Below are 57,671 nucleotides of genomic sequence, written 5' to 3'. Positions count from 1 at the left end.
AGTTTGATTGAGAAAGCTCAAGGAGCTATAGATGAAGATGAAGCAAAAGCACTTGGCGAGAAAATGATGAATCAAGGTTTGAATTTTGAAGATTATTTAAATATGATGAAGCAGATGAAAAAGATGGGACCAATTGGGAAATTATTAGAGATGGTACCAGGTGGGGCAGGCAAAATGCTTGAAGGTGCTGATTTAAGTCAGGTTGATAAGGAAAGTAAAAAAACAGAATCTATGATTTATTCCATGACAATAAAAGAACGACGAAACCCACAACTTATAAGCTCCTCTTCTTCAAGAAAAAAGAGAATTGCTTTAGGTTCAGGAACATCGGTGCAAGATATAAACAAGCTTATTAAAATGATGGATATGCTTAAAAAGAACATGAAAAGTATGCAAAATATGTCTAAGAAGGGCATGATGGGCAAATTTCCATTTTAATTAAAAAAAATATACTTTGAAGGAGGTGATTTACATGGCAGTTAAGATAAGACTAAAAAGAATGGGTGCTAAAAAAGCTCCATTTTATAGAATCGTTGTTGCAGATTCAAGATGTCCTAGAGACGGAAGATTTATCGAAGAAATTGGATACTATAATCCACTTACAAATCCTTTAACAGTAAAGGTTGATGCTGAAAAAGCAGAAAAATGGATGAAAAACGGAGCACAACCAACAGATACAGTTAAAAAGCTTTTCCTTAAAAGTGGAATAGCTAAATAATTACTGGGGGTGTTTATCATAAAACAACTATTAGAAATAATTGTTAAAGCATTAGTTGATAACCCAGAAATGGTAACAGTAAATGAAATCTCTGGTGAGGCTTCTGTAATTCTTGAATTAAGGGTTGCATCAGATGATATGGGCAAAGTTATTGGTAAACAGGGAAGGATAGCTAAGGCTATCAGAACTGTTATTAAAGCAGCAGCTGTTAAAGAAAATAAAAGAGTTGTTGTAGAGATTGTATAAGAGTTAGGCTAGCCTAGCTCTTTATTTTATAACGAGGTGAAATTATATGAAAGAATTTCTTGCAGTTGGTCAGATTATAAACACACATGGAATAAAAGGTGAAGTAAAAGTTTATCCTTTAACTGATGATACTAGAAGATTTAGAAAACTCGATACTGTTTATATAGATGGAATTGAAAGAAAGGTATCTTGGTGCAAACTTCAACCGGATAAGATTATTTTAAAAATAGAAGGAATTGAAACCCCAGAAGATGCTTATAAATTTAGAGATAAATATATTGAAATAAAGAGAGATAATGCAGTAAAACTAGAAGATGACAGATATTTTGTGGCAGATATCATTGGCTCTAAAGTGATAGATGAGAACGATAACGAAATAGGGAATGTATTTGATGTAATAGTTACAGGAAGTAATGATGTTTACTGGGTAAAAGAAGATGGGAAAGAGGATGTTCTTGTTCCAGCACTAAAATCTGTTATTATAAAAATGGATATGGAAAATAAATTAATTACAATCAAACCGGTGGAAACATGGAGCTAAACATAGATATATTGACTTTGTTTCCTGAAATGTTTGATATATTTGAATACAGTATTATCGGAAGAGCAAGACGTAATGAAATATTAGATATAAATACACATAATATTAGGGACTATAGCAAGAATAAGCATAATAAGACCGACGATTATACCTATGGTGGTGGGCAGGGAATGCTTATGACTGTGGAGCCATTATTTGAAGCTATAGACAGTATTAAAAAAATAAACCCAGGAAAAGTTGTTTTTTTAGGGCCACGTGGTAAAAAATATGATCAAGAAATGGCAAAAAATTTAGCCAAAGAAAAAAATTTGATATTTGTGTGTGGCCACTATGAGGGTATTGATGAAAGGGTATATGAGTACATAGATCTTGAAATATCTTTAGGGGATTTTGTTCTAACTGGTGGAGAAATGGCATGTATTCCTATTGTTGATAGCATATCTAGATTAGTTCCAGGGGTATTAGCTGAAGAAGCAAGCTATGAAGAAGAATCATTCTACAATGGAGCATTAGAATACCCTCAATATACTAGACCTGAATGTTTTAGAGGGAAAAGCGTACCTGGAATTTTGCTTTCTGGTCATCATGAAAACATAAGAAAGTGGAGACGCGAGCAATCTCTTATTTTAACTAAAAAATTAAGACCAGATTTGTTCAAAAAAATCCAATTGTCTAAAGAAGATAAAAAACTTTTAAACAACCACGAATAATTATTTTGTTGAAAATAACATTTGCATATGTTATTATGTAAGTTGTGCTAGTACGGGCGGTCCTCTGATTGCAGTCAGTAGTTATGAACGTCAATTAAATTATATAAGGAGGGAATGCACGATGTTAGATATTATAAGAGCAATCGAAGCAGAACAAATCAGAACTGATTTACCAGAATTTCATGTAGGTGATACAATTAAAATTGAAGTAAAAATCAAAGAGGGAGAAAAAGAAAGACTCCAAGCCTTTGAAGGAACAGTTATAAAGAAACAAAACGGTGGATTAAGAGAAACTTTCACTTTAAGAAGAGTTGCTTATGGTGTTGGTGTTGAAAGAACTTTTCCAATCAATGCTCCAATATTAGCTAGTATTAAAGTAGTAAGAAGAGGTAAAGTAAGAAGAGCTAAATTATACTACTTAAGAGATAGAGTTGGTAAATCCGCAAAGGTTAAAGAATTAAAGTAAAAAGATGGGGCTGTGAGGTCCCTTTTTTTATTACATAAATAAATTAAGAAAGGTGGATATATATGATAGAATCAATAAACTGGTTTCCGGGCCATATGGCTAAAACTAGAAGAGAAATACAAGAAAGTTTAAAATTAGTGGATGCTGTTATAGAAATAAGAGATTCCAGAATCGTAAAGTCCAGTGCAAATCCTCAAATTATTGATATATGTAAAAATAAGCCTAGAATTATACTTTTGAATAAATGCGACCTAAGCGAAGGAAAGGTTACAAAGGCTTGGGTTGATTTTTTATCTAAGGACAATGTAAGGGCATTAGCTGTTAATTCTATGAGTGGACTTGGGCTTAACAATATAAAAGTGGAAGTTGACAAACTTCTAAAAGAAAAAATGGATAGAATGAGGTCAAAGGGTGTTACCAATGTAATCACTAGGGTTATGGTTGTTGGAATACCTAATGTTGGAAAATCTTCTTTTATTAATAAAATGGCTGGGAGTCGCGTTACTAAAATTGGAGACAGACCTGGTGTAACCAAAAGCAAACAATGGATAAAAACTAAAATTGGAATCGAACTTATGGATACTCCAGGGGTACTATGGCCTAAATTCGAAGAAAAAAAAGTTGGGTTAAATCTAGCGTTTACTGGTGCCATTAAAGATGAAATAATGGATATAGAAGAACTTGCCATAAAATTAATAGAAAAGCTGCAGAAATATAATCCGGATAACTTAATGAAAAGATATAAGCTAGACTCACTTGAAGAAGACGCTCTTGCAAATATTGAAATGATAGCTCGAAAAAGAGGTGCTGTAGTTTCAAAGGGTAATATAGATTACAATAGGGTGTCAGTAATGCTACTTGATGAATTCAGAGGAGGTAAATTAGGGCAGATTTCTTTAGAGCGTCCTAATGATTAATCATGGATATTTCAAAGATGAGTTTTTCATCAATAAAAGAATATGTTAATAGTATCTCTGAAGAAAATTATAAAGAAATTATACCTTTACTAAGTGCTGATGGTAGAAAAAATGTTAAGAAACTTTCTGAAAAATTGAGTAATTATTTGGACGGAAAATCAAAAGAACTACTTAGAGTAAAAAAACTCTATGACTTCGATAGAAATTTTAATGTTAATGGATGCTTAGCTGGAGTTGATGAAGTAGGCAGAGGACCCTTAGCAGGTCCAATTGTGGCAGCTGCGGTAATATTGAATCTGGATGTTTTGGATGAAAATTTAATACTTGAAATTAATGATTCTAAAAAAATAACTGCAAAAAAAAGGGAAGAACTCTCTAAAATTATAATGGAAAAGGCTATATGCTATAACATAGAACTTATGGAACACAATAAAATAGATATAGATGGAATTGGTATTTGCAACCAGGCAGTATTAAAAAATGCGGCTATAAATCTTAAAATAAAACCGGATTTTGTAGTTTCAGATGGATATGCTATAAAAAATATTGGAATAAATAATGCTTTTGCAATTAAAGGTGACTCAAAAAGTGCCAGTATAGCATGTGCATCTATAATTGCAAAGGTTTATAGAGATAATTTAATGAAAAAATATGCTGAAGAGTATCCAAACTATCATTTTGAAAACAATAGTGGCTATGGAAGCAAGGAACATATTGAGGCGATAAAAAAATTTGGAACTTGTCCTATACATAGAATGAGTTTCTTGAGAAATATATTATAAATATATTTAAGTATCAGACCTTTCTTGGATAAATTCATGGATATATGTCAATATTTAAATCATATATCAAATTATTTAAGGAGAAGATATGAAGCATTTAAATAAGGACATTGGAAATCATGGTGAAAATATTGCCGCACAATACCTTGTTAATAATAAATATACAATAATAGAAAGAAATTTTAGATGTAAATTTGGAGAAATAGATATAATAGCGTATAATTTGGATTATCTTTGTTTTGTTGAAGTTAAAACAAGATATGAGACAAAGTTTGGATTTCCACTAGAGGCCGTAAACATAACAAAGCAGCATAAAATTCAAAGAATTGCAGAGTTCTATATATACGAGAAAAATTGCTACAATTTAAATTTTAGATTTGATGTAGTTGAAGTACTTTTAAACACTATAAATAATGAATGCAATGTTGAGCTGATTAAAAATGCTTTTATAACATAAACTTAACATCTACAAACTAAAACAATAGGTGACTATGCTATGTTTGGCAATTTGCATAGGAGTGATTGGACAATCTTTTCTAATATTATCTACTCAGACAATCTTTATTTGGTTAATGATTGTTTCTAAATAGATCTCTGTATAAAAAATAAACCATCTGTATATAATTCCAAATAAAGATAAAGTGAAATTTTGATTTTTATAAGGAGAATTATTGCATGAATGAATATGATTTATGGTTTATTTTATTAAAAGCCAATGTTAAAATAAAAAATAATTTAGTAAAAAGATTTAAAAGTGCTAAAGAAATATGGTACTATACTGTAAATGAATATAATGAAAAAAACAACTTGCTATTAGAAGGCAAGGAAATAAATTCTTTGAAAAATGATATAATAAAAAACAATATCAGTTTAGTTACTTATTTTGATAAAGAATACCCTAGTGTACTTAGAAAGTATGACGATTCCCCATATGCGCTTTTCTATAAGGGAAATATAACAAGTTTAAATGATTTTATAAACGTGGCCGTAGTGGGCTCTAGGGAGTGCTCACCTTATGGAAGTAACGTGGCTAGGATAATTACCAAGGAACTTTGCGATTGTGGTATAAACATAATAAGTGGCTTTGCAAGAGGTATAGATTCTAATGCACATTTAACCTGTATAGATAACAATAGTTACACCTGTGCTGTTTTAGGATGTGGACTAGATATTGTGTATCCAAAAGAAAATTCTATAATGGTTAATGGCATATTAGATAAAGGTGGATGCATTATGTCCCAATTTGTACCTGGTACAAAACCGCTTAGTTATAACTTCCCAATTAGAAATAGAATTATAAGTGCACTTAGCTGTGTAACAATTGTTGTTGAAGCGGGACTTAAAAGTGGATCCTTAATAACAGCAAGTGCTGCATTAGAGCAAGGAAAAGATGTAATGGCAGTTCCTGGATCTATTTTTTCTAAAAATAGTATTGGAACTAATAAACTTATAAAAGATGGCGCATTTCCACTTACTAGTTGTGAAGACATATTTGAACTTTTAGGAATAGATTATAATAAAAAGCATAATAAACAGAAAAAAGTATCTCTGGTAGAAAAAAAAGTATACAGTGTAATTTCAGATAATCCAATGCATATAGATGATATTATAAAAGTAACTGGTGTTGACATAACACAAATTTATGAGTTATTATTTGAAATGCAGTTGAAAAAAGAAATTATGTGTTTAAATGGTAATTATTATGTAAGAGTAAATGATTACGTTTAAAGCTTAAATAGTACAGACAGATTTTGGAGGGGATAAGATGGGACAAAATTTAGTTATTGTAGAATCACCAGCTAAAGCAAAAACCATTGCAAAATATTTAGGAAAAAATTATATAGTAGAGGCTTCAATGGGACACGTAAGAGATTTACCTAAAAGTACATTAGGCGTTGATGTGGATGATAATTATACACCTAAATATATAACCATAAGGGGAAAAGGTGAATTATTAGATAACCTTAGAAAAAAAGCTAAAAAAAGTGACAAGATATTCCTTGCAACAGATAATGATAGAGAGGGAGAAGCTATATCCTGGCATTTAGCTAAAGTATTAAAAATAGATGAGGGAGCAAAATGCAGAATTGTGTTTAATGAAATAACCAAAAATGCAATTAAAGCAGCAATCAAAATTCCTAGAAAAGTAGATTTGGATCTTGTTGACGCCCAGCAGGCACGTAGAGTACTTGATAGATTAGTTGGATATAAAATCAGTCCAATTCTTTGGAGAAAAGTAAAATGGGGATTAAGTGCGGGAAGAGTCCAATCAGTTTCTTTGAAAATAATTTGCGATCGGGAAAAAGAAATTAATGATTTTAAGCAAGAAGAGTATTGGTCAGTAGAATGTTTATTACTTAAAGATAAAAAATCAAAACCATTTCTAGTTAAGTTGTCCTCTAAGAATGGCAAAAAATTAGCACTAGCAAATAAGGAAGAAACCGATAAGGTAATTGATGAACTTAAGAAGGAAGATTTTATAGTAAATAGCATAAAAAAATCTACTAAAAATAAAAATCCACTTCCACCTTTTACTACAAGTACTTTGCAGCAGGATGCATACAAAAGATTAAATTTTTCAACGAAAAGAACTATGTCTATATCTCAAGCTCTTTATGAGGGTATTGAAATAAAAGGTCATGGTACAACTGGTTTAATAACGTATATGAGAACAGATTCAATAAGAATTTCAGAAGAAGCAAAGGATATAGCCAAGGAATTTATAACAACTACCTATGGTGGTGAATATGTTCCAGAAAAACCACGTGTATTTAAAAGTAAGAAAAACATACAAGATGCCCATGAAGCAATTAGACCTTCGCATATGGAAATCACTCCAGAAGAAATAAAAGGAAATGTGAAAGACGAGCAATACAAGCTTTATAGTTTAATCTGGAATAGATTTATGGCAAGTCAGATGGCTTCATGCATTATGGATACAATAACAGTAGAAATAAAAAATGGGGTTTACACATTTAAAGCTAGTGGTTCTTTTACAAAATTTGATGGTTTTATGAAAGTTTATAACTATAAATTAGATGAGGAAGATAATGATATTAAAATTCCTTTACTAGATGAGAAAGATCTGTTGCAGAGTGAGGATATATGTGGCAAACAACATTTTACCCAGCCACCTGCAAAGTTTTCAGAGGCATCACTTGTAAAAACTCTTGAAGAGAATGGTATAGGAAGACCTAGTACCTATGCACCAATAATATCTACTCTTTTAGGAAGAAAGTATATTGAAAGAGAAAAGAAAACTTTATATCCAACGGAACTAGGTAATATTGTAAATAATATTGTAAGCGAATATTTTAAGCAAATTGTTGATATTGAATTTACAGCAGAAATGGAAAATAAACTCGATAACATTGAAGAAGGTAAAGTTGTCTGGAATAGCATTGTAAATGAATTTTATAAACCTTTAGAAACTGCAATTGATATTGCAGAAAAAGAAGTAGCTAAAATTACTATTGAAGATGTAGTTACAGATATAAAATGTGATAAATGTGGAAAGTTTATGGTTATAAAACATGGAAGATTTGGTGACTTCCTTGCATGTCCAGGATATCCTGAATGCAAAAATACTAAGCCTATAGTAGAAAATTTGGATGTTAAATGTCCTAAGTGTGATGGAAATGTACTTGTAAGAAAAAGTAAGAAAGGCAAAAAATTCTTTGGATGCAGTAATTATCCTAATTGCGATTTTGTAAGTTGGTTTGAACCAACTAATGAAAAATGCGAAAAATGTGGAAGCTATTATGTGAAAAAATATAATAAAACAAAAGGTGAGTACGTTGAATGCTCAAATCCAGAATGTAAAAACAAGAAATTTAAAGAAGAGTAGAATTCCTATAATTTGGTATTTGATTTAATATATAATTAATCCATGATAATTTCAGTGAAGAATGGAAGAAAATTATGTCGAATCTATTAAGATATAGTTGAAAAACATAAATTATTATGTTATCATGAAATGTAGATTGTAAAATAGTTCGGAATATTATAAATTATTAAAAAATTAAAAAAATTATGTTATCGTATTTTACAACCTATAATAATTAAGTAGCCTATTTAGGAGGAATTATAATGTCCACTCTATTAAGTAAAACAAGAATGTTAAATAAAATATTGCAAAAATTTGGAGCAGAACCAGTAGTATTTGATGACATTTGTAATCTTTTAAGCGAAATATTAAAGAGTAATGTTTATATAATAAGCAGAAGAGGAAAAATATTAGGGTATAATTTATTCACTGGTTTTGAGTGTAGTGAACTAAAAACTACAGTTATAGATAATATGAAATTTCCTGATGAATACAATAATAAATTGATGGGCATGCATGAGACGAGAGATAATTTAAAAAATATTGGCAAATGTGTATTTGATGATACGTCTTTATGTGATATAAGTAATAAAATAACTACGGTAGTTCCAATTATTGGAACTAAAGAAAGATTAGGAACGCTTCTACTTGGAAGATTTAATGAGAATTTTGATGATGATGATATTGTTCTTGCTGAATACAGTGCAACAATAGTAGGTCTTGAAATATTAAGATCTAAGCAAGATATAATAGAGGAAGAAGCAAGGAAAAAAGCAGTAGTTCAGTTAGCCATAGGTACATTATCATATTCAGAATTAGAAGCTGTGGAGAGTATATTTAATGAACTAGATGGTGATGAAGGACTTTTAGTAGCTTCTAAAATCGCGGACAAGGTTGGTATAACAAGAAGTGTTATTGTAAATGCACTGAGAAAACTTGAAAGCGCTGGAGTAATCGAATCTAGATCTTTAGGTATGAAAGGAACACATATCAAAATATTGAATAACAAATTAATGGATGAATTAAAAAAGATTAAATAAATCTTTGATTAGATTATAAAATTGAAAGTAAATTTGTAACTACATAAAAAGCTGATTATTCAGCTTTTTTTTATTTTGATAATAGTATAAATATATGTTGAATATTTAGCATAAATATGTTACACTATTTAAGTAAAAATACACACATCATCCAACATGTAAATTGGTGCCGAAAGGTCATTTATGTGTATGAAGATGATGGAGGAAGAAACCAGGGAGGTTTATTAATTATGTCAGTTATATCAATGAAACAATTATTAGAAGCTGGTGTTCATTTTGGACATCAAACAAGAAGATGGAATCCTAAGATGGCTAGATACATTTTCACAGAAAGAAATGGTATTTATATTATCGATTTGCAGAAGACTGTTAAAAAAGTTGATGAAGCATATGATTTTATAAAAAGTGTTTCAGAAGAGGGAAAAGATGTACTATTCGTAGGTACAAAAAAACAAGCACAAGAGGCTATATCAGAAGAAGCAACAAGATCAGGTATGCATTTTGTTAATAACAGATGGCTTGGTGGAATGCTAACAAACTTCAAGACAATAAAAACTAGAATAAATAGACTTGAAGAATTACAAAAAATGGAAGAAGACGGAATTTTCGAAGTCCTTCCTAAAAAAGAAGTTATAAAACTTAAAAATCAACAAGAAAAACTAGTTAAAAATCTTGGTGGTATTAGAAACATGGTTCAAGATAAAGTTGGTGCTTTGTTTATAGTAGATCCAAGAAAAGAAAAAAATGCTATTTCTGAAGCAAAGATTTTAGGTATACCAGTAGTAGCTATAGTTGATACTAACTGTGATCCAGATGAAATTGATTATGTTATACCAGGAAATGACGATGCTATAAGAGCCGTAAGATTAATTACTGCTAAAATGGCGGATGCTGTTATAGAAGGAAGACAAGGCGAGCAATTAGCTGAATAAATAATATTAAAATGAAATGAAGAGGGTTACTTCTTCATTTTCTATAGCTATAAAATGAACGGAGGAATAAATATGATTTCCGCAAGTATGGTTAAAGAATTAAGAGATAGAACAGGTTCTGCAATGATGGCTTGTAAAAAGGCTTTAACAGAATCAAATGGTGACATTGAAAAGGCAATAGAGATATTGAGAGAAAAAGGATTAGCAGCAGCAGCAAAAAAGGCTAGTAGAGTAGCAGCTGAAGGTTTAGTTGCAACATATGTTAGCGAAGATGGTAAGATAGGAGCAATTGCAGAAGTTAACTGTGAAACGGATTTTGTTTCAGCAAACGAAGCTTTTTGTGACTTATCAAATAATATAGCAAAAATGGTTGCTTTAAGTGAAGTTAACACTGTTGAAGAATTAATGAATGAAAAATATTTAGCAGATGAAAATATTACGCTTACTGAAGCTATTAGTGGATTAATATCTAAGCTTGGAGAGAACATGAAGGTTAGACGATTCACAAGGTATAATGCGGAGAGTGGAGTAGTACAAAGCTATATCCATGGTGGTGGAAGAATAGGGGTTCTTGTAGAACTAGCTTCATCAGTTCAAAATTCAGTAGTTAGAGAACTAGCAAAAGATATTTGTATGCAAATTACTGCAGCGAATCCTTTATTCTTAAATGAAAATCAAGTTGATACTGATGCTTTAGATAAAGAAAGAGAAATTTATAGAGTTCAGGCATTAAATGAAGGAAAACCAGAAAAAATTGTTGACAAGATGGTTGAGGGAAGAATTAAAAAATACCTTAAAGAAGTTTGTCTTGTAGATCAAGTTTGGGTAAAAAACTCTGATTTAACAATTTCAAAATTACTTGAAGAAAAATCAAAAGAAGTAGGTTCACCTATATCTATAGTTTCTTACTCTAGATTCGAAAGAGGAGAAGGTATAGAAAAAGTTGAGGAAAATTTTGCTGAAGAAGTTCAAAGACAGATGCAACAGGGAAAATAGTAAAAAAAGAGAACACTGGGTGTTCTCTTTTTTTAAAGTAATATAATCAATAAAAAGATTATTTTGTTTGGAACTACTTATTTGGAGGTAGAGTTTAATATGAAAACTATGAAATATAAGAGAATAATGCTAAAATTATCAGGTGAAGCATTGGCTGGTGAAAATGGATATGGTATTGACTTTGATGTCGCAAAAAAAATTGCGTATCAGATAAAACAGATAGTTGATATGGGTATAGAAGTTGGAGCTGTAGTTGGTGGTGGAAACATTTGGAGAGGCAGACAAGGTCAAGGAATGGATAGAACTACTGCTGATTATATGGGTATGCTTGCCACTTGTATAAATGCTATGGCACTTCAAGATTCATTAGAGAGTATTGGCGTATATACAAGAGTACAAACTGCAATAGAAATGAAACAAATTGCTGAACCATTTATTAGAAGAAGAGCAATGAGGCATCTAGAAAAAGGTAGAGTTGTTATATTTGGTGCAGGTACTGGTAATCCATACTTTTCAACGGATACTACAGCAGCACTTAGGGCTGCAGAAATAGAAGCAGATGTAATATTATTAGCTAAAAAGGTTGATGGAGTTTACGATAAGGACCCTCATAAATATAGTGATGCTGTTAAATTTGATAAACTAACTTATATGGAAGTACTGGAAAAAGGTTTGCAAGTTATGGATTCAACAGCAACTTCACTTTGTATGGACAATGAAATACCAATTTTAGTATTTGGACTTGATGATCCAGAAAATATACTTAAAGCTGTTTCAGGTGAAAAAATAGGTACATTAGTATCAAAATAATTTTAGGAGGATCTTTATGATAAAAGATATTATTAGTAATGCTGAAGAAAAAATGACTAAAACAATCTCTATTTTAAAAAGGGACCTTTCATCTATGAAGGCTGGCAAAGCAAATCCAGCTATGCTAGACAGAATTCAGGCAGAATATTATGGCAGCATAACTCCGCTAAACCAGCTTGCAAATGTATCCAGTCCAGAGCCAAGAGTCTTACTAATTCAACCTTATGATAGAACTTCAATTAAAAACATAGAAAGAGCTATACAAGTATCAGACTTAGGTTTGAATCCTTCAAATGATGGTATAGTTATAAGGCTTACCATTCCTGAACTTACAGAGGAAACTAGAAAAAATCTTGTGAAAAATGTTAAGAAAACTGGCGAGGAAGCTAAAGTTGCAGTTAGATCAATAAGAAGAGATGCTAATGATAAAATTAAATTATTGAAGAAAGATAATGATATTACAGAAGATGAATTAAAAAAAAGCGAAGATGATATCCAAAAGAAAACGGATAATTATATAAAAGAAATAGATAAAATACTAGAGATAAAAGAAATAGAAGTAATGTCTGTATAAAGCACTTTTAAAAATAACAAGTCAGTATACTAGTATATTTTATTTCAGATGCTTAATTTTAATAAAACCTGCGCTGGCGCAGGTTTTATTAAAATTTATAAATATTATGAATGGGATATTTAATGATGGGGGTGTTTTAAATGTGGAAATTTACAACTTCAAAAAATTCAAAACTTAATCCAGATGAAATGGTTCTGGATGCTGATAATATTCCATGTCATGTAGCAGTTATAATGGATGGTAATGGACGTTGGGCTGAACAAAGAAGACTACCTAGGTCAATGGGACACAAGGCTGGTGTAGAAAACATCAATAAAATAGTTAGAGGTGCAAGTGATATAGGCGTTAAATATTTGACACTTTATGCATTTTCTACAGAAAATTGGCAAAGACCTAATGATGAGGTTAGTACAATAATGAAATTATTAGTTGAATATCTTAGAAAAGAACTTAATAATCTTCATAAAAATAATGTAAAAGTAAAAACCATTGGTGATATATCTAAATTGCCGAAGCCTTGCATAGAAGTTCTACAGGAGTCAAAAGTAAAAACAGAAAATAATACTGGATTAGTTTTAAATTTGGCTTTGAATTATGGTGGAAGAGCAGATATTTTATATGCATTTAAAAATGTTTTCGCTGATTATAAAAAAGGTAAGTTGAATGCAGAAGATGTTGAAAATTTAACTGAGAAGGATTTTAGTGATTACACATATACAGCTGGAATTCCTGATCCTGATATAATAATAAGACCAAGTGGAGAACAAAGATTAAGCAATTTTCTTCTTTGGCAATGTGCTTACTCGGAATTTTGGTATAGTAATGTAATGTGGCCTGACTTTACAGTTGAGTATCTATATAAAGCCATATACGACTATCAAAATAGAGATAGGCGTTTTGGTAAAGTAAAGTAGAGGTGAATATTATGAATAAAAGATATATTGGAGCAATTATTTTGACGCCACTAGCATTGTTTCTATTACTAGGGGGAACATATTTAAGGGTTTTAATCGCTATTTTATCGCTGCTAGGAATGTACGAATTTTATAAAGTAATTAAATCTAAAGAAATTAATCCAATAAGTGTAGTTGGCTATATAATGTGTATTATATATTATATAGTTCTGAGCAATAATATGGATTTTAAATATACCATTTTAATATTCACATTTGCAGTATTTATAATGTTTTGTATACCAACAATAAATACAAAATATAATTTTATAGATATTTCAGTAACTATGCTAGGATTTATATATGTGGCAGTGTTTTTTAGCTTTATTGTATTAGTAAATATTAAAAACAAAACTGTTATGAATACAAATGTAGATATTGGAAAATATTTTGTTTGGATTATTTTTATATCATCGTGGATGTGTGACACCGCAGCTTATTACTCTGGAAAATATTTAGGTAAGCAGGGTAAACATAAGCTTTGTCCTAAGGTAAGTCCTAATAAAACAGTAGAAGGTTCCATAGGTGGAATGTTAGGAAGTACTGTATCGTGTATGATATTTGGACAATTAATTAACACATATGGCACTAATATGGAATTACTACATATTAGCTTAATTCATTATGCATTTATAGGTATATTAAGTGGCATTTTCTCTCAGTTCGGAGACTTGGCTGCATCTTCAATAAAAAGGCATGTTAATGTTAAGGATTATGGTAAATTAATACCCGGTCACGGCGGAATTTTAGATAGGTTTGATAGCATCTTATTTTCTTCTGTGATAGTTTATTATTATGTAAGTTTTATTTTAAACATATAACAGGAAAGTCACAAGTTGAAATCTTTAATAGATACTGAAAATATATAGGAATGTAAGTAGGGTTGTGTAAACAAATCTATGTACATTCCTATTTTAGTGATTTAGGGATTTGATACAAAATATGCCCTGATTTTTAACATAAACTTTTGTACTTTTCCGTAAGTATTACTGCTATTGATGATTTATTTTGAATATAATACCCTGTAAGCATAATTATGGGAGGAAATATATTGTACAAAAAATCGGCAAAATGTATTTTACTATTAATCTTTTTTATAATTTTAGACCTAATTATAAAAGAATATTTTAATCCATTTTTTTCTATAATAATATTACTTCTACTATCAGCGCCTATATATAAAGTATTGATGAAATATAATATATTTAATAATAAGGTAAATGCAATAATAACCATCATAACCGTAAATGTAATTATGTTTTTCACAATTGTTTGTAGTGGTAGTATTTTGATAATTAAGATCAAATATTTCATTTCAGATTTTTGTAATAACGTTACTATAGGAGAAATAGACAAGCATTTGCCTATAGTTCAATACTTAAAAATAGATGATATTGCACTGAAGGTTAAAGCTTATATTATTGAATCCTTGAATTTTAGAATTATGCAAAAAGGAGCTTTTATTACCACTGATTTCATTATATCCTATTTTGTGGGCAATATATCTACATACTTTATTTTAGTTGATTATTGTGATATAGTAAAATATATCAAAAGCTATATATCTGATAACAAGGTAACATTGATAAAAAAGAAGGCTATAGAAGTAAAAAATATAGTAGTTATTGAATTTTTATTAGTGATAATTACAACGGCAGAAACAATTTGTGGATTTGTTATTCTTGAAGTGGATAGCGCTGTGTTTTGGGGGGTATTATGTGGCATATTAGACATATTGCCCTATGTTGGAACACTATTAATATTTTTGCCACTAGTAATTTATCAGATTTACATAAAAAAATATATAATAGCAATGGGTCTAATATTTTTGTATATTTTGCTTCAATTTAACAGACAGATAATGGAAACTAAATATATGAGCATGAATTTGCAAATTCATCCATTGCTGTTTCTTATATCTATATATATAGGTAGTAAAGTCTTTGGAATGATTGGATTAATTGTAGGCCCAATATACCTTCTTATTGCTAAGGAAATTGTCACATCATAAGTTAGGAGCGATAATAATGAAAAATATTTCTATTTTAGGAGCTACAGGTTCCATAGGTACGCAAGCTTTAGATATTTTGAGAAATGATAAAAAAAATTTCAAATTAGTTGCAGCTAGTGCAAATAAAAATTATTTAAAAATCATAGATATAATAAATGAATTTAATCCAAGGATAATCGGCATCACTGACAAACATGGGTATGAAAAAGTAAAAGATTATTGCAAAGAAAATAAAAAAGATATAGAAGTTATATTTGGAATGGAAGGATTAAATGAAGTGGCTACAGCTACCGAAGCTGACATTGTTCTTACTTCAGTAGTGGGTATGATAGGTCTTATACCAACAATCAATGCAATTAGAGCTAAAAAGGACATTGCTCTTGCAAATAAGGAAACCCTTGTAGTCGGTGGTGAAATAGTTATGAGGGAAGCAGCAAAGGCCGGAGTAAAAATACTTCCTGTGGATTCAGAGCATAGTGCAATATTTCAATGTCTTCAAGGAAATAAAAACAATGAAGTATCAAAAATATTACTTACTGCATCAGGTGGACCTTTTAGAGGTAAATCAAGGGATGAAATTTTAGGGGTAAGCCCAGAAAATGCATTGAATCATCCTAAGTGGAATATGGGTAAAAAAAACTCTATAGATTCTGCTACTTTAATGAATAAGGGACTTGAGGTTATAGAAGCTAATTCATTATTTAATATACCCTATGAAAATATCCAAGTGATTGTTCACCCAGAAAGTATAATACACTCAATGGTTGAATACTGTGATGGGAGCATTATTTCTCAAATGGCAACTACAGATATGAGATTACCAATACAATATGCTTTTAATTTTCCCCTAAGAGGAAAAAGAATTGTTGAAACCTTAGATTTTTATTCCCTAGGAAAACTCACCTTTGAAAAACCAGACATGGATACTTTTGGTTGCCTTAAATTGGCATATGAAGCAGGGAAAATTGGAGGTAATGTTCCAACAATTTTAAATGCATCAAATGAGGTTGCTGTAGAATTATTTTTGGAAAATAAAATTACTTTTTTGCAGATTGAAGATATAATTAAGGATTCTCTTAATAAATTTCAATATGAAAAAAATGTAGACGCAGATATGATTCTTGACTGGGACAAAAATGTAAGAAATTATGTTGAAAATAAATATGATTTATAGGAGGTTTGTTTTTTGTATATTTTAGCTGCAATAATTGCTTTTGGTGTTTTAATTATAATACATGAACTAGGCCACTTTGTGTTAGCAAAGCTCAATGATGTAAAAGTTGAGGAATTTTCCATAGGAATGGGTCCGAAACTAGCTTCTATTAGTGGTAAAGAAACTCAGTATTCTATAAGGATACTTCCAATCGGTGGATATGTTAAAATGTTAGGTGATGAGGATAAAAGTGAGGATCCAAGAGCTTTTAACAATAAATCTCCACTTAGAAGACTAAGTATAGTAATAGCAGGGCCACTTATGAATATTTTGTTAGCTGTTATGATATATATTTCAATCGGAGCAATTGCTGGATTTGAGCTTCCGGTAGTAAATTCATTGGTGCCAAACAGTCCAGCAGAAAGTGCTGGAATTCAAAAGGGAGCTACCATATATAAGGTTAATGGTTCTAGGATTTTGACCTGGGACGATTTTGCTGTGTTTATTGGTCTTGCTAAAAATAATAAAATTAATCTTGAAGTAAAAGAAAATGGTGTTGTTAAAAGTTATAATATGATGCCAATGAAAGAAAAAACTACTGGAAGATATATGGTTGGTATAGGAGGTCAAGTAGTTGCAAAACCTAATATACTACAATCCATAAACTATGGATTTAAAGAAACTATATCTATGGTACGGGAGGCCTTTCTTGGGTTTAAGTTATTATTCACACATCAAGCATCTATGAATGATGTGGGAGGTCCTGTTACAATAATAAAAATAACGAGAAAAGCAGCTATAGCTGGAATAATACCTTATTTATCCATAGTGGCATTTTTAAGTTCTCAAATTGGTATATTGAATCTTGTGCCTTTTCCAGCTCTTGATGGTAGCTATGTCCTTGTGTGTTTGTATGAAATAGTGTCAGGGAAGAAAGCAAATGAGAACAAGATTGGAGTAATAAATACAATTGGATTTACTGTACTAATGGTGGTTATGGTGTTAGTAATCTTTAAAGATATAGTATATCCTGTTAATTTTTAGGGGATGTTAAGTGTGGAGAGAGTAAAAACTAAAAGTATAAAAGTTGGAAATATATATATAGGCGGTAACAATAAAATAGCAGTTCAATCAATGACCAATACCGATACGCGGGATATAAATGCTACTGTAAATCAAATTTTAAATTTGGAGAAATCAGGATGCGATATTGTGCGCTGTGCTGTTATAGATGAAGCTGCATCAATGGCTATAAAGGAAATTGTTAAACAGATACATATACCGCTAGTTGCAGATATACATTTTGATTATAAGTTAGCATTAAGTTCCATAAAAAATGGTGTTTCGGCCCTTAGAATTAATCCTGGTAATATTGGAAGTTATGAAAAGGTTAAAATAGTAGCTAGTGCCGCTAAAGAAAATGGTATTCCCATAAGAATAGGTGTTAATTCAGGATCACTTGAAAAAGAAATTTTGAAAAAATATGGCAAAGTATGTTCAGATGCACTAGTGGAAAGTGCTATGGAGCATGTTAAATTATTGGAATCAGTGGATTTTCACGATATTGTAATATCAATAAAATCATCTGATGTAATTATGATGATTGAAAGTTATAGAAAAATATCAAAACTTGTAAGCTATCCTTTACATGTAGGTGTAACAGAGGCTGGAACAGTTTGGAGAGGAACAATAAAATCTAGCGTTGGTATTGGTACGCTTCTATGTGAAGGTATAGGTGATACTATTAGGGTTTCACTTACAGGAGATCCAGTAGATGAAATTAAAGTTGGAAAAGAAATATTAAAATCTGTGGGTCTTTTGTCAGAGGGAATACAATTTATTTCATGTCCAACTTGTGGAAGAACCCAAATTGACCTTATTAATATTGCAAAAGAAGTTGAATCAAGGCTAATTGGCTGTAAAAAAAATATCAAAGTAGCTATTATGGGCTGCGTTGTTAATGGACCTGGTGAAGCAAGGGAAGCAGATATAGGAATTGCAGGTGGAAAAGGTGAAGGACTTATTTTTAAAAAGGGCGAAATAGTAAAAAAGGTTAAAGAAGAGGATTTAGTTGAGGCACTTATAAATGAAATAAACAATATAGAGGCATAGCATTGGAGGCATATTAATTTGAGTACAAACTTAGTCCAATTAATTAATAATGATATTAATTCCAATGACATTTTAATGGATGAAAACATAAGAGTTTTGAGAGTTCAATTTCTTAAAAAAAGCAATATACTTAAAGTTTTTATAAAATCTACAAATGAATTGGATAAAGAATGTTTGAACAATTTAAAAGTTACTGTAGGAAAAAAATTTAATTTTCTGGCCAAAGTGGAATTAGTTTATTATAAGGATGTTTCTAATATAACTGTTGAGGATATATGCAACAAACATTGGATAGATGTAGTAGGAAGTGTTTCTGCTGCTATACCTATTGCCAAAGGTTGTCTGTCAAAATCAAACATTTTATGTGAAGGAAATAATATAAGAATAATTAATGGCAATAAATTCATAACTTGTTTGTTAAAAAATAAAGGATTAGAAAAGATATTACAGCATACCATAGAAGACATGTTTTCAGTAAAATCTCATATTAAAATGGAATATGATGAAAAAATAGAATCAGAAGATTACTTTAAAGAAAGAGAAAGTGTAGAAAATTCTATAATTAAAGGAATTATTTCTGATAACTTAAACCATACTAGTACTGAAAAGCAATCTGTTAGTCAATCAGGTGGGGAAAGAAAAAAATTTGATAAAAATACTTATTATGAGCCAAAACAAAAGAATAGTTCTGTTATTTATGGTAAATCAATAAATAATGAGACTGTGCCAATAAGTACAATAGATGAAGCATCAGGTGTAATAACAATTCTTGGTGATATATTTAAAGTGAACATTATTGAAACTAAATCTGGACGAAAAATAGTAACAATTTTTATAACTGACTATACTAGTTCAATAACTGTAAAATGTTTTCCAAGACCTAAAGATACTGAAAAACTTTTAGAAGAGGTGAAAGAAGGACTTTATTGCAAGGTTAGAGGAGAAGCAACCTATGATACATTTGCTAAAGATGTAGTGATTATGGGTAGAGATATAGTAAAGTGTAATAAAATAGAACGAATGGATACATCTATTGACAAAAGAGTGGAACTTCATCTGCATACTACTATGAGTGCAATGGATGGTATGACATCAGTTTCAAAACTTGTTAAGCGTGCTGCTGACTGGGGACATAAGGCCATAGCTGTAACTGATCACGGCGTAGTTCAGGCTTATCCAGAGGCAATGCAGGCTGGTAAAAGCAATAATATAAAAATTTTGTATGGCGTGGAGACCTATTTAGTCAATGATGGAGAACCTATTATAATAGATGCTAAAGAAAAAACAATTAGTGATACATTTGTTGTATTTGATTTAGAAACTACTGGACTTTCAAGCAAAAATGATAAAATAATTGAAATTGGTGCTGTTAAAATAAAGGAGGGAAAAGTAATTGATTCCTTCTCAACATTTGTAAATCCAGGTATTAGAATCCCAGATAAAATAGTTGAACTTACAAGTATTAACAATGAAACAGTAATAGAGGCACCAAGTATAGAAAAAGTTTTACCAGAATTCATGAAGTTTATCGGTGATGATATTTTAGTTGCTCACAATGCAAACTTTGATGTGTCATTTATAAAAAAGAATTGTAGAGACATGAATCTACAATGCGAAAATTCAGTTATGGATACGGTACTACTTTCAAAATTTTTAATTCCAGAACTAAAAAGATACAAATTAAATACCATATGTAAACATCTTGATATCTCACTGGAAAATCATCATAGAGCAGTAGATGATGCCAAAGCAGCCTCGGAAATTATGTTATGGTGTTTTAATAAATTGGAGGAGAGCAATCTTTTTAAATTACAGGATATAAATTCTGAATTTTTAAAAAAACAGGATATTAAAAAACTTCCAACTTATCATCTAATTATTCTAGTAAAAAACATGGTTGGTCTTAAAAATCTGTATAAATTAATTTCTAGAGCTAACCTAGATTATTTTTACAGAAGGCCAAGGATGCCAAGGAGCCTAATAAATAGTCATAAAGAGGGATTAATCATAGGTTCTGCCTGTGAAGCTGGTGAACTTTTTAGGGCCTTATTAAATGGAAAAACTGATGAAGAATTAAAAGAAATGATAAAATTTTATGATTATTTAGAGATACAACCTTTGGATAATAATAATTTTATGATTAGAAATGGTATTGTAAAAGATAATACGGAAATAAAAGATTTAAATAAACGAATATGTGAGCTGGGAGAAAGATATGATAAGCCAGTTGTAGCAACTGGGGATGTACATTTTTTAGATCCATCAGATGAGACGTTTAGGAAAATACTTATGTCAGGGAGAGGATTTGATGATGCAGATAATCAACCTCCTTTATATTTAAAAACCACGGAAGAAATGCTTCATGAGTTTTCATATTTAGGTACTACAAAAGCTAAAGAGGTTGTTATTACAAACTCGCAAAAAATTGCTGACATGATAGAAAATGTAAAACCAATACCGGATGAAACCTTCCCACCCAAAATACCTGGTGCTGAGGAAGACATTAGAGATATGACATTAAAAAAGGTACACTCTATATATGGAGAAGTTCTTCCAGATGTAGTACAAAAAAGACTTGATAAAGAACTTAGTTCTATAATAAATAATGGTTATGCTGTATTATACCTTATAGCTCAAAAACTTGTTGCTAAATCTGCTAAGGATGGATATTTGGTAGGATCAAGAGGATCTGTTGGTTCATCTTTTGTTGCCACAATGTCAAGTATAACGGAAGTAAATGGTTTACCTCCTCATTATGTATGCCCAAAATGTAAACATAGTGAATTTTTTACGGATGGATCAATAAGTTCAGGAGCGGATTTACCAGATAAAAATTGTCCTGTTTGTGATTCAAAATATATAAAAGATGGTCACGATATACCATTTGAAACTTTTCTTGGATTTAATGGTGATAAAGAACCGGATATAGATCTTAACTTTTCTGGAGAATATCAATCAGTTGTTCATAAATATACTGAGGTTTTATTTGGTAAAGGGCATGTTTTTAAAGCAGGTACCATAGGAACTGTGGCTGAAAAAACTGCTTACGGCTATGTAAAAAAATATTTAGCAGAGCGTAATATAACTGTACCACAGGCCGAAATAGAGAGACTCACCCTTGGATGCACAGGAATAAAAAAGACTTCAGGTCAACATCCAGGAGGAGTTATGGTAGTACCAAGTGATAATGAAATATATAATTTTACGCCTATACAACATCCCGCTGATGATAGTACATCTGATGTTATAACTACACATTTTGATTATCATTCTATAAGTGGTAGATTGCTGAAACTAGATATTCTAGGACATGATGATCCTACAGTGCTTAGAATGCTTCAAGATTTAACTGGTGTTGATCCTAAAAGCATTCCACTAGGTGATGAAAAAGTAATGAGTTTATTTAATTCTCCTGAGGCACTTGGGGTAACAAAGGAAGAATTAGATTGTGAAGTTGGAACCTATGGGCTACCAGAATTCGGAACAAAATTTGTAAGGCAAATGCTTCTTGACACCAAGCCTAAAAGCTTTGCAGATTTGGTTAGAATATCAGGATTATCACATGGAACGGATGTTTGGATAAATAATGCTCAGTACTATATTAAGGAAGGTTATACTACACTGAAAGATTGTATAGCAACAAGAGACGATATAATGATTTATCTTATGCATATGGATTTAGAACCTAAAACAGCCTTCTCCATTATGGAAAAGGTAAGAAAAGGTAAGGGCTTATCAGAAGAACATGAAGCAGCAATGAGAGAAAAAAATGTCCCTGATTGGTATGTGGATTCCTGTAAGAAGATAAAATATATGTTTCCTAAAGGGCACGCTGTTGCTTACGTAATGATGGCAGTTAGAATAGCTTATTTTAAAGTATATTATCCAAGGGCATATTATACTACATACTTTACTGTAAGAGCAGACGATTTTGATGCCAATCTTATAATTCAAGGTGAAGATGCTATAAAAAGAAAGATGAAAGAGCTATATGAACTTGGTAATAATTTAGCACAAAAAGATAAAGGGCTACTAACTATTTTGGAGATATCTTACGAAATGAACAAAAGAGGTATTAAATTTTTAAAGGTTGACCTATATAAATCTAGTGCTACTAAATTTTTAATTGAAGGTGATTCAATTAGACTACCAATCAGTTCACTAACAGGAGTTGGAGAAAATGCCGCTAAAGGTATAGTTGAGGCAAGAAAACTAGGCGAATTTATTTCAAAAGAAGATTTAAGACTTAGAGCAAAGGTATCTAAAAGCGCAGTTATAACTTTAGCAGAGCATGGCTGTTTACATGGTCTTCCTGATAGTAATCAATTATCACTATTCACCATGTAATATGAACTTTTCCTTGAAATAACTAATTTGTTGTGTTAAAATGAGATTAGATATCATTTTACCGGTAAATTTTGCAAAAGAGTGGGTTAAAGCCCGCTCTTTCTGTTTGTTAAACGCAACTATAGTTGCGTTTTTATGTTGGAGTAAATATATTAATAAAAATTGTAAAAACTATTTAGTAAGGAGGGATTTAAAATGGATGAGACAGCTTTGACTAAAGAGTTAATAGAACTGTTAAAACCTATAGTATTAGAATTAAATTATCAATTTTACTATTTAGAATTTACTCATGAAGACGATGAAGATTATCTTAGAATTTATATAGATAATGAAAAAGGAATAGGACTTGATGATTGTGCACTTGTAAGTAAAAAGATTAGTGAAACTTTAGATAAAGTTGATCCAATTGATGTTGGATATTATTTGGAGGTTTCTTCTCCAGGCGTTTATAGACAGCTTTTTACAGAAGAGCATTTAACTAAAAGCATTGATGCTAAAGTTAGCCTAGAACTAAATGAATTGTATAATGGAAAGAAAAAATACACTGGCAAACTTTTGAGTTTTACGCTAGAAAATATTCATATTGATTATAAAAATAAAGAAGTATCTATTCCTAGAAATGTTATTGATAGAATAATTTTAGAAGGGAATGTATAGGGGGTTAAAAAATGAATGAGGAATTTATTGGTGCTTTAAAAGAAATCGTTAAAGAAAAAGGTATAAGTGAAGAAATGTTATTTTCAACTATTGAGGACGCCCTTGTAGCGGCATATAAAAAAAATTATGCTAAAATAGCTGATAATGCTCATAATGTAAAAGTAACAATGAACAGAGAAAATGGAGATATTCATGTTTATGCTCAAAAAAATATTGTGGAGGAAACTTACGATAATTTAAATGAGATAGGTTTAGAGGATGCTAAAGCAATAAATCCTAAATATCAGATTGGTGATTTAATAGACATTGAAGTTACTCCAAAGACTTTTGGCAGAGTTGCAGCTCAATCAGCAAAACAAGTAGTTGTTCAAAGAATAAAAGAAGCTGAGAGAAGCATCATATATAATGAATTTTCTGAAAAAGAATTTGATATTGTTACTGGAACTGTAATTAGAAAAGATAAAGGCAATGTTCTAATTGATCTTGGAAAAACTGAGGCTGTGCTTGGAGCAAATGAGCAAATACCTGGAGAAGATTATATATATAACACAAAAATAAAGTTATATATAGTAGAAGTTAAAAATACAACAAAGGGAGCACAAGTTCTAGTTTCAAGAACTCATCCTGGTCTTGTTAAAAGACTTTTTGAACTTGAAGTGCCAGAAATATTTCAGGGTGTTGTAGAAATAAAATCAATATCCAGAGAAGCAGGTTCAAGAACTAAAATTGCTGTTTATTCATCTGATGAGAATGTTGATCCTATGGGTGCTTGCGTAGGACCAAGAGGTGTTAGAGTACAAAGTATAGTTAATGAACTTAAGAATGAAAAAATTGATATAATTAAATGGAGTAAACTACCAGAAGAATATATTGCTAATTCATTAAGTCCAGCAAAAGTTATAGATGTTTCCATAGATGAAAAAAATAAAAGTGCCACAGTTATTGTTGATGAAGGCCAACTTTCACTTGCAATAGGAAAAGAAGGTCAGAATGTACGACTAGCGGCAAAACTATCAGGCTGGAGAATAGACATTAAAAGCAAGGCTCAGACTGAAAACTTAGCAAAATCTATTGAAGAATAGGGGTGCTTTATTATGGTAGTTAAAAAAATACCTCAAAGAATGTGTACTGGTTGCATGGAAATGAAAATAAAAAAAGAGCTTATCCGTGTTGTTAAGAATAAAGAAGACGAAGTTTCTATTGATTTTACTGGTAAAAAACCAGGAAGAGGTGCCTATATTTGCAAGGATATAGCCTGTCTTGAAAAAGCAATAAAAACAAGGCGACTTTCAAAAAACTTAGAAACAACTATTAGTGATGAAATCTATGAGAAACTAAAGGATGAAATTTTAAATGAAAAATAAATTTTTGCAGTTTCTTGGTTTAACAAAACAAGCAGGCAACTTAAAAGAAGGATATAATAAGTGTGAAGAGGCCCTAAAGTTTGGGCAAGCGAAACTAATTATAATGTCTATGGATGCATCAACAAATACAAAAGATAAATTTAATACATACTGTGATAGGTATAATACAACTATAATTAACTCTTTTTCAAAAGAAGAGCTTGGTAGTGCCTTAGGGAGACTCGAAATTAATGTTGTTTGTGTTACAGAAGCACGCATGAGCAAGAGGCTTTTAGAATTATGGAATGAAGAAAAAATTAATCGGGGGTGAACGATTTGTCAAAAATACGTGTGCATGAATTGGCAAAAGAATTAGATATTTCAAGTAAAGATCTAATTGATTTATTATTAAAAGAATTTGATATAACAGTAAAAAATCACATGAGTACTATTGAAGATGAAGACGCAGCACTTATAAAAGAATTTTTTGCGGATAATGACAAAAATGATTTTATAAGTACTGGTGAAGATAAAAAAGAAGATATAGTAGAAGTGTATGAAGAAATATTAAATGACAGCGTTAAAGAGAAAAAGGCTAGAAAAGTTAAAAATAAGGTAGTAAGTGAAGAAGAAGATAATTCAGTTCCAATAATACCATTAGCTCCAACTGAAACCGTTGAAATGAATGATACAATAACTGTTAAGGATCTTTCTGAAAAGCTCTCAAAGTCCACAGTTGAAGTTATTAGACAATTGATGTTTATGGGAGTTATGGCAGGAATAAATCAGGAATTAGATTTTGAAACAGCTAGAAAATTGGCAGAAAAGTTTGAGGTTACATTAATTCATATAAAAGAGAATAACGAAAGTGAATTTATGGAAATAGACAATGAAGTAGTGAATGAGGCTCTACTTAAAAAGAGATCACCAGTTGTTACCGTAATGGGTCATGTTGATCACGGTAAGACATCATTACTTGATGCAATAAGAAAAGCAACTGTTACAGAAACAGAAGCAGGTGGAATTACTCAACATATTGGAGCATATGTAGTAAATATCAATGGTGAAAGTATTACATTTTTAGATACGCCAGGACATGAAGCATTCACTGCTATGAGAGCAAGAGGAGCACAAATAACAGACATAGTTGTTTTGGTTGTAGCAGCAGATGATGGTATAATGCCACAGACTGAAGAAGCTATTAATCATTGTAAGGCAGCTAATGTACCAATGATTGTGGCAATAAATAAGATTGATAAACCAGGTGCTAACCTAGATAGGGTTAAACAAGAGCTTACTGAACATGGTCTTGTTGCAGAAGACTGGGGTGGAGATACAATTTGTGTACCAGTTTCAGCAAAAACTAAAGAAGGAATAGATAGTCTTCTTGAAATGATAGTATTAACTTCTGAAATTCAAGAATTAACAGCAGATGCTACTAGAAAAGCAAAGGGTGCTGTAATTGAGTCTAAGCTTGATAAAGGTAGAGGTCCTGTAGCTTCACTACTAGTTCAAAATGGTACACTTCATACAGGAGATTCAATTCTTGTTGGATCAACTTACGGAAGAATAAGAGCCATGTTTGATGATAAGGGAAAGAAGATAAAGACAGCTGGACCATCTGTGCCAGTAGAAATATTAGGTCTTTCAGAAGTACCAGCAGCTGGAGATAAATTCAATGTAATTAAAGATGAAAAAACAGCTAGAGAAATGGCTGATAAGAGAAAAGATAAGCTAAGAACTAGTTATTTAAATGCTAATCATAAAGTATCCTTAGAGGATTTATACAAGCAAATCCAAGAAGGTACGGTTAAAGAACTTAATATTATTATTAAGGCTGATGTTCAAGGATCTATTGAAGCATTAAAACAGTCACTTGAAAAACTTTCAATTGAGTCAGTTAAAGTTAGAGTAATACATGGTGCCGTAGGTGCTATTACTGAAACTGATGTAACTCTTGCTAGTGCTTCAAATGCTATTATTATTGGATTTAATGTAAGACCTAATGATAATGCTACTGCTATTGCGGAAAAAGAATCAGTTGAAATGAAGACTTATAGAATAATATATAATGCTATTGATGATGTTAAAGCTGCTATGATAGGAATGCTTGAGCCTGTGTTTAAAGAAGTAATCGTAGGTAAAGTTGAAATCAGAGAAGTTTATAAAATATCAAGTATTGGAACAGTAGCTGGATCTTATGTTCTTGATGGTAAAATAACAAGAAACAGTACTATAAGAATTATAAGAGATGGTATTGTTATTTTAGAAGGAAATCTTGCGTCATTAAAGAGATTTAAAGACGATGCAAAAGAAGTATTGGCTGGATTTGAATGTGGTCTTACAATAGAAAAATTTAATGATATAAAAGAAGGCGACATTTTAGAGGTTTTTGCTATGGAAGAGATAAAACCTAAAGCACTATAATTACGAAGGAGTGAGTTCTATGGTTAAATACAGAGCCGGTAGAATTAATGAAGAAGTAAAAAAAGTAGTTAGTAGCATTATTCAAAATGATATAAAAGATCCTAGACTTAGTAGTAATATATTAATAAGTGTTACTAGAGTTGAGGTTACCAAGGACTTAGGATATGCTACTGTATTTGTAAGCATATTGGGGAATGATGCTGACAAAGAGTTAAGTCTTAAAATTTTGAAAAAAAGTGCTGGTTTTATAAGACGTGGAGTAGGAAAAGAAGTTAAATTAAGAGTTACTCCAGAAATAATAATTGAACTAGACAATTCTATTGAGCATGGTATGCACATTAATGATATTCTTCAAAAAATAAAGAAAACAGGTGAAAATAATGATTAAGGAAATAATTAATATGATCATGAAAAGTAATAAAATTGCAATTACTTTTCATGAATCACCTGATGGTGATTCACTTGGAAGCTCTTTAGCATTATTAAATGCATTGCGCTCAATTAATAAGTGTGCATATATAATTTGCAAAGAAAATATTCCGGAAACATTTGAATACCTAGCTCTGAGTCAAGAAATTGATGGAAGTTGTTCTAAGATTTTAGAAGGTACAGATTGCCTAATTACATTAGATTGTGGAAGTATTGCAAGGCTAAATTGTAATGTGGATTTTTCCAATAGAACCTTTAGCCTTATTAATATAGATCACCATATATCAAATGATAAATTTGGTGATATTAATTATGTTGATCCTGGGGCGGCTTCAGTTGGTGAAATTATATACAAACTAATTAAAGAGATGAAAATTGATATAAATACTGATATAGCTATCTGTATTTATACTTCTATTTTAACTGATACGGGTTCTTTTAGGCATTCAAATACAACATATACTACTCATGATATTGTAAGTGATCTAATGAAAAATATTGATTTCGATTTTAGCTTGGTTCACAGAAAAATATTTGACAATAAAAAACTCCCTATAATAAAACTTCAGGGATTAGTTATAAACAATTTATATTTAGCATGTGATGGTAAAGTATGCGTTATGAAACTCACTCAAGAAATGTTAAGAGAAGTTGGACTTCAGCAATGTGATAGCGCAGAATTTATGTCACTAGGTCTTAAAATTTCCTCGGTTGAAGCAGCAGTTTTAATTAAGGAAAAAGATAAAGGTATAAAAGCTAGTTTAAGATCAAATGAATATGTTGATGTACGCAAGATAGCTGAAAATTACGGTGGTGGTGGACACATTAGGGCTGCTGGACTAAGTATGGATGTTTCAGTTAATCAGGCAGAAAAACTATTAATTAAAGATTTTCAAAAAGAGTTGCGTTAATATGGATGGGATAATTAATGTATATAAACCTGAGGGTATAACTTCTTTTGACGTGGTGAAAGAAGTAAGAAAACTTTCGGGAATAAAACGAGTAGGTCATACTGGCACCCTTGATCCTATGGCAAAAGGAGTACTTCCAATATGCCTTGGAAAGTCAACTAAAATAGTAGATTACATTATGAAAGATTTTAAAATATATAGAACAATTTTGAAATTAGGTGAAATAAGTGATACTTATGATAGAGAAGGTACAATAATAAAAAACAATGTTGTTTTGCCCGATTCTAAAGAAGTATTAGATGCAATTGCGTCATTTGTTGGTGATATAGATCAAGTTCCTCCTATGTATTCTGCCCTTAAAGTAAATGGAGTACGATTATATGATTTAGCAAGGCAGGGCATTGAGATTCATAGGGACAGCAGAAAAATTAAAATATATAGTATTGACATAGAGAAAATAGATATACCCTATGTGCACTTTACAGTAAAATGTTCTAAGGGTACATATATAAGAAGTCTTTGTCATGATTTGGGTGAGAAACTTAAATGTGGGGCATTAATGTGGGACTTGGAGAGAGTTGCTTCAGGCATGTTTACAAAAGATAACACCATTGCTTTAGAAAATTTAACAAAAGAAAATTTTCATGAATATTTAATTCCAATGGATAAAGCTTTGCATATGTATGACAAAATATATTTTGAAGATTCTGCAGAAAAACTATTAGTAAATGGCGTTACAATTAAAGACGATTCGTTAACTGGTAATGTAGAAAAAAATGTTATTTATAGAGTATATCTTAAAAATAACACTTTTATAGGACTAGGCGAAAAAAATGACTCCGGCTTTAAAATAATTAAATTATTATTAACTTAGGAGTAAGATATGATGGTTATTAATGATAATTTTAACATTAAATTAAAAGATAAAACTTTTATTGCCCTTGGAAGTTTTGATGGACTACATTTAGGACATTTGGCCCTAATTAATAAAGTGTTGGAACTTGCAAAAGAGAATAATGCTAAGAGTATGGTAAATACATTTATTAACCATCCTTTATCAATTATTGATAAGAGCAGGATCCCAAAACTAATAATGTCCAATGAAACTAAGGCGAATATTTTAACAAGTTTGGGTATTGATATTATAAATTTTGCAAATTTTGATAGCGATTTTATGAAAATATCTCCTGAAGATTATATTTTGAATCTTATTAACCACTATAATGCTATAGGGTTTGTAGTTGGATTTAATCATAAATTTGGACATAAAAACCAAGGTGATATAAACTTACTAAAACGACTAAGCTTAGAATACAATTTTAAGCTTTACATTGTAAGTCCCATAAAATGTGATGAAGAGATTATAAGTAGTACTGGAATAAGAGAAAAAATATTATCAGGAAATATAGAAGAAGCAAACAAAATGCTTTTAAAGCCTTTCATGTTAGAAGGAAAAATTATAGAAGGAAAAAAAGTAGGAAGAACTATTGGTTTCCCTACAGCAAACTTAGAATATCACAAAGACTTTGCTTTACCTAAAATGGGAGTATATTATACTGTTGTAAAATATAATAATAACCTTTACAAGGGTATAACTAGCATTGGAAAAAATCCAACCATTATTGGAATTAATAAATTAACTATAGAAACTTATATACTTGATTTTAAAAGTAATATTTATAATAAGAACATAGAATTATATTTTATAAATAGAATAAGGGACATGGTTAAGTTTAATAATTTAGATGATCTTAAGGCTCAGATGGAAAGAGACAAGACCTTTGCAAAAGAGCAAAATATAGAAATATAGCTTGATTTTTGAAAAAACAATTTACATTTAAAATTTGTTTTGTTATAATAAAGTTTAGAATCCTTATTCTAAGATTATCGAATGACCGACGTTATTCCTGGAACAAGGGGCTAATTATTTGGAGGTGTCAAAATGGACAAAGAAACTAAAGAAACTATAATCAAAGAAAATGCTAGACATGAAGGCGATACAGGTTCACCTGAAGTCCAAATAGCATTATTAACACAAAGAATCAATCATTTAAATCAGGATCACTTAAATATCCATAAAAAAGATCATCACTCAAGAAGAGGTCTTCTTATGATGGTAGGTAGAAGAAGAGGTCTTTTGAATTACTTAATGAGAGAAGATATCGAAAGATATCGTGCTATTGTTAAAAAACTTGGATTAAGAAAGTAATTAATAGAGCGGTTTTTGGCCGCTCTATTATTTTAATGGATCTTAATTACATAGAAAATCTTTTTTATTACAATAATATGAATGATTAAATTATTTAAGGAGGTAAGATATATGAATCATATACTTGAAACTGAAATTGCTGGAAGAAAACTTAAAATTGAATTCGGCGATGAGTTAGGAATGCTTTCAAATTGTGCTATGTTTATCAGCTACGGTGAAACTGTTATTTTGGTTAATGTCAATGCTTCAAGCCAACCTAAAGATGGTATGAGTTTCTTCCCTTTAAGTGTTGAATATGAAGAAAAATTATATGCAGTAGGTAAAATACCAGGTGGCTTTATAAAGAGAGAAGGACGACCATCGGAAAAGTCTATATTACATGCTAGAGCAATAGATAGACCATTAAGACCTCTTTTCCCAAAAGGTTATAGAAATGATGTGCAGATTGTATGTACTGTAGTATCTGTAGATCAAGACAATGTACCAGAAATACTTGCTATGAATGGAGCATCAATGGCTCTATGTTTGTCTAGTATACCTTTTGATATACCAGTTGCAACAGTGTCAGTTGGATTAATTGATGAAAAATTTATTCTGAATCCTACTGTGGCTGAAGCAGAAAAAAGTACTTTGCATTTAACTGTTTGTGCAACTAAGGAAAAAGTGATGATGATTGAAGCTGGTGGAGACGAAATACCAGAGCAAGTTATGCTTGATGCTATTGACTTTGGATTTGATGCTTGCCAAAAAATAGTTGAATTCCAAGAAGAGGCTGTTAAAAAGTTTGGTAAGGAAAAACTTAAGCCAGTTTTACATAAAGTAGCTGAAGATTTGGATGCTGCAATTAGAAGTTATGCTTTTGACATGTTAAAAGAGGCAATGTATATAACTGATAGGGATGAACGAGGATTTGCACTTAGAGCTTTATCTGAAAAGATAAATGGACAGTTCATTGAAGAATACCCAGGTAAACTTTCAGATATAAGTGACACAGTTTACGCTATTCAAAAAGAAGTTGTAAGAAATATGCTTTTGAATGAAGATAGAAGACCTGATGGTAGAGGCTTTGATGAAGTAAGACAAATCAATTGTAAAGTTGGAATATTACCTAGAACTCACGGAACAGGATTGTTTACAAGAGGATTAACTCAGGTTATGACAGTAGCAACTATAGGCGCACTTGGGGATGTACAAATTCTTGATGGTCTTGGAACTGAAGAAACTAAGAGATATATGCATCATTATAATTTTCCTGGATATTCAACAGGTGAAGTTAAACCACTTAGAGGTCCTGGAAGAAGAGAAATAGGTCATGGAGCATTAGCAGAAAGAGCTCTTGAACCATTAATACCTTCTGAAGAAGAATTTCCTTATACTATAAGACTTGTTTCAGAAGTTTTAAGTTCTAATGGATCAACTTCACAGGCTAGTATTTGTGGAAGTACTTTAGCATTACTTGATGCCGGTGTTCCAATAAAAAGACCAGCTGCAGGAATAGCTATGGGACTTATAACAAGTCCAGATATGTCAAGAGAACAAATTTTGACTGATATTCAAGGACTTGAGGATTCTTGTGGTGACATGGATTTTAAGGTTGGTGGAACTGTAGTTGGAATAACATCTATTCAAGTTGATACAAAAATACATGGACTTTCAAAAGAATGTATTAAGACTGCAATATATGGCGCTAGAAAAGCTAGACTCCATATAATTGATAAAATCAATGAATGTATTCCAGCTCCAAAACAAGAAATGTCAGAGTATGCTCCTAGGGCTTATACAATGAACATTGATCCAGAAAAGATTAGAACAGTAATTGGTTCTGGTGGTAAGACAATAAATAAAATTATCGCTGAAACTGGTGTTAAAATTGATATTAAGGAAGATGGAAAAGTTTTCATTATGTCAAACGATAATGCTAATGCACAAAAAGCACTAAAAATAATCGCTGATTTAACAAGAGATGTTAAACCAGGAGAAATATATCTTGGTAAAGTAACGAAGATAACTAACTTCGGAGCTTTCGTAGAAATATTCCCAGGAAAAGAAGGACTTGTTCACATTTCTAAACTTGATGTAAAAAGAGTAGAAAAAGTTGAAGATATTGTGTCAATTGGTGATGAGATACTAGTAAAAGTAACAGAAGTTGATAACCAAGGAAGAATTAATCTTTCAAGAAAAGATGCAATGCAAGAATCACAAACTGAAAAAGATGAAACAAAAGAAAAAACCAATAATTAAAAAAATAGAAGGGCTATTGCCTTTTTATTTTTTTTTATTAAGTTAATTGTAATTACTCACTTAAAAAAAGCATAAAATTATATATAGTTATTTAATTATGTAAGGAGTGGGTAATTTGAGTAATAATATGAAATTATATAGTGAAATTGAAAAATACGAAATTATTAATATAAATGATGGTGAAAAGTATTCAATGGTTTCAAATAATGATATAATAATAGATGACGCTGGAACAATGAAAATACTGATTTTAAACAACAATTCTTCAGGGATAAGCTTTTTTAATAAAAATGAGTTTTCAGAAGTACCTTGGGAATATATAAAAAAAATAGGTACAAAAACTATAATAATAGATGTTGATGAGAGTCTTTTGAAAAAATCGCATTTATAGAATGTATAAAAATTCACCTAGATGCACAAAATAGTGTAACTAGGAGGGATAGCATGGCTAAATCAAAGGCAAAAAAAGAAGAGTCAAAAAATAATGACACTGATGAAAATATAAAAGACTTTGGAGTAAATCAGTTACCTCCTGAAGACAACGACACTGAACGAATATATGTATTACCTATTATTGGACAGATTGAAGGGCATATGAGCCTTGCACCACAAACCAAGACAACTAAATATGAGCATGTAATACCTCAATTAGTTGCCATAGAAAAAAGTACAGTTACAGAAGGAATACTTATAATTTTGAATACTATTGGAGGAGATGTGGAAGCCGGCCTTGCCATATCTGAAATGATAAGAAGTCTTAGCAAGCCAACAGTGTCACTGGTTATAGGTGGTGGTCATTCAATAGGGGTACCTCTAGCTACAGCTGCAGATTATTCTTTTATTTCCCCAAGTGCTACAATGATTGTTCACCCAATAAGGATGAATGGAATGATAATTGGCGTTCCTCAAACCTTTGATTATTTTAATAAAATGCAACAAAGAATAATTGAGTTTATAACTAGAACTTCAAATATTGATGAAAAAACATTTACAAAATTAATGTTGCAAACTGATGTATTATTAAATGATATGGGAACTATCTTAATTGGGAAGCAAGCTGTTGACTATGGGCTAATAGATGAAGTAGGCGGGATAAGTGAAGCGCTAAATAAACTTGAGCAGCTGATTGAAAAAAAACCATAGGGACTCCCTATGGTTAATTACATTTATAATATGAAACAACAAATGGAGGTGTGATATTTTGGCGAGAAAACAAGTAAACAAAAGTGGTGATGGGTCAATAAAATCAACTTTACGCTGTGATATAATTGGTGTAGTTCTGTTGTGTTTAGGTATTTTTATGATTTTTAGCCTCTTTGCTATAAATACTACTGGGATACTAGGCATTGTTATTAGAAAATTATTATTTTCAGCAGTAGGGCTAGGTGCATATATTTTTCCCTTTATAATAATCATTGTAGGTGTTTCATATATTTTAAAACGAGGCAAATTTAACTTTAGTAAAAAATTTTATGGTATAATACTTTTTATAATAAATACTCTTATGTTAATTACTTTTATTAATTTGGATAAATATTTTATTAATGGACAAGTAGTGGATGGAATAAAAAAAATATATGCTACAGATGATATATGGCATGGTGGTATAGTTTCATATTTAATTGATATTCCGCTTCTAAAATTATTAGGTAAGGGAAGTTATGTACTATTTATTTGTATTTATATTGTCTCATTTGTTCTTATATCAAAGAATTCTATAGGTGATATTTTAGCAAAAATACCTCACAAAAACAAGTCTGAAAAACAAAAGACAAATATGAATACAACTGAGATTAAAGATGAAGAGGAAGGTTTTATAAAAGGTACTGTGAATAAAATCAAAATATTAGATTTTATGAAAAATGCAGGTTCTATAGAAGATGAAAGTATTAGTAAGCCTGAAATACAAATAAAAGATAGTAATTATAACGAAGGAACAAAGGAGAATATAAACAAGGAATTGGAAGAAGAAATAGAAAACAACACTAGTATCAATTCTTTTGGTGAGTATATTTTTCCAAGTATTGAACTTCTAAATGAAAATAATCTAAATGGTTTAAAAAAAGGTGACAAAAAAGATTTGCTTACTAGTGCAACTAAACTAACAGATACTCTAAATAGTTTTGGTGTTGATGCAAAGGTAGTTCAGGTTACAAAGGGGCCATCGGTAACCAGGTTTGAACTTCAACCTAGTGCCGGCGTAAAGGTAAGTAAAATTGTTAATTTATCAGATGATATTGCCCTTAATTTAGCGGCTTCTAGTGTTCGTATTGAAGCACCTATTCCAGGAAAATCAGCTGTTGGAATTGAGGTGCCAAATAAAGATTTAACTCCTGTTTTTTTGCGTGAAGTTATAGAATCAGATACGTTTTTCAATTCAAAAGCAAGACTATCTTTCTGTTTAGGTAAAGATATAGGTGGAAATTGCGTTATAGCAGATTTAAGTAAAATGCCGCATATACTTATTGCTGGAGCTACTGGTTCAGGTAAAAGTGTATGTATTAACAGCTTGATTGTAAGTATAATATATAAATACCAACCTGAAGATGTTAAACTTTTAATGGTTGACCCAAAGGTTGTTGAACTTAATATGTATAATGGGATACCTCATCTTTTAATACCTGTAGTAACTGATCCTAAAAAGGCGGCAGGGGCTCTAAGTTGGGCGGTTAATGAAATGACCAAGAGATACAAAACATTTGCAGATAACAACGTAAGAAACATAGAGGGCTATAATGAATTATATACTAAAGGAAAGGTGGATAATAAATTACCTTGGATTGTTATAATAATAGACGAGTTAGCTGATCTTATGATTGTATGTCCGAGTGATGTAGAAAATTATATTGGTAGGTTAGCTCAAATGGCCAGAGCTGCAGGAATGCACCTAGTAATAGCAACTCAAAGACCATCGGTGGATGTTATCACAGGTGTAATTAAAGCAAATATACCATCAAGAATTTCCTTCGCTGTTTCAAGCCAAATTGATTCTAGAACAATCCTTGATTCTTCAGGTGCTGAAAAATTATTGGGTAAAGGTGATATGCTTTTTTATCCGGTGGGAGAAGCAAAACCACTAAGAATACAGGGAGCATTTATATCGGAAGAGGAAGTTGAAAGAGTAGTAACTTTTATTAAAACTCAAGGTTCAAACACTGATTATAAAGAAGAAATAATTGAGGCAATCAACAAGAGCTCATTAGATAAAGAAAATGTGAATGAAGAAGATGAGCTCTTAAATGAAGCAATAAAAATTGTAGTTGATTCAGATCAAGCATCTACATCGTTAATACAAAGACGACTTAGAATCGGTTACAATAGGGCAGCAAGAATTATGGAAGAATTAGAAAACAAAGGTATTATATCAAAGCGCGATGGTGGAAAACCTAGAAATATTTTAGTTAATAAAAATGAAATGGAAAATTAAAATATTTCATTAAGATTAGTATTAACAAAAAATTTTCTTGTTAAATTTGGTTTTTAGCTATAAAATATATGAAGATATACTGAAAACTATGAAATTGAGTAGCGTGGAGTCAGCATTATAAATCTAGGAGGTAAGACGTGGAAAAAAAGAAATTTGGAGTAGTTAGTTTAGGTTGTGATAAAAATAGAATTGATACAGAAACCTTACTTGGAAAAATGAAAAATAACTTTGAAATTGTAAATGACCCTAAATTAGCAGATATAATATTGGTTAATACATGTGGATTTATAGAGGCTTCAAAGCAAGAATCAATTGATACTATTTTGGAAATGGCGGAGTACAAGAAAAATTATAATTGTAAAATGCTTATTGGAACGGGTTGCTTAACCCAAAGGTATGGTGATGAACTTTTTAACTTGATGCCAGAACTTGATGCCATACTAGGAGTAAATGATTATGAAAAACTTGATCTAGTTATTAATAACTTTTTTGATAAAGGTGGTAAGCAAATTCTATGTAATTTTAGTGATGAAAATATAAATCAAGGGGAACGAGTTATAACCACTGGTTCATATAGTGCTTATGTACGTATTTCAGAAGGATGTAATAATTTTTGTACTTACTGTATAATTCCTAAAATAAGGGGTAAGTACAGAAGTAGAAATATTGAAGATATAGTTAATGAGTGTACGTCTTTATCAAATCAAGGCGTAAAAGAAATAATTTTAGTTGCTCAAGATACGACAAAGTATGGTATAGACATTTATGATAAAAAAATGCTCCCAAAACTCCTTGAAGAAATTTCAAAAATCAGTGACGTCCAATGGATACGCCTTCTTTATTGCTATCCTGAAGAAATTACAGATGAATTAATTGAGGAAATAAAAAACAATGACAAGGTATGTAATTACATAGATATGCCTGTACAACACATAAGTAATATTATATTGCAAAAAATGAAGAGACGAACTCAGAAAGAAGAAATAGTCAAAAATATATCAAAAATCAAAGAAAAAATTCAGGGGATATCACTTAGAACTTCATTGATTGTTGGATTTCCAGGTGAAACCAATGATGATTTTAGTGAACTTAAGGAGTTTATAGAATTTATAAAATTTGATAAATTAGGTGTATTTAAATACTCTAGAGAAGAAGGAACAGAAGCTTATGATATGCCAGATCAAATTGATGAAGAAATAAAAGAAGCTAGATATGATGAATTAATGTTAATTCAACAACAAATATCTAAAACAACAAACAGGAAAAAAATTGGTAATGTATACCAAGTGATTATTGAGGGAAAAAATGATAAATACTGGTTCGGAAGAAATTATGAAATGGCTCCAGAAATAGATGGTGAAATATTTTTCAAATGTGATAAAATATTAAACATAGGCAATTATGTCAATGTAAAAATTGTAGATAGTCTAGAATATGATTTAATAGGGGTTGTATGTGATGAATCTTGCTAATAAGCTAACATTAATAAGAATAGTACTTGTTCCAGTTTTTCTGGTTTTTATTGCGGTAAGAAGTATACCTTACGGTCGTAGTATAGCTACGGTTGTATTTATAATAGCTGCTCTCACAGACAAATTGGATGGATATATTGCTAGAAGCCGTAACCAAATAACGCGCTTTGGTAAACTTATGGATCCATTAGCAGATAAACTTTTAGTCTCTGCTGCTCTTATATCTTTAGTTGAATACCACGTTTTAATGAGTTGGATTGCAATTATAATAATCGCACGTGAATTTGCAGTAACAGGCCTCCGGTCAATAGCGGCAGCAGAGGGCGTGGTTCTTGCAGCTAGTAAGTGGGGAAAAGCTAAAACATTTATTCAAATAGTGGCTATATCAATGGCATTGATAAACCTGAATTTACGTAATTATAAATTTTTACATAATTCTATAAATGCCCAAATGATGAGTAACTTTAAACAGGCATCTATTATCGCCATGTATATAGCAGTAGTAATTACTATAGTATCTGGTCTGGATTATTTTATAAAAAATAAAGATATAATTAAATTAGATAAATGAATAAAATATAACTAGATGAACATAATTTAATATGAGTTTAAACGTATGAAAAAGAATCTAAGTATACTACTAGTTATTTTTTATATTTAGAAGTTCCTGCTTTTGGCAGGAACTTCATTTATCCGATGACTACCATCCGTAACACTCCCATCTTATACTAAGTGGGAAAAGCAGTGAACTCAAATCCTTGATTTGATGTGAATCCCTTTCTCTTTAGAGTATAACGGCTGCTACGTCCCTGGATAACGATTTCTAAGTTTCAGATGGATGACCTGCGGCCTAAAAACTCCACCTGAAACCAAGAACTCTGTTTATAGTATTGACCTAGATGAAATTTTAATATATAATTAGATAAGAACAAATGTTCGTTAAATTGAAAGGTTGGTGAACCCATAAGGGATATAATATGGATAATGATAAAATAAAAGCTTTAGAAGCTGCAATGAATCAAATTGAAAAACAATTTGGAAAAGGTGCAGTAATGAAACTAGGAGATAGCACTTCTTTAGATGTAGAATCAATTTCAACTGGGTGTTTAGCTTTAGATATAGCATTAGGAATAGGTGGAGTACCAAGGGGAAGGATTATTGAGATTTATGGACCTGAATCATCTGGTAAAACTACGCTTGCACTTCACATTATAGCTGAAGCACAAAAAAATGGTGGTGCTGCTGCATTTGTTGATGCGGAACATGCGTTGGATCCATCATATGCAAAAGTTTTAGGCGTGGATACGGAAAATTTAATAATTTCACAACCTGATACCGGAGAGCAAGCATTAGAAATAGTGGAAGCTTTAGTTAGATCAAATGCCATAGATGTAATAGTTATTGACTCAGTAGCTGCACTTGTACCTAGGGCAGAAATTGAGGGCGAAATGGGTGACTCACATGTAGGACTTCAGGCAAGGCTTATGTCCCAAGCTCTTAGAAAACTTACTGGTTCAATTAATAAATCTCAATGTGTGGTTATATTCATTAACCAATTGAGAGAGAAAATAGGAATAATGTTTGGTAATCCAGAAACAACTTCTGGTGGAAGGGCATTAAAATTTTATGCCTCGGTAAGAATGGATATAAGAAGAATTGATTCTATAAAACAAGGTGATGATATTCTTGGAAATAGAACAAGAGTAAAAGTAGTTAAAAATAAAATTGCACCTCCTTTTAAAAAGGCTGAATTTGATATAATGTATAATGGTGGAATTTCACGAGAAGGAAACATTGTTGATGTGGGGGTACAAGAAGAAATAGTTCAAAAAAGTGGAGCATGGTTTGCTTATGGTGACGTGAGACTAGGACAAGGACGTGAAAATGCAAAACAATATTTAAAAGATAATCCTGAAATTGGTCTAGAAATAGAAAATAAAATAAGAGATTTGCATGATCTCCCTATTACAATTCCAAAAGTTGATAAAAAAAATGCAAAAGCTGATGGAAAAAACGCAAAAGATGACGAGAAAAACATAAAAATCAATGATAAAAACAAGGCTGATAACATAGAAGTTAAAGTCAAATAGCATTAATAAAGCCCACATTGATTATGAATGTGGGCTTTATTTTGCATTCAGTGAGGTTACTTGCTTGACATCAATCTCAAATTAATATACAATTAATTTAAATACAAATACTGGTTTAACATATTCAAGTAATTACCAAATGGATATATATGACACCTTTTCAAGGCTTTCATTTTACAATTTATACACGCAATAATAAGCGAAGGAGGTGTTTTACGACAATGGGAAGTAACTATTGGATTATAATTGTCACAATTGTCGTTGTATTGGCAATTCTTATAGTTGGCATTGAACTTTATGTTAGAAAAAAATATTCTTGGGCTAAATTATCACAAGTCGAAGAAATTGCTAAAAATATAAAGACAGAAGCTATCAGAGAAGCTGAATCAATGAAAAAAGAATCCATACTAGAGGCAAAAGAAGAAGTTCATAGACTCAGAAATGATTTCGAAAAAGAGACTAGAGAGCGTAGATCTGAAGTTCAGAGGTTAGAAAGAAGAAATATTCAAAGAGAAGAATCACTGGATAAGAAGGGCGAATTCATTGAAAAACGAGAGGAAAATTTGAATTCTCGTGACACTGAATTGCAGCAAAAAGAAGAAAAAATTGAAACTTTATATCAAAGCCAACGTAATGAGCTTGAAAGACTTGCAAACTTAAGTTCAGAAGAAGCAAAACAAATGCTTCTTGATAAAATAAGAAAAGAAATCAAACATGATGCAGCTGTAATGATAAAAGAAGTTGAGACAAAAGCAAAAGAAGATGCCGATAAAAAGGCAAGGGAAATCATTACCTGCGCAATACAAAGATGTGCGGCTGATCATGTTGCTGAATCTACAGTATATGTCGTATCTTTACCTAATGATGAAATGAAGGGTAGGATAATTGGTAGAGAAGGTCGAAACATAAGAGCGCTAGAAACTCTTACTGGAATCGATTTGATTATCGATGATACTCCTGAGGCTGTTATACTTTCAGGTTTTGATCCTATAAGAAGAGAAGTGGCTAGAATAGCACTTGAAAAATTAATTTTGGATGGTAGAATTCATCCTGCTAGGATTGAAGAAATGGTAGAAAAAGCTAAAAAAGAGGTAGAAAACGATATAAAAGAGGAAGGCGAGCAAGCGACTTTCGAAACAGGTGTTCATGGTTTACATGCTGAAATTATAAGATTGCTTGGAAGACTAAAATATAGAACTAGTTATGGTCAAAATGTTTTAAAACATTCCATAGAAGTTTCATATTTAGCTGGATTTATGGCATCTGAGCTTGGTATGGATCCTACACTTGCAAAAAGAGCGGGTTTACTACACGATATAGGTAAAGCTGTAGACCATGAAGTTGAAGGTCCACATGCTTTAATTGGTTCTGAAACGGCAAAAAAATATCATGAGTCGGCAGTTATTGTTAATGCAATAGGTGCACATCATGGTGATGTTGAGCCACAATCTCTAGAAGCTATCTTAGTTCAAGCAGCGGACGCAGTGTCAGCAGCAAGACCGGGTGCAAGAAGAGAAACTTTAGAAGCATATATAAAACGTTTAGAGAAGCTTGAAGAAATTTCAAACTCATACGAAGGTGTTGAAAAGTCATATGCCATTCAGGCTGGAAGAGAAATTAGAATAATAGTTAAACCAGAAAGTGTTGATGATGCGGGTTCAGCAGAAATGGCTAGGAATATTGTTAAGAGAATTGAAAGCGAATTAGAATATCCTGGTCAAATCAAAATTAATGTAATAAGAGAGACCCGTGCAATTGAATATGCAAAATAAAAATTATGTATGATCACATCCCCTTTAGAAGCTTAAAGGGGATTTTTATTTTAAAAAATGAATTTAAAAAAAGGAATAATTTATTATATGTAGAATAATATACCTATAGTATGTTTTACTTAAATTTACTAATATATATTACTTATAGGAGGGTGTTAACATGGAAATATTAAAAGTTTCTGCAAAATCAAATCCAAATTCAGTTGCAGGTGCCTTAGCAGGAGTGTTAAGAGAAAGAGGTTCTGCTGAAATACAGGCAATAGGCGCTGGAGCGATAAATCAAGCAATTAAAGCAATAGCAATTTCAAGAGGTTTCGTAGCACCTAGTGGCATGGATCTAATTTGTATACCAGCTTTTACGGACATTGAAATAGATGGTGAGGAGAGGACAGCAATAAAACTAATTGTGCAGCCAAGGTAAAATGAAATAATGATTTTTTTATAATATTTTGACTAAAAAGGACTTGATATTTAATGCAAGTCCTTTTAATTATTCTAAAAATGTGTTAAATTATAGAATAGCATATATATTTAACTTTCGGAGGGAAAAATGAAAAATCTAGACATGAAATATATACTTAAACTTATGAGACCTAAGCAATGGCTGAAAAATGTATTTGTATTGGCGGCATTAGTGTTTTCTGGTAAATTTCAAAATGGGCACATACTTTTATTAAACTTATATGTTTTTATATTATTTAGCTTAATATCCTCAGCAGTGTACATATTAAATGACTTAGTAGATGTAGAAAAAGACAAACAGCATCCACAGAAAAAATTCAGACCCATAGCTAGTGGTAAAGTTTCTAAGTCACAAGCATTAGCTTTTGAATTGATTATAGTGTGTATTGTATTATTCACATCCTACTCTATTAGCTTAAAGTTATTGGTTGTATTATTAACTTATTATATTATGAATATATTATATTCATTTAAACTGAAAAATGTGGTGATCGTGGATGTAATGATAATAACGTTTGGTTTTGTTCTAAGAGTTATTAGTGGAAGCATTGTAACCAATGTACAATTATCACCTTGGCTTATATTATGCACCATATTAATTTCACTTTTTTTGGCACTTAATAAAAGAAGAAGTGAGATTGTAACACTAAAAGATAAAAGAGGTTCACATAGAAAAATACTAGAAGAGTATTCAGTTGAATTAATAGACAGCATGCTTACAATTGTTACTCCTAGTATTTTAATAACCTACTGTCTATATACATTCAGTTCAACACAAAGTAGAACAATGATGATAACTATTCCATTCGTTTTATATGGAATATTTAGATATCAATATTTGGTATCTAAAAAAAATGTTGGAGGAAAACCTGAAGATGTTTTTCAAAATGATATGCCTTTTCTCATAGATATAGTTTTATGGGCAGTCATAATAATAGCTATAATATATTTCAAACTATAAAAACAACTTACTAGGAGGTTATCTTTATGATTTTTTCAACGAATGCAGAAAATATTTCGCCGTCTGTGACCCTATCAATTACATCTAAGGTTGCACAAATGAAGAAAGCAGGTATTGATGTTATTGGATTTGGTGTGGGTGAACCTGATTTTAATACTCCACAAAACATTCAAGATGCAGCAATATTTGCAATGAAAAGTGGTCACACAAAATATACTTCTGCATCAGGTATTATAGAACTTAAAGAGGCATTAGCAAATAAGTTTAAAAGGGATAACAAATTAAATTATGATTCATCACAAATAATGGTATCTACTGGAGGAAAACAATGCCTTTCTAATCTTTTTCAATCTATACTTAATAAAGATGATGAAGTAATTTTAGCTTCTCCATATTGGGTTACCTATCCTGAACTGATAAAATTGTATAATGGTAAACCAGTAATAATTGAAACTGAAGAAAAAAAAGGTTTTAAATTTACCGTGGATGATTTAGAGCGTGCTTTATCAGATAAAACTAAAGCTATTTTAATAAACAGTCCCAATAATCCTACAGGAGTTGTTTATGATGTTATAGAACTTCAGCACATAGCAGAATTTGCAAAGCAACATGATCTTTTACTTATTTCTGATGAGATGTATGAAAAACTAATTTATGGAGAGTCAAAGCATATAAGCATAGCAAGCATTAGTGAAGATGCTTTTAATAGAACAATTGTAATAAATGGTATGTCAAAAACCTATGCTATGACAGGCTGGAGAATCGGTTATGCAGCTTCTGCTAATACTGATATTATTAAACTTATGTCCAATATACAAAGCCAGACAACGTCTAATCCTAATTCCATTGCGCAGTATGCATCAGTTGAGGCAATAAATGGAGATCAAACCTCCGTGGAACTTATGAGACAGCAGTTTAAGAAAAGAAGAGATTATATGGTAGATAAAATAAATAGTATAGATAATATATCCTGCTTAAAACCTGAAGGTGCTTTTTATGTAATGCTTAATATAAGTAAGCTTATTGGTAAAAAATCCAATGGTGACACAATAAACAATTGTATGGATTTTACTGAAAAATTATTAAATGAAAGTAGAGTCGCAGTTGTTCCAGGAGATGCCTTTGGCGTTTCTCAGTATGTTAGACTTTCCTATGCTACATCTATAGAAAATATTAAGGAAGGTTTAAATAGATTAGCTGACTTTGTAGATAATATAAAATAATTTCTATATTTATAAGCAAAAATATATACGAATATACAAACATTTCAAAATCTATATCAATATTCATATAACAATAGTATATTAAACATATACTATTGTTAATATTTTTATGGGGTGATGTTATGGGTAAAACGTTAGAATTGTTACTACCAATTAGTGGCACAGTAATTCCTTTATCAGAAGTAAACGATTATCTTTTTAGTAAAAAAATCATGGGTGAGGGAATTGCAATTAAGCCAACTGATAATTTCTTATATTCGCCAATTGATGGAGAGGTTGCTGTATTATATGAATCTAAACATGCTATAATAATCAAGGGAGAGTCAGGAATACAGCTCCTTTTACATGTAGGCATGGATACAGCAAAATTAGAAGGAAGAGGGTTTGGTAGTTTCGTAAAAGTAGGGGATAAAGTTTCAGCAGGAGATAAATTAATGTTCTTTGATGCGGAATATGTGTCTGATAAATCTTCTTTGGATACACCTGTAGTGATAACTAATCCTGATATTTTAGAAGATATTCAAATTGATTTCACCGCTAAGAAGGCAAAGAGTAAATTTGCAACAATTAAATTCAAATAGATAGTTTTATTAAATTCTATTGAAATTAATACCATATAGTGATAAAATGTTAAGGTAATTAAGTATATTAGTTAGTAGAGGTGGATGATATAATGGTAACTAAAGAAGCAACAGTTAAAAGTGCTACTGGCTTACATGCAAGACCAGCTACTTTATTAGTAAAGAAAGCGTCTTCATTTAAATCAGATATAAGCATAGAAAACAAAGGTAAAAAAGCAAATATTAAAAGTTTAATAGGTGTTTTATCATTAGGAGTAACAAAAGGTTCAGTTGTTAAAGTTATTGCTTCAGGTGATGACGAAGCATTAGCTGCAGAAGAAATCGTAAAGTTAATTGAATCAATAGAAGAATAATTTAGCAATTTCATTACATAATAAAAGGATAGCATCTGCTATCCTTTTATTTTTATTGCAAGGAATAAAAATACGAACAAATTTCTATAATAATTCATTAATGTATGGTATAATGTGAAATATATCTGATTTTATATACACTTAGGAGGTAACATTTTATGAGAAATCTATATGAATCACCACTAAACAAAAGATATGCATCAAAAGAAATGTCATATCTTTTTTCTGATGAAAAAAAATTCAAGACATGGAGAAAATTATGGGTTGCATTGGCAGAAAGTGAAAAAGAACTTGGGCTTAACATATCTGAAGAACAAGTGGATGAATTAAAAGCTCATGTTGAAGATATAAATTACGAAGTTGCAGAGAAGAGAGAAAAGGAAGTTAGACATGACGTAATGAGCCATGTATATGCCTATGGCGTTCAATGTCCTAAAGCAAAGGGAATAATCCATCTTGGAGCTACAAGTTGCTACGTAGGTGATAATACGGATATAATTGTAATGAAAGAAGCATTACTTCTAATAAAAGCTAAAATAATAAGCACAATGTCAAGTCTTGCAAAATTCGCTGATAAATACAAGGGTATGCCAACATTAGGATTTACTCATCTTCAACCAGCTCAACTTACAACAGTAGGCAAAAGAGCAACACTATGGATGCAAGATTTACTTTTAGATTTAGAAAATCTAGAATTTGTAATTGATACAGTAAAACTTAGAGGAGTTAAAGGAACTACAGGAACTCAAGCAAGCTTTATGGAACTTTTTAATGGTGATGAAGACAAAGTTAAAACTTTAGAGAAAAAAGTTACGGCAAAAATGGGATTTAAAAGTGCATATGAAGTAACTGGTCAAACATATTCGAGAAAAGTAGATTCAATAATACTTAATACTCTGTCTGAAATAGCTCAGAGTGCATATAAGTTTAGTAATGACCTTAGACTACTACAAAGTTTAAAAGAGATAGAAGAGCCTTTTGAAGCTCATCAAATTGGATCCTCTGCCATGGCATATAAACGAAATCCAATGAGATCAGAAAGAATAAGTTCACTTTCAAGATATATAATTATAAATGCGCTAAACCCTGCTATTACAGCTGCAACTCAATGGTTCGAAAGAACTCTAGATGATTCAGCAAATAAGAGAATTGCTATTCCAGAAGCTTTTCTAGCGTTAGATGGAGTTTTAAATTTATACATAAATATTTCTAGTGGTTTAGTAGTATACCCTAAGGTAATTGCAGCTAGAGTAAGTAGTGAATTACCATTTATGGCTACAGAGAATATATTAATGGAAGCAGTAAAAAGAGGTGGAGATCGACAGGATTTACATGAAAAAATAAGAACTTATTCTATGGAAACTGGTAAAAGAGTAAAGGAAGATGGGCTAGACAATGATTTAATGCTCAGAATAGCAAAAGATCCTGCTTTTAGGTTAAAAGAAAATGATGTTTTAACTATACTTGATTCCAGAAATTTCATAGGTAGAGCTCCAGGTCAAGTAGATGACTTTCTTAGAAATTGCATTAATCCAATTTTAGAAGAAAATAAAGAAAATCTAGGTATTAAAGTAGATATTAATGTTTAATATTATTTTTATGTATACCTATACCTTGTCAATATAAGTATACATATTGACAAGGTATGCTTTCACTGATATTATAATTTTATAATAAAATTTAATACTAAGGTTGACTAGTGACACTAGAGACTTATTTTCTTACTTTTAGAGAAATAAGTTTCTAGTGTTTTTATATAGTCAAAAATAAATATAGGAGGATAAATAATTATTTTATAGGTTAATTAAGGTTAGAGGAGATGAAGGGATGGTAAAGTATAATAGTATAAATTTGAACTTGGTAGATGTTGAAAATCGTGAGAAACGGTTAGGTACGATTATTGCTTGGGATGGATCGGCATCAGGTTTAGTAAAACAATCAAATTATCAGGCTAGAGCCCTTAAAAAGGGTCAGGGATGTGGTGGTAGTCCAAAAGGCCAAAGCTGCAAACTTTGTGAATTAAAAATGCCATTTAATCAGCAAACAATGTGTACTCAATCTATAGTAGCCTGTCAGGTCGGAAATATACCCGATGCCATTTTAATTGAACATTCATCCATAGGATGTTCTGCTATACATCCTAGGTTTAATGTGGGTTATAAAATAGGATTAGCGCGTAGAAAGAAAAAGGTAGAAAATATACAAATTGTAAGTACAAACCTTTTAGAAAGAGATATGGTTTTCGGAGCATCTGAAAAACTAAGACAGTCAATTCAGGATGCGTGGGTCCGTTTTAAGCCAAAAGCAATTTTTATTTCCGCTGCATGTACCACAGCAATAATAGGTGAAGATATAGTAAGTGTGGCTAAGGAAGCCGAGGAGAAACTAGGAATTCCTGTTGTTCCACTATCTTGTGAGGGGTTTAGATCTAAGCATTGGAGTACAGGGTTTGATATTTCCCAACATGGTATTATAAGGCAAATTGTAAATAAAAAACCCAAAAAACAAAAAAATTTAATAAATATTATCGCCTTATGGGGTACTGACTATTTTAGCGAAATGCTAAACCCATTAGGCTTGAAGGTGAATTATTTAATAGACATGGCTACTGTTGATGAATTAGCTCAATCCTCAGAAGCAATTGCTTCTGCTACATTTTGTCATACTCTAGGGTCGTATTATGCAGCTGCATTAGAACAAGAATATGGTGTCCCTGATATTAAAGCACCACAACCTTATGGCTTTCCTGCAACGGATGATTGGCTAAGAGCAATAAGTAAAGTTGCCAGTAAAGAAAAAGAAGTTGAAGAATATATTATAAAGGAACATGAACGAGTTCAGCCTAAAATAGATGAATTAAAAAAGAAACTTAAGGGGGTAAAAGGATTTGTCGCCACTGGTTCTGCATATGCACATGGAATTATTTCTGTTTTAAAGGAATTAGGTGTTGAAGTAAACGGTTCTGTAGTATTCCATCATGATCCAGTTTATGATGGTGGAGATGAAAGACAGGATACGCTAAAGTATTTAGTCCACAATTATGGGGATATAGAACATCTTACAGTAAGTAAAACACAACAATTTCAATTTTATGGATTATTGAGAAGAGTTAATCCTGATTTTATAATTATAAGACATAATGGATTAGCGCCATTAGCTGCCAAAATAGGTATTCCAGCGTTTGCTTTAGGTGACGAACACCTTCCTGTAGGTTATGAAGGGATAATTAGAGTAGGGGAAGCATTACTAAATGTACTTGCTAGGAGAAAATTCGGAGAAAACTTAAAAAAACATGTTAAGTTACCATATACAAAGTGGTGGTTAGAACAAGAAGATCCATTTATTCTAGCAAAACATCCAGAAATTTTAGATGAAGAACGGGAAGTTATGGTAAAAAAGGAGAAATTATGTTAGGAAAATTGGATTCCAATGAACAAACCAACTCAATAGTACATCCACGTTATGGTTGTGCAATAGGTGCTGCATATACGGTTTCAGCCATTCCCAGGGGAATTCCTTTAGTACACTGTGGACCAGGATGCGTGGATAAGCAATATTTTATGCTTTCTTTTAATAATGGATATCAAGGCGGAGGGTATAGTGGAGGTTCTGCAATACCAAGTGTGAATGCTGGGGAAAACGAGGTGGTATTTGGTGGCGAGAAAAAGTTAGATGATCTTATTAAATCATCTCTTAAAATAATGGATGGAGATTTATTTGTAGTATTAAGCGGTTGTATTGGAGAACTGGTTGGAGATGATGTAGGTTCTGTTGTTAAAAAATATCAAAAAAAAGGGTATCCTATTGTGTATGCAGAAACTGGGGGTTTTAAAGGAAATAATTTAATTGGACATGAAATAGTTGCTCAGGCTATAATAGATCAATTTGTTGGAGTTTATTCTGGAGAAAAGGAAAAGGGACTTATAAATCTTTGGAGTGAAGTCCCATATTTTAATACAAATTGGCGTGGAGATTTCATTGAAATTAAAAGAATACTTGAAGGGACTGGTTTCAAAGTTAATATTTTCTTTGGATCAGAAAGCAGGGGAATAAAGGATTGGATAGATATTCCTAGAGCTCAATTTAATTTAGTTCTTTCGCCTTGGGTTGGATTAAAAACAGCTAAACACTTAGAAAAAAAATATAATCAACCATATTTGCATATTCCTATTATTCCAATTGGAGCAGAACAAACCACAGAGTTTATAAGAAAGGTGGTCAATTTCTCAGGGATAAACAATGGAAAATCAGAGGAATTTATTGAAAAAGAAGAAAATAGATATTATTATTTTTTGGATCATTTTGCTGATTTTTTTTCGGAATTTTGGTTTGGATTGCCCTCAAAATACGCAGTAATAGGGGATAGTGCATATAATATAGCTTTAAATAAGTTTTTGGTGAACCAGCTGGGATTGCTTCCAGTACTCCAAATTATAACAGATAATCCAACAGAAAAATATAGAGAAATAATCCAAAAACAGTATAAAGAGCTTGCAGAAGACGTATCTACTGAAGTTGAATTTATTGAAGATGGTTATATTATTGAGAAAAAATTGCTAGAAGCAGATTTTGGAACTACTTCACCTATAATATTTTCATCTGCTTGGGAAAGGGACGTAATAAAGCAATTAAATGGTATTATAATAGAAACCTGTTGCCCATCTTCTTTTGAAGTAGTAATTAATAGAACTTATATAGGATATACAGGAGGGTTAACATTATTAGAGAAAATCTATACAACATCAATAAGTTCAGGTGCGTAGAGATAGTAGATAATAAAGTAACATGAAGTTGTAATTAATGCTCAATGTGATATAATAAACCACATTGAGCATTTTACGCAAGGGGGATTTTATTTATATGAAAACGCAATCATTTTATGCAAGCCTTGACCATGACAAAAAATATATCCTAAATTGTTGTTTTTTTGTTTTTGCGGTCAATGGTATATATAGTATGATATTAGGGTCTTTGTTACCATTAATCAGCAATGAATACGGGTTGAATAATACAATGAGTGGGGCATTACTTTCTGCACATCAAGTAGGAAATTTGGTAGCCGGCTTTATAGCTGGTGTGCTACCACTTTATTTAGGAAGAAAAAAATCAATAATGTTTTTGTGTACTTTTGTTGTTATGGGATTTTTAATAATGATTTTAACAGGTAATCCGGTATTATTAATTTTAGGGTTCTTATTTACAGGGTTAAGTCGAGGAAGTATTTCTAATTTTAACAACACTACTGTAAATGAAGTTTCAAACAGTAGCCCAGCAGCCCTTAATTTTTTACATAGTATTTTTGCTGTGGGAGCTTTAATTGCTCCGTTTTTAGTTATGATATGCACAAATATGGCGGGAAATAGAGGCTGGAAAATAGCTGCCATGGTTATTATTATCCTTGCAATTATCTCCATTTTTCTATTTTCAAGAATGAAAATAGATGAGGCTAAAAAAAACACTGTAAAGGTAAAAATATCTTACGAATTTTTGAAAAACAAATATTTTTGGAATAGTGCAGGAATTTTGTTCTTTTATTTATGTGCAGAAGCCGCTATTAATGGGTGGCTAGTTAAATATTTTATAGATTCAAGGATCATGACAATACAATATGCTCAAGTACTTGCTTCATTATTGTGGCTTTCTATTCTTGCAGGTAGATTAACTTGTGCTTTTTTTGGAGATAAAGTGTCAAAAAAGGTTTTGCTTTTGGTAACAAGTATTGGAACATGTGTTTTTTACTTGTTATTACTTTCAACGAAAAATGTGACGATTATTACCATTACTATAATGGGCCTGGGATTTTCTATGGCAGGTATTTATCCTACAACAGTCTCTACCGTTGGTAAGACTATTAAGGTTTATCCTATGTCCATGGGAGTACTACTTATGCTAGGTGGAGTCGGTGCTATTATAATGCCAATTATAACGGGCATATTATCTGATGCTTTTGGTATTTTGGCTGGTATGAGTGCTATTGTAGTGGCTATTATTTTTATGCTGTTTTTTGTGATTTTATGTGCGCTAAGCAAAACAGAAAATGTAATTGATAAATATTAGGCGCTTGATATTATTAGGGGTAAATAAGTGTAATCGTAAAAAATAAATTTGTAGTACTTAAATTATATAACAAAAATAAGGAGAAGTATCAAACTATTAGTCTACATATTAAATATTATGTAGACTAATATAAAAGTAAACTAATAACTTAACGCAGAGTTCGATAATAAATTCTCATATAGAAAAAAAAATTTAATAATATTACACCAATATATCAGTGAATGAAAATTCAACTTTTAATTAAATACATTGAAGAAATACTAAATTTATGTATAATGGAAGAGAAATGTGTTTTAAACATTGTATTTTCATGAGAATTTTTGCTATATTTTAGAAAGAATATAAAATTGTATATAACTAAATGTAGTTTGTTTTTAGTTATAGTTAATATTTTGTGATACGATAGGGGTATATTAATGGAAAAAATAAGTATTGAAAAATGTGGAGAGAAAGAAGTATTATCCTTAAAAAAGAGATATAAATTGAGATTATGGTGGGCAGGAGATAGATGTTTTAAGGTGAAAAAGGATAATGTGATTGTTGCATTGCTAGAAGCAGAACTAAGTGAAGATGAGAGTATTCTTGATATAGATAATTTTGAAGTATTTAAAAAGAGTAAGAAAGTTGGTAGTGAAATAGTTACGGCACTAAAAAACACCGGTTTTAATATGTGCCTATATGCAAATGATAAAAACAGTAAGCGATTTTGGGAAAAACATGGATTTAAAGCTCAGGATGATGGTACAGGAGTACCTAAACATTATTATTATTTTAAGGACGCTAAAGAATAATAGCGAAGAAGATGATTAAACGTGAGTAAAAAAGATGATACACCTAATATTAAAAATATAGATGATGGAATATTAGAGTCATTAAATGGTTTCAAAAAACAACATGCAAATAATTCATTAATGCAATTAACATACATTGAGGGTTTAATTAGTAAACTAAATATTATTAGAGAAAATATGCTGAATATGGTAACTCAATCTGAATCTCTTCTAGAAAAATGTCACCCCAGTTACCTTGCTAGTGCCAAAAACTTGCTGTATTATATGGCATTGCGAAGTCATGATATCCAATCCTTATAGGTTTCTATGGGTGATATTGGGCTATCATCATTAGGAAGGACAGAATTCAATGTGCTAATAAATATAATTGCCTGATAGTAACCTACATTTGTCAGCTATGACTGATAAAGATGTTGAGGATTTGAAGTTTGTCGCAGGGAATGCAGATATTGTAGCACTTTCATTCGTAAATTCTGTGAAAAATGTCCAACTTCTTCGGAAACATTTAAATATGCTTGGTAAAGTGCAGTTAGGAATAGTATTAAAAATTGAAATACGCAGGAGTTTTAAAAACTTACCTTTTTTGCTTTTGGAAATCATGAAGGTACCTCGTTGGGGTGTTATGATTGCCCGTGGGACCTTGCCGTGGAATGTGGATTTCAGCGTGAAGTTAAGGCACTAAATGATATATTAAAAAGGATGCAGGGACATAAAATCAAGAAGTTTTCAATTATGCGTAAGTTGAATATTGCATATATATTTACAAAAAAAATTCGTTGAAATATATATGTCGATTTCTTTGGAATTAATAATAAATAGTTCTAACTCAAAAAAGTATATAATATCAGCGTAAAGCATTGATATATCTAGAGTTTTATCATTAAATGATAAAGCTCTTATTTTTTTACTAAAACAAGTTAGTTAAATTTTTACCTAAAGTATTTGAGAAACTTAAGGAAAAAGAAGGAGATGATAAAATGTTTTCAGATGCAGAAAGTAGAAGAGATGAGTGGGAGAGGTTATTACCATTTTTTAATGGGATAATAAGCAATGATCATGAGAATATAATTATTGTTTCTTATGGCCATTTGCTTAGTGTATTCAATGCAATGTGGTTAGCTATGGATATTGAAATGCTTAATAAAGTTGAATTATTTGGTTTTGCTGGTGGCGTTAGTTTTATGCATGAATCAGTCCATGGAAAAAGATTTATTAAGCGAATGAGTGATATGTCTTATATAGAACAAATAACAATTCCAATTTATATAATTAAATTAATCCAAAGAATTTTTTAAATATATAGGTATTTTCCCATGACCAAATAGGGAACGTACATGGATTTGATTTACACAAATTGTTGTACGTTCCCTGCACTTACAAAGTGAATGATTGACTTATTTTATATCTAAATCGTTTGTTTTAAAGATGTAACTGTTATCTCTAGTACTCTACTTAAAAAAGAAAATTTTTCTTTCATCATACCAAATTCCGTTCCTGATTGAAGGAATTTTGCAGTTCCTTCAATCAAGAACCCCGCTCCCATGTATGCATGTCCCATAACTTCTTTACTACCTATGGTAACCTTGACAATACTATTTTGTTCTAGGTTTTTTTGAGTTTTTCTCATTCCAGCAGCTGGTATTAGTAATTTACCATCTTCGGTAGTATTAATATAAGAATTCCAAGTATTTACTACATGTGCCTCATTATTGCTGCAAGATACTATAGCGACTACTCCTTCATGAGAAATAACCTCAAGTAATTTTTCATTTAACATTTAAAGTCCTCCTTAGTTTTAAAAGGTATTATTACTTGCTGTTTGACCTTTCAATAAAATAATTATACAATGCAATTGTAACTATTAAAAGTTCCAATTTAGTATATTTTATAGGATACAGTTAAGAGGAGAGCGATTTTAACATGATTATATTACTTAGCGATTCCAGTGTTCCTTTATATCAGCAAATTTACGAACAGCTAAAAGAAAAAATAATTTCAGGACAAATTTCAGAAGGTGATAAGCTACCCTCAACACGAGCACTTTCAATAACTCTAAATGTCAGTAGAAATACAGTTGAAAGTGCATATCTACAGCTTTGTTCAGAGGGGTATATAGAAAGCAAACCTGGTAGCGGTTTTATTTCTCTAAAAGTAGATAACAGGATAATTTCAAAACTAAAAAGTCAAGTATCTAAAAATTTTATAGAACATAAAAATGTATCACCCCAAGTGAGGCATGTTAATACATATAAATATAATTTTGAATATGGCAAACTGAGTGCTTCTGACTTTCCATTCAGAATATGGAAAAAAGTTTCAAATAAGTGTTTGAATTCATTTAGCGTTGAAAATATGACATCTTACAGCTTAGGTAAGGGCGAATTGGACTTAAAAATAGAAATCATGGAACATTTAAATAAATCAAGAGGTGTGGATTGTAATCCTGAACAAATAATAGTTTGCTCTGGGTTTGATTACTCTTTAAGTTTGTTATGTCAACTATTTAGGTAGGATTTTGGCAATGTAAATGTAGCACTGGAGGAACCAGGTTATATTGGTGCACGAGATATATTTATTAATAATGGGTATAAGCTTATTCCCATTGGTTTGGAGAAAGATGGAATAGATCTTGAGCAATTAGAAAATAGTTCTGCAAAAATAGTATACATAACGCCTTCACATCAATTTCCATTGGGTTCAGTTATGCCAATTCAAAAAAGATTAAAGCTGCTCTCTTGGGCCATAAGAAAAGACGGAATTATAATTGAAGATGATTATGATAGCGAATTACGCTATAATTCAAGACCTATTCCATCAATACAAAGTATATCGTCCGGAAAAAATGTTGTATACATAGGCACATTTTCAAAAGCTTTATCACCTAGCTTACGTATGAATTATATGGTATTACCGCAGAAATGGTTAAAAAAATATGACAAACTTTTTAGCAGATACCAGACATCTGTTCCAGTGATTGAACAAAAAATAATGCAACAATTTATGAATTTAGGACACTTTGAAAGTCATCTACGAAAGATATGTATAGCTAATAAAAAAAAATACGATGTACTAACCCATACAGTTAAAGAGTTAATGGGAAATAAAGTTATTATTCATGGTAAAAATGCAGGTTTGCATATCTTATTGGAAATAAATAATGGATTAGGTGAAGAAGAATTAATAATAAAGGCTAAAAATCATGGTGTAATAGTTTATCCTATATCAATATTTTGGATGAAACCAGAAGAATATTCTAATAATATGGTTTTGCTTGGATTTGGTGGATTGCTAGAAAGTGATATTACTGAAGGCATAAAGTTACTTAATGATGCTTGGTTTAATGATTAAATAAAAATTGAATCTATATATCACATAATCGTTTGCTTATAATATTCGGTAGCTTTAAAGATAAAGACAGTTGCGCAAATAGAAGAAATAACCGCGAGTATAGATGAGTTATCTAGCTTAGTAGAAAAAATAAAAGCGTGTAAATTAGGTTAACAGGAGTTAAAGGAGAGATTGATGTTATGCATGAGGAACTTATAAAAAACCTTGAGAAAATTTTTTATCTACGTGAGATTAGTGAAAATCAAAACCATCAGAAATTTTTAGCTGAAATGAAATCCATTGGTATAGATACTGATAAAATATCTTATTCAGAATTTCACGTACTAAATATAATAGGAGGAAGATGATATTAAATATGTATTTGTTAACCCCATGTGGAATCATTTTTTACCTTCAAATTTAAAAGCTTACTTAGATACTTTATGCGTTGTAGGTAAAACCATAAAATATGCTTCAAAAGGTCCTAAGGGGTTACTAGAAAATAGAAAGGTATTGTATATTCAGTCCAGTGGAGGGATTTATGATCATGAATCTTTAGAAGGTAAGGATTATGGACATAACTATTTAAAACATATTATGAGTTTTATAGGAATAGAAGATGTACTAGCTATATTTATAGATGGAGTAGATGCATTTAAAGATAAGGCAAGTGAAATAAAAGCTATCGGATAATATTCGGTAGGTTTTTTGTTTATAATAACATTATTATAAATATGAAGGGAGCGTGATAATATGCCTAACGAAAATATGCATCTAATAGCTAATAGATTATTAAATGAAAAATCTCCGTACCTATTGCAACATGCATACAACCCAGTAGACTGGTATCCTTGGGGTAATGAAGCTTTTGAAAAAGCAAAGATGGAAAATAAACCTATAATCCTTTCTATTGGGTATTCGTAACTGTACAACAAAACGACTTGTCACTGGTGTCAATCAAGTTACTGCACCCAAATAATATTTTCTTGAAATTATTGTTTTAAATGATATAATATGTGAAGAGTATTTATATTAGTGGAGGGTATTTTAAGATGGACTTACGACAGACATTCAATGAGGACGTATTGAATTATGACAAAATGCGACCAACTTATGTGAAAGAGTTATATGATGATATTATTAAGTTCACTGGATTAGACTTGAATAAAAAGGCTCTTGAAATTGGTATAGGAACAGGACAGGCAACAGCACCATTTCTAAGTACAAGTTGTAAGGTCTCTGCTATTGAGTTAGGCAAGGATTTAGCAGAGTTCTCAAAAGAAAAATTTTCTAAATATAAGAATTTCGATATTGTTAATAATGATTTTGAAAGCACTACCTTTGAAGAAGATTTTTTTGAACTAATCTATTCAGCAACAGCATTTCATTGGATACCGCAAGATGTTGGATATACAAAAGCATTTCAGCTTTTGAAAAGTAATGGTGTATTGGCACTCTTTTGGAACCACCCGTCAGTACCAGAAGATAAATTACATTTTGAAATGCAAAAAGTTTATGATAAATATTGGTCACCTTCTGATAAGAAATCAACTGTGCATAAATTCAGCGTAGATAATTGTTTAGATATAGTTAGAACAATAAATCAGTATGGATTTATAGATGTAAACTACAAATTATATCATCAAGTAAGGCTGTTTGACGCTGAAAGTTATATTTCACTTCTTAATACCTATTCTGACCATAGAGCGTTACAAGAAGATAAGAGAAAACTTTTAGAAATAGACATGATTGATGTTATTAATAACAATGGTGGACAAGTTGATATACATGACACAATGGACTT

Annotated in this window: 57 protein-coding genes and 3 pseudogenes (2 of these 60 cut by a window edge); 59 read left to right on the top strand and 1 reads right to left on the bottom strand. The window is 31.0% G+C overall.

Going from position 1 to position 57,671, the window contains the following annotated elements:
* From ffh to BR66_RS23350, 54 genes and pseudogenes are all read left to right on the top strand, one after another.
* Nucleotides 1-438, top strand: the 3' end of a protein-coding gene (ffh, locus tag BR66_RS0107255; RefSeq protein WP_026882318.1) for a signal recognition particle protein. 903 nt of this gene lie to the left of the window's left edge; only the last 438 of its 1,341 coding nucleotides appear in the window; the start codon falls outside the window, past its left edge; it ends in the stop codon at nucleotides 436-438.
* A 34-nt stretch (nucleotides 439-472) separates the two neighbouring features.
* Entirely contained in the window at nucleotides 473-718 is a 246-nt protein-coding gene (gene rpsP, locus BR66_RS0107250) for a 30S ribosomal protein S16 (protein ID WP_026882317.1), read from the top strand.
* Nucleotides 719-736: 18 nt separating this feature from the next.
* Nucleotides 737-964, top strand: coding sequence for a KH domain-containing protein (locus tag BR66_RS0107245; protein WP_026882316.1), 228 nt, complete (start codon nucleotides 737-739; stop codon nucleotides 962-964).
* A gap of 46 nt (nucleotides 965-1,010) precedes the next feature.
* The gene (rimM, locus tag BR66_RS0107240) at nucleotides 1,011-1,505 is read left to right on the top strand and encodes a ribosome maturation factor RimM (RefSeq protein ID WP_026882315.1); all 495 of its coding nucleotides are present in this window, start codon (nucleotides 1,011-1,013) and stop codon (nucleotides 1,503-1,505) included.
* On the top strand, nucleotides 1,496-2,215 hold the full coding sequence (gene trmD / locus BR66_RS0107235) for a tRNA (guanosine(37)-N1)-methyltransferase TrmD (RefSeq protein WP_026882314.1): 720 nt from the start codon (nucleotides 1,496-1,498) through the stop codon (nucleotides 2,213-2,215). Before rimM ends, trmD begins: the two co-directional genes overlap by 10 nt.
* Nucleotides 2,216-2,336: 121 nt before the next feature.
* Entirely contained in the window at nucleotides 2,337-2,681 is a 345-nt protein-coding gene (gene rplS / locus BR66_RS0107230) for a 50S ribosomal protein L19 (protein ID WP_026882313.1), read from the top strand.
* Nucleotides 2,682-2,743: 62 nt separating this feature from the next.
* A complete protein-coding gene (gene ylqF, locus BR66_RS0107225; protein ID WP_026882312.1) occupies nucleotides 2,744-3,598 on the top strand; it encodes a ribosome biogenesis GTPase YlqF in 855 nt (284 codons plus the stop codon).
* 17 nt (nucleotides 3,599-3,615) lie between these two features.
* Nucleotides 3,616-4,380 (top strand): ribonuclease HII, encoded by a 765-nt coding sequence (locus tag BR66_RS0107220; protein WP_035795689.1) that lies wholly within the window; start codon nucleotides 3,616-3,618, stop codon nucleotides 4,378-4,380.
* Between the two features lie 88 nt (nucleotides 4,381-4,468).
* Nucleotides 4,469-4,837, top strand: coding sequence for a YraN family protein (locus BR66_RS0107215; protein WP_026882310.1), 369 nt, complete (start codon nucleotides 4,469-4,471; stop codon nucleotides 4,835-4,837).
* Nucleotides 4,838-5,055: 218 nt separating this feature from the next.
* Nucleotides 5,056-6,108 (top strand): DNA-processing protein DprA, encoded by a 1,053-nt coding sequence (dprA, locus tag BR66_RS0107210; protein WP_026882309.1) that lies wholly within the window; start codon nucleotides 5,056-5,058, stop codon nucleotides 6,106-6,108.
* A 37-nt stretch (nucleotides 6,109-6,145) separates the two neighbouring features.
* Nucleotides 6,146-8,227 (top strand): type I DNA topoisomerase, encoded by a 2,082-nt coding sequence (gene topA, locus BR66_RS0107205; RefSeq protein ID WP_026882308.1) that lies wholly within the window; start codon nucleotides 6,146-6,148, stop codon nucleotides 8,225-8,227.
* Between the two features lie 242 nt (nucleotides 8,228-8,469).
* The gene (codY, locus tag BR66_RS0107200) at nucleotides 8,470-9,246 is read left to right on the top strand and encodes a GTP-sensing pleiotropic transcriptional regulator CodY (protein ID WP_026882307.1); all 777 of its coding nucleotides are present in this window, start codon (nucleotides 8,470-8,472) and stop codon (nucleotides 9,244-9,246) included.
* A 230-nt stretch (nucleotides 9,247-9,476) separates the two neighbouring features.
* Nucleotides 9,477-10,178 (top strand): 30S ribosomal protein S2, encoded by a 702-nt coding sequence (gene rpsB / locus BR66_RS0107195; RefSeq protein WP_026882306.1) that lies wholly within the window; start codon nucleotides 9,477-9,479, stop codon nucleotides 10,176-10,178.
* A 72-nt stretch (nucleotides 10,179-10,250) separates the two neighbouring features.
* Nucleotides 10,251-11,174, top strand: a complete 924-nt coding sequence (gene tsf / locus BR66_RS0107190; protein ID WP_026882305.1) for a translation elongation factor Ts — start codon at nucleotides 10,251-10,253, stop codon at nucleotides 11,172-11,174.
* A gap of 99 nt (nucleotides 11,175-11,273) precedes the next feature.
* The gene (gene pyrH, locus BR66_RS0107185; RefSeq protein ID WP_026882304.1) at nucleotides 11,274-11,984 is read left to right on the top strand and encodes a UMP kinase; all 711 of its coding nucleotides are present in this window, start codon (nucleotides 11,274-11,276) and stop codon (nucleotides 11,982-11,984) included.
* A gap of 16 nt (nucleotides 11,985-12,000) precedes the next feature.
* Nucleotides 12,001-12,558: a ribosome recycling factor gene (gene frr / locus BR66_RS0107180; protein ID WP_026882303.1), complete on the top strand. Its 558-nt coding sequence runs from the start codon at nucleotides 12,001-12,003 to the stop codon at nucleotides 12,556-12,558.
* A gap of 140 nt (nucleotides 12,559-12,698) precedes the next feature.
* Nucleotides 12,699-13,472: an isoprenyl transferase gene (locus tag BR66_RS0107175; protein WP_026882302.1), complete on the top strand. Its 774-nt coding sequence runs from the start codon at nucleotides 12,699-12,701 to the stop codon at nucleotides 13,470-13,472.
* A gap of 11 nt (nucleotides 13,473-13,483) precedes the next feature.
* Nucleotides 13,484-14,332 (top strand): phosphatidate cytidylyltransferase, encoded by an 849-nt coding sequence (locus BR66_RS0107170; RefSeq protein ID WP_026882301.1) that lies wholly within the window; start codon nucleotides 13,484-13,486, stop codon nucleotides 14,330-14,332.
* A 230-nt stretch (nucleotides 14,333-14,562) separates the two neighbouring features.
* Nucleotides 14,563-15,522: an AI-2E family transporter gene (locus BR66_RS0107165; protein ID WP_026882300.1), complete on the top strand. Its 960-nt coding sequence runs from the start codon at nucleotides 14,563-14,565 to the stop codon at nucleotides 15,520-15,522.
* A gap of 16 nt (nucleotides 15,523-15,538) precedes the next feature.
* A complete protein-coding gene (locus BR66_RS0107160) occupies nucleotides 15,539-16,696 on the top strand; it encodes a 1-deoxy-D-xylulose-5-phosphate reductoisomerase (protein ID WP_026882299.1) in 1,158 nt (385 codons plus the stop codon).
* Between the two features lie 12 nt (nucleotides 16,697-16,708).
* Nucleotides 16,709-17,719, top strand: a complete 1,011-nt coding sequence (locus BR66_RS0107155) for a M50 family metallopeptidase (RefSeq protein ID WP_026882298.1) — start codon at nucleotides 16,709-16,711, stop codon at nucleotides 17,717-17,719.
* Nucleotides 17,720-17,731: 12 nt separating this feature from the next.
* Nucleotides 17,732-18,787, top strand: coding sequence for a flavodoxin-dependent (E)-4-hydroxy-3-methylbut-2-enyl-diphosphate synthase (ispG, locus tag BR66_RS0107150; RefSeq protein ID WP_026882297.1), 1,056 nt, complete (start codon nucleotides 17,732-17,734; stop codon nucleotides 18,785-18,787).
* An 18-nt stretch (nucleotides 18,788-18,805) separates the two neighbouring features.
* Complete coding sequence (locus tag BR66_RS0107145; protein ID WP_026882296.1) at nucleotides 18,806-23,134, top strand: PolC-type DNA polymerase III; 4,329 nt, start codon at nucleotides 18,806-18,808, stop codon at nucleotides 23,132-23,134.
* A 195-nt stretch (nucleotides 23,135-23,329) separates the two neighbouring features.
* Nucleotides 23,330-23,791, top strand: a complete 462-nt coding sequence (gene rimP, locus BR66_RS0107140) for a ribosome maturation factor RimP (RefSeq protein ID WP_026882295.1) — start codon at nucleotides 23,330-23,332, stop codon at nucleotides 23,789-23,791.
* Nucleotides 23,792-23,802: 11 nt separating this feature from the next.
* A complete protein-coding gene (gene nusA / locus BR66_RS0107135; protein ID WP_026882294.1) occupies nucleotides 23,803-24,873 on the top strand; it encodes a transcription termination factor NusA in 1,071 nt (356 codons plus the stop codon).
* Nucleotides 24,874-24,885: 12 nt separating this feature from the next.
* Nucleotides 24,886-25,155, top strand: a complete 270-nt coding sequence (gene rnpM, locus BR66_RS0107130) for an RNase P modulator RnpM (RefSeq protein WP_026882293.1) — start codon at nucleotides 24,886-24,888, stop codon at nucleotides 25,153-25,155.
* The gene (locus tag BR66_RS0107125) at nucleotides 25,145-25,465 is read left to right on the top strand and encodes a ribosomal L7Ae/L30e/S12e/Gadd45 family protein (protein WP_026882292.1); all 321 of its coding nucleotides are present in this window, start codon (nucleotides 25,145-25,147) and stop codon (nucleotides 25,463-25,465) included. Before rnpM ends, BR66_RS0107125 begins: the two co-directional genes overlap by 11 nt.
* Before the next feature lie 5 nt (nucleotides 25,466-25,470).
* The gene (gene infB, locus BR66_RS0107120) at nucleotides 25,471-27,561 is read left to right on the top strand and encodes a translation initiation factor IF-2 (RefSeq protein WP_026882291.1); all 2,091 of its coding nucleotides are present in this window, start codon (nucleotides 25,471-25,473) and stop codon (nucleotides 27,559-27,561) included.
* Nucleotides 27,562-27,580: 19 nt separating this feature from the next.
* Nucleotides 27,581-27,949: a 30S ribosome-binding factor RbfA gene (gene rbfA / locus BR66_RS0107115; protein WP_026882290.1), complete on the top strand. Its 369-nt coding sequence runs from the start codon at nucleotides 27,581-27,583 to the stop codon at nucleotides 27,947-27,949.
* On the top strand, nucleotides 27,939-28,901 hold the full coding sequence (locus BR66_RS0107110; protein WP_026882289.1) for a DHH family phosphoesterase: 963 nt from the start codon (nucleotides 27,939-27,941) through the stop codon (nucleotides 28,899-28,901). The genes rbfA and BR66_RS0107110 overlap by 11 nt, the downstream gene beginning before the upstream one ends.
* 1 nt (nucleotide 28,902) lies before the next feature.
* Nucleotides 28,903-29,775, top strand: coding sequence for a tRNA pseudouridine(55) synthase TruB (gene truB / locus BR66_RS0107105; protein ID WP_026882288.1), 873 nt, complete (start codon nucleotides 28,903-28,905; stop codon nucleotides 29,773-29,775).
* A 9-nt stretch (nucleotides 29,776-29,784) separates the two neighbouring features.
* Nucleotides 29,785-30,711 carry a bifunctional riboflavin kinase/FAD synthetase gene (locus BR66_RS0107100; protein WP_026882287.1) on the top strand — a complete coding sequence of 309 codons (927 nt, stop codon included), beginning with the start codon at nucleotides 29,785-29,787 and terminating at the stop codon, nucleotides 30,709-30,711.
* Nucleotides 30,712-30,843: 132 nt separating this feature from the next.
* Entirely contained in the window at nucleotides 30,844-31,110 is a 267-nt protein-coding gene (gene rpsO, locus BR66_RS0107095) for a 30S ribosomal protein S15 (protein WP_026882286.1), read from the top strand.
* A 111-nt stretch (nucleotides 31,111-31,221) separates the two neighbouring features.
* On the top strand, nucleotides 31,222-33,351 hold the full coding sequence (locus tag BR66_RS0107090; RefSeq protein ID WP_026882285.1) for a polyribonucleotide nucleotidyltransferase: 2,130 nt from the start codon (nucleotides 31,222-31,224) through the stop codon (nucleotides 33,349-33,351).
* A gap of 115 nt (nucleotides 33,352-33,466) precedes the next feature.
* The gene (locus BR66_RS0107085) at nucleotides 33,467-33,742 is read left to right on the top strand and encodes a YlmC/YmxH family sporulation protein (protein ID WP_026882284.1); all 276 of its coding nucleotides are present in this window, start codon (nucleotides 33,467-33,469) and stop codon (nucleotides 33,740-33,742) included.
* 53 nt (nucleotides 33,743-33,795) lie between these two features.
* Entirely contained in the window at nucleotides 33,796-34,494 is a 699-nt protein-coding gene (locus tag BR66_RS0107080; protein ID WP_026882283.1) for a ClpP family protease, read from the top strand.
* Nucleotides 34,495-34,552: 58 nt separating this feature from the next.
* On the top strand, nucleotides 34,553-36,778 hold the full coding sequence (locus BR66_RS0107075) for an FtsK/SpoIIIE family DNA translocase (protein ID WP_026882282.1): 2,226 nt from the start codon (nucleotides 34,553-34,555) through the stop codon (nucleotides 36,776-36,778).
* A gap of 137 nt (nucleotides 36,779-36,915) precedes the next feature.
* Nucleotides 36,916-38,250, top strand: coding sequence for a 30S ribosomal protein S12 methylthiotransferase RimO (gene rimO, locus BR66_RS0107070; RefSeq protein WP_026882281.1), 1,335 nt, complete (start codon nucleotides 36,916-36,918; stop codon nucleotides 38,248-38,250).
* Nucleotides 38,237-38,821 (top strand): CDP-diacylglycerol--glycerol-3-phosphate 3-phosphatidyltransferase, encoded by a 585-nt coding sequence (gene pgsA / locus BR66_RS0107065; protein ID WP_026882280.1) that lies wholly within the window; start codon nucleotides 38,237-38,239, stop codon nucleotides 38,819-38,821. The genes rimO and pgsA overlap by 14 nt, the downstream gene beginning before the upstream one ends.
* A gap of 406 nt (nucleotides 38,822-39,227) precedes the next feature.
* Entirely contained in the window at nucleotides 39,228-40,340 is a 1,113-nt protein-coding gene (recA, locus tag BR66_RS23360) for a recombinase RecA (RefSeq protein ID WP_051624138.1), read from the top strand.
* Nucleotides 40,341-40,561: 221 nt separating this feature from the next.
* Nucleotides 40,562-42,112 (top strand): ribonuclease Y, encoded by a 1,551-nt coding sequence (gene rny / locus BR66_RS0107055; protein ID WP_026882279.1) that lies wholly within the window; start codon nucleotides 40,562-40,564, stop codon nucleotides 42,110-42,112.
* A 160-nt stretch (nucleotides 42,113-42,272) separates the two neighbouring features.
* The gene (locus BR66_RS0107050; RefSeq protein WP_026882278.1) at nucleotides 42,273-42,533 is read left to right on the top strand and encodes a stage V sporulation protein S; all 261 of its coding nucleotides are present in this window, start codon (nucleotides 42,273-42,275) and stop codon (nucleotides 42,531-42,533) included.
* Nucleotides 42,534-42,662: 129 nt separating this feature from the next.
* Nucleotides 42,663-43,535, top strand: a complete 873-nt coding sequence (locus BR66_RS0107045) for a decaprenyl-phosphate phosphoribosyltransferase (RefSeq protein ID WP_026882277.1) — start codon at nucleotides 42,663-42,665, stop codon at nucleotides 43,533-43,535.
* Between the two features lie 26 nt (nucleotides 43,536-43,561).
* The gene (locus BR66_RS0107040; RefSeq protein WP_026882276.1) at nucleotides 43,562-44,758 is read left to right on the top strand and encodes a pyridoxal phosphate-dependent aminotransferase; all 1,197 of its coding nucleotides are present in this window, start codon (nucleotides 43,562-43,564) and stop codon (nucleotides 44,756-44,758) included.
* Between the two features lie 122 nt (nucleotides 44,759-44,880).
* Nucleotides 44,881-45,339 carry a PTS sugar transporter subunit IIA gene (locus BR66_RS0107035; protein ID WP_026882275.1) on the top strand — a complete coding sequence of 153 codons (459 nt, stop codon included), beginning with the start codon at nucleotides 44,881-44,883 and terminating at the stop codon, nucleotides 45,337-45,339.
* Between the two features lie 92 nt (nucleotides 45,340-45,431).
* Nucleotides 45,432-45,692: an HPr family phosphocarrier protein gene (locus BR66_RS0107030; RefSeq protein ID WP_026882274.1), complete on the top strand. Its 261-nt coding sequence runs from the start codon at nucleotides 45,432-45,434 to the stop codon at nucleotides 45,690-45,692.
* A 158-nt stretch (nucleotides 45,693-45,850) separates the two neighbouring features.
* Nucleotides 45,851-47,281, top strand: coding sequence for an adenylosuccinate lyase (gene purB / locus BR66_RS0107025; RefSeq protein ID WP_026882273.1), 1,431 nt, complete (start codon nucleotides 45,851-45,853; stop codon nucleotides 47,279-47,281).
* Nucleotides 47,282-47,519: 238 nt separating this feature from the next.
* Nucleotides 47,520-49,106 (top strand): nitrogenase component 1, encoded by a 1,587-nt coding sequence (locus BR66_RS0107020; protein ID WP_026882272.1) that lies wholly within the window; start codon nucleotides 47,520-47,522, stop codon nucleotides 49,104-49,106.
* A complete protein-coding gene (locus BR66_RS0107015; RefSeq protein ID WP_026882271.1) occupies nucleotides 49,100-50,455 on the top strand; it encodes a nitrogenase component 1 in 1,356 nt (451 codons plus the stop codon). Before BR66_RS0107020 ends, BR66_RS0107015 begins: the two co-directional genes overlap by 7 nt.
* Before the next feature lie 97 nt (nucleotides 50,456-50,552).
* On the top strand, nucleotides 50,553-51,749 hold the full coding sequence (locus BR66_RS23355) for an MFS transporter (protein ID WP_051624137.1): 1,197 nt from the start codon (nucleotides 50,553-50,555) through the stop codon (nucleotides 51,747-51,749).
* Between the two features lie 416 nt (nucleotides 51,750-52,165).
* Nucleotides 52,166-52,540 (top strand): hypothetical protein, encoded by a 375-nt coding sequence (locus BR66_RS0107005; protein WP_026882270.1) that lies wholly within the window; start codon nucleotides 52,166-52,168, stop codon nucleotides 52,538-52,540.
* Between the two features lie 21 nt (nucleotides 52,541-52,561).
* Entirely contained in the window at nucleotides 52,562-52,840 is a 279-nt protein-coding gene (locus tag BR66_RS0107000; RefSeq protein ID WP_026882269.1) for a hypothetical protein, read from the top strand.
* A 67-nt stretch (nucleotides 52,841-52,907) separates the two neighbouring features.
* Nucleotides 52,908-53,222, top strand: a complete 315-nt coding sequence (locus BR66_RS0106995) for a pyruvate kinase (protein WP_026882268.1) — start codon at nucleotides 52,908-52,910, stop codon at nucleotides 53,220-53,222.
* A gap of 268 nt (nucleotides 53,223-53,490) precedes the next feature.
* Nucleotides 53,491-53,835, top strand: a pseudogene (locus tag BR66_RS23350) (hypothetical protein); the annotation flags it as partial.
* A gap of 110 nt (nucleotides 53,836-53,945) precedes the next feature.
* On the opposite strand, the gene BR66_RS0106985 reads toward BR66_RS23350, so the two are convergent.
* Nucleotides 53,946-54,317 carry a pyridoxamine 5'-phosphate oxidase family protein gene (locus BR66_RS0106985; protein ID WP_026882267.1) on the bottom strand — a complete coding sequence of 124 codons (372 nt, stop codon included), beginning with the start codon at nucleotides 54,315-54,317 and terminating at the stop codon, nucleotides 53,946-53,948.
* Between the two features lie 143 nt (nucleotides 54,318-54,460).
* On the opposite strand from BR66_RS0106985, the pseudogene pdxR reads away from it, so the two are divergent.
* The 5 genes and pseudogenes from pdxR to BR66_RS0106960 form a co-directional block, all read left to right on the top strand.
* A pseudogene (gene pdxR, locus BR66_RS26785) lies at nucleotides 54,461-55,888 on the top strand (MocR-like pyridoxine biosynthesis transcription factor PdxR).
* Nucleotides 55,889-56,067: 179 nt separating this feature from the next.
* Nucleotides 56,068-56,235, top strand: coding sequence for a hypothetical protein (locus BR66_RS25600; RefSeq protein WP_156946245.1), 168 nt, complete (start codon nucleotides 56,068-56,070; stop codon nucleotides 56,233-56,235).
* A gap of 1 nt (nucleotide 56,236) precedes the next feature.
* Nucleotides 56,237-56,560 (top strand): FMN-dependent NADH-azoreductase, encoded by a 324-nt coding sequence (locus tag BR66_RS23340; RefSeq protein ID WP_278246802.1) that lies wholly within the window; start codon nucleotides 56,237-56,239, stop codon nucleotides 56,558-56,560.
* Nucleotides 56,561-56,620: 60 nt separating this feature from the next.
* Nucleotides 56,621-56,788 (top strand): annotated as a pseudogene (locus tag BR66_RS25125) (DUF255 domain-containing protein); the annotation flags it as partial.
* Between the two features lie 131 nt (nucleotides 56,789-56,919).
* Nucleotides 56,920-57,671: the 5' portion of a class I SAM-dependent methyltransferase gene (locus BR66_RS0106960; RefSeq protein ID WP_026882266.1), read on the top strand. The gene runs 22 nt beyond the window's last position; the window shows 752 of its 774 coding nt (coding positions 1-752); it begins with the start codon at nucleotides 56,920-56,922; its stop codon lies off the right edge, out of view.

The sequence above is a fragment of the Clostridium akagii DSM 12554 genome, from assembly GCF_000686725.1.
GTDB classification, from domain to species: domain Bacteria; phylum Bacillota; class Clostridia; order Clostridiales; family Clostridiaceae; genus Clostridium_I; species Clostridium_I akagii.
Note: the sequence above shows the minus strand (reverse complement) of the source record. Positions and strands in the feature narration are given on the sequence as shown.

What these genes read in the sequence shown, in the direction of transcription:
- codY (WP_026882307.1), top strand. Translation starts at nt 8,470, where the DNA reads ATGTCCACTCTATTAAGTAAAACAAGAATGTTAAATAAAATATTGCAA.
- rbfA (WP_026882290.1), top strand. Translation starts at nt 27,581, where the DNA reads ATGGTTAAATACAGAGCCGGTAGAATTAATGAAGAAGTAAAAAAAGTA.
- BR66_RS0107020 (WP_026882272.1), top strand. Translation starts at nt 47,520, where the DNA reads ATGGTAAAGTATAATAGTATAAATTTGAACTTGGTAGATGTTGAAAAT.
- BR66_RS0107080 (WP_026882283.1), top strand. Translation starts at nt 33,796, where the DNA reads ATGGCTAAATCAAAGGCAAAAAAAGAAGAGTCAAAAAATAATGACACT.
- rny (WP_026882279.1), top strand. Translation starts at nt 40,562, where the DNA reads ATGGGAAGTAACTATTGGATTATAATTGTCACAATTGTCGTTGTATTG.
- BR66_RS0107045 (WP_026882277.1), top strand. Translation starts at nt 42,663, where the DNA reads ATGAAAAATCTAGACATGAAATATATACTTAAACTTATGAGACCTAAG.
- BR66_RS0107215 (WP_026882310.1), top strand. Translation starts at nt 4,469, where the DNA reads ATGAAGCATTTAAATAAGGACATTGGAAATCATGGTGAAAATATTGCC.
- BR66_RS0107035 (WP_026882275.1), top strand. Translation starts at nt 44,881, where the DNA reads ATGGGTAAAACGTTAGAATTGTTACTACCAATTAGTGGCACAGTAATT.
- rplS (WP_026882313.1), top strand. Translation starts at nt 2,337, where the DNA reads ATGTTAGATATTATAAGAGCAATCGAAGCAGAACAAATCAGAACTGAT.
- BR66_RS0107175 (WP_026882302.1), top strand. Translation starts at nt 12,699, where the DNA reads ATGTGGAAATTTACAACTTCAAAAAATTCAAAACTTAATCCAGATGAA.
- rpsB (WP_026882306.1), top strand. Translation starts at nt 9,477, where the DNA reads ATGTCAGTTATATCAATGAAACAATTATTAGAAGCTGGTGTTCATTTT.
- BR66_RS0107030 (WP_026882274.1), top strand. Translation starts at nt 45,432, where the DNA reads ATGGTAACTAAAGAAGCAACAGTTAAAAGTGCTACTGGCTTACATGCA.
- BR66_RS0107125 (WP_026882292.1), top strand. Translation starts at nt 25,145, where the DNA reads ATGAAAAATAAATTTTTGCAGTTTCTTGGTTTAACAAAACAAGCAGGC.
- tsf (WP_026882305.1), top strand. Translation starts at nt 10,251, where the DNA reads ATGATTTCCGCAAGTATGGTTAAAGAATTAAGAGATAGAACAGGTTCT.
- rnpM (WP_026882293.1), top strand. Translation starts at nt 24,886, where the DNA reads ATGGTAGTTAAAAAAATACCTCAAAGAATGTGTACTGGTTGCATGGAA.
- nusA (WP_026882294.1), top strand. Translation starts at nt 23,803, where the DNA reads ATGAATGAGGAATTTATTGGTGCTTTAAAAGAAATCGTTAAAGAAAAA.
- rimP (WP_026882295.1), top strand. Translation starts at nt 23,330, where the DNA reads ATGGATGAGACAGCTTTGACTAAAGAGTTAATAGAACTGTTAAAACCT.
- BR66_RS0107050 (WP_026882278.1), top strand. Translation starts at nt 42,273, where the DNA reads ATGGAAATATTAAAAGTTTCTGCAAAATCAAATCCAAATTCAGTTGCA.
- BR66_RS25600 (WP_156946245.1), top strand. Translation starts at nt 56,068, where the DNA reads ATGCATGAGGAACTTATAAAAAACCTTGAGAAAATTTTTTATCTACGT.
- BR66_RS0107220 (WP_035795689.1), top strand. Translation starts at nt 3,616, where the DNA reads ATGAGTTTTTCATCAATAAAAGAATATGTTAATAGTATCTCTGAAGAA.
- BR66_RS23355 (WP_051624137.1), top strand. Translation starts at nt 50,553, where the DNA reads ATGAAAACGCAATCATTTTATGCAAGCCTTGACCATGACAAAAAATAT.
- BR66_RS0107040 (WP_026882276.1), top strand. Translation starts at nt 43,562, where the DNA reads ATGATTTTTTCAACGAATGCAGAAAATATTTCGCCGTCTGTGACCCTA.
- BR66_RS0107170 (WP_026882301.1), top strand. Translation starts at nt 13,484, where the DNA reads ATGAATAAAAGATATATTGGAGCAATTATTTTGACGCCACTAGCATTG.
- recA (WP_051624138.1), top strand. Translation starts at nt 39,228, where the DNA reads ATGGATAATGATAAAATAAAAGCTTTAGAAGCTGCAATGAATCAAATT.
- rimM (WP_026882315.1), top strand. Translation starts at nt 1,011, where the DNA reads ATGAAAGAATTTCTTGCAGTTGGTCAGATTATAAACACACATGGAATA.
- BR66_RS0107090 (WP_026882285.1), top strand. Translation starts at nt 31,222, where the DNA reads ATGAATCATATACTTGAAACTGAAATTGCTGGAAGAAAACTTAAAATT.
- BR66_RS0107005 (WP_026882270.1), top strand. Translation starts at nt 52,166, where the DNA reads ATGGAAAAAATAAGTATTGAAAAATGTGGAGAGAAAGAAGTATTATCC.
- topA (WP_026882308.1), top strand. Translation starts at nt 6,146, where the DNA reads ATGGGACAAAATTTAGTTATTGTAGAATCACCAGCTAAAGCAAAAACC.
- rpsP (WP_026882317.1), top strand. Translation starts at nt 473, where the DNA reads ATGGCAGTTAAGATAAGACTAAAAAGAATGGGTGCTAAAAAAGCTCCA.
- BR66_RS0106985 (WP_026882267.1), bottom strand. Translation starts at nt 54,317, where the DNA reads ATGTTAAATGAAAAATTACTTGAGGTTATTTCTCATGAAGGAGTAGTC.
- rpsO (WP_026882286.1), top strand. Translation starts at nt 30,844, where the DNA reads ATGGACAAAGAAACTAAAGAAACTATAATCAAAGAAAATGCTAGACAT.
- ylqF (WP_026882312.1), top strand. Translation starts at nt 2,744, where the DNA reads ATGATAGAATCAATAAACTGGTTTCCGGGCCATATGGCTAAAACTAGA.
- purB (WP_026882273.1), top strand. Translation starts at nt 45,851, where the DNA reads ATGAGAAATCTATATGAATCACCACTAAACAAAAGATATGCATCAAAA.
- BR66_RS0107100 (WP_026882287.1), top strand. Translation starts at nt 29,785, where the DNA reads ATGATGGTTATTAATGATAATTTTAACATTAAATTAAAAGATAAAACT.
- BR66_RS0107015 (WP_026882271.1), top strand. Translation starts at nt 49,100, where the DNA reads ATGTTAGGAAAATTGGATTCCAATGAACAAACCAACTCAATAGTACAT.
- dprA (WP_026882309.1), top strand. Translation starts at nt 5,056, where the DNA reads ATGAATGAATATGATTTATGGTTTATTTTATTAAAAGCCAATGTTAAA.
- BR66_RS0107160 (WP_026882299.1), top strand. Translation starts at nt 15,539, where the DNA reads ATGAAAAATATTTCTATTTTAGGAGCTACAGGTTCCATAGGTACGCAA.
- trmD (WP_026882314.1), top strand. Translation starts at nt 1,496, where the DNA reads ATGGAGCTAAACATAGATATATTGACTTTGTTTCCTGAAATGTTTGAT.
- pgsA (WP_026882280.1), top strand. Translation starts at nt 38,237, where the DNA reads ATGAATCTTGCTAATAAGCTAACATTAATAAGAATAGTACTTGTTCCA.
- pyrH (WP_026882304.1), top strand. Translation starts at nt 11,274, where the DNA reads ATGAAAACTATGAAATATAAGAGAATAATGCTAAAATTATCAGGTGAA.
- frr (WP_026882303.1), top strand. Translation starts at nt 12,001, where the DNA reads ATGATAAAAGATATTATTAGTAATGCTGAAGAAAAAATGACTAAAACA.
- truB (WP_026882288.1), top strand. Translation starts at nt 28,903, where the DNA reads ATGGATGGGATAATTAATGTATATAAACCTGAGGGTATAACTTCTTTT.